A 57671-nucleotide genomic window follows, 5' to 3' on the forward strand; every position below is an offset into this window, starting at 1 on the left:
AACCACGGTTTATTAAGGCTTTGTTGTACTGCGTCCAGTTAGTTGTTTTGTAACGAGGTTTAGGCATGAGGCTACGACGATTAATGGGTGTAGCCGATCAGATCGTAGCTTCTTGATTTAGTTCCATCGATTTAAGCAACAAAGCCCATCTCCGCTATCGTTGCATCTTCTTCCTTCAGGCCTAAATCAGCACCTGGCAAGCCTACCTTACTTAACCCAGTCCTCAAGACAGACTGCCCAGTTATAAACGTCGATCGGCCAGCTGTACAAGATTGCTCACCGTAATAGTCAGTGAACATCATGCCTTCTTTGGCGATACTGTCTATATTTGGTGTTTTGTACCCCATCAAACCAAACGTATAAGCACTGAGATTGGACTGACCAATATCATCGCCCCAAATGACGAGGATATTCGGTTTTTCTGCCGCTATACTATTACTCGTAGCGCCAATAAAAGCAGCAGCAAGAATGGCTAACCGACGTTTAACGCCATATTTCACTGTCATATAAACCCCTGTGTGTATTAGAAAATGCTTCTTGCATCAAAATGTATAGTAGAGAAACAAAAAATAAGCTAGCTCCCATGTGGAAATTTTCTTTATTTTTTCGAACTTTGACTCCCTTTATGACAAGATTCTCCCCTTCTACATCCTCTTGCTTACGTCGTTGTCTCCTCAAGTTCCAAACATTTAAATTATCTACGCACCTCACAATACGAATTAAAAGTACCTGATTGCTTTTATATAAATATTAATGATAATACGTTTTACTACTATTAATAATTAAGGTGTCCGTGTGCTTGACTCCAAGGTTTCAAATGGAAAAACTTCCCAATGCCAACACAACGGCGTTCACCATAATGATGAGGAGCTATTACTAGATAAGCGCACTCACTCTGTGGTACTCAATTACTTGCCAAACAAGAAATCTGTTCAGTTAACAAGCATTCAATTTAAGCTGCTACAAACTCTCACTCACCATCAAGATCAAGTACTTAGTAAGCCTTTTCTTTACGAAACAGTACTAAAACGTGAATTTACTGAACATGATCGGGCACTCGATATGCACATGAGCAGAATGAGAAAGCGTCTAGTTCACGAAGGCGTTCCGACAGACAGAATTCAGACAGTCCACCGCCAGGGTTACATTTTCAAGCGCTCAGACAATCAATAGAAAAATTAACGCTAATTGACCCAACGTTTGGTAATTGACCGCTTATTTTGCTTTAATTAATGCAAATTCTAATCACGTAAAATAACTCAATGAATTTGCGCTTAATTTTTACACTTTGCATTGCTACTTTGTTTGCCGGCTGTGCAACCTATGCTGGTCTTAACTATGACCAACTGTTTGGTCCACAGCTCGTGCGTGAACGCACAGTTGACGTGGAAACCCCTCAAGCAAACTTCTTCCAAAGCGAAGTTAAACCCATTATGGATAACCGCTGTGTCGTCTGCCACGCGTGCTACGATGCACCATGTCAGCTTAAGCTCTCTTCTGTTGAGGGCATTGACCGTGGTGCGAGTAAAGCACTGGTATATGAAGGAACAAGACTCACAGCCGCAGCACCAACACGCTTATTCGAAGATGCCGAAACAACCCAAGAGTGGCGCGATGCGGGTTTTCATCCGGTTCTCAACGAACGTGATCAAAGCATGGCAGCCAACATTGACGCAGGCCTTATCGCACGTTTGCTACAGCAAAAAGAGCGCCACCCATTGCCTGACCAAGTCCAGTTAGAAGGCTTTGACTTTTCGATAGACCGAGAACAAACCTGTCCAACGATTGAAGAATACGAGCAATACGAAAAGGATAACCCAACCTGGGGCATGCCTTTTGGTATGCCAAATCTATCAAACAGTGAATACCACACACTCATGACTTGGTTGGAAAACGGCGCAATAATGAACGTTCACCGACCTGTTAGTGAGAAAGAGCAAGCGCAAATAGATAAGTACGAAGCATTACTTAACCACTCTGATTTGAAAAATCAGCTGATGGCTAGGTATATATATGAGCATTTATTTTTATCTCATCTCTACTTTTCGGAACTCGATGAAGATCCCCGATTCTTCACGCTCGTCCGCTCTGCTACACCACCAGGACAGCCCGTCAAACGTATTTCAACGCGTCGCCCGTACGATGATCCAGGGGTTGAACGTGTGTTTTATCGAATTATTCCAGAGCAAGGGACCATAGTAGATAAAACTCACATGCCATTCGCGTTAAACAAGCAACGCATCGAGAACTGGAAAACTTGGTTTATTAATGCTGATTACACGGTTAGCCAGCTACCGAGTTATGAACCAGAAGTTGCTGCAAACCCGATGACATCATTCATCGACCTTCCAGTGAAATCGCGCTTTAAGTTCATGCTAGATAATGCGCAAAATACAATAATGGCATACATCAAAGGCCCAGTTTGTCGTGGACAACTGGCATTGAATGTTATCAATGATCGCTTTTGGGTGTTTTTCCTTGATCCAGATAAAGCAGACATCCCAGAAGTAAATGAGTTTTACCGATCTCAGGCTGATAATCTAAAACTACCGGCAGAACAAGAAAGTAACACGCTACCTGTTACCAACTGGGTCAAATACGCGCGTCAACAAGCTCGCTACCTAGAGGCTAAATCTGAGTTCACTAATAACTGGTTTAAAGAAGGTGAAAACCTATCCACCGATGTAATTTGGGATGGTAATGGCACCAACCATAATGCGGCATTAACGATATTCCGCCATTTTGATAGTGCTTCTGTTGTTCAAGGGTTAGTTGGTGACCAGCCTAAAACAGTGTGGATTCTTGACTACGCGCTCCTAGAGCGTATCCACTATCTGCTTGTTGCTGGGTTTGACGTTTACGGTAACTTCGGCCACCAGCTCATGACACGAATGTTTATGGACTTCTTGCGTCTAGAAGGCGAAAGTAACTTTATCTCGTTGTTACCCGCCGATATGCGCCATGAACTTCAATCTAGCTGGTATAAAGATCAAAGCCCACAGTTGAGTGACTTTTTACAACGAAATGTGAAGCCGTTTAACCAACCAACCAGCGTTCAGTATAAGAGTGACGATCCAAAAACGGAGTTGGTGGAGTTGTTGAGAGAACATGTCTCAGATGTGCTTCTGCCTCGCTACGAAATTCAAAACACGGCTCTTTCTGCGAGTAGTGAAAAGCAACTAAAACGTATTGACCAAGTTCGTGGTGAAGGCCTAAAAACCGTTCCGCAAATCACTATGCTTATGGTGAGAAGTCAATCAGGGGAAGATGAACTGTTCACCTTACTTCACAACAATGCACACACAAACATCTCTAGCTTGTTTGATGAAGAAAGTAACCGTGACTTTGCTAACGATGATATGACCATTGTACGCGGCGTTGTGGGAAGCTACCCTGCGGCATTTTTCTCGATCAACGAAAACCAAGTAAAAGATTTTGTCGATCAATTTAGTGCCATCCAAAACGAGTCCGATTACGTTAAGTTATTGGATAATTTTGCGATTCGTAGAAGCTCAGAAAAATTCTGGTCATTTAGCGATCGTTTACACAATTGGTACCGTACAAAACAACCGATCGAATTTGGATTACTTGACTATAATCGTTTTGAGAATCGATGATGATTTAAGGGGGTTCTCATGGGTATCCGAGATAACATTGCCGCTCTTGAACAACAGATTTACGTTGCTTGTTCTGAGGGAGACTACGAAACGGTCAATATGCTTGAGCATCAACTCGAATACTTACGTGGCAAAGTGGAACATCCTTTTGATGATGACCCTTATGCCCTAGACACTCGATTCGAGTGGGAAGATGACATGACCGAATAGAAAAAACCTCCGGAAAGCCGGAGGTTTTTTTATTTTCAATGCTCGATGGATTACTTCGCCATTAACTCATCCAGAGCTTGAATTGATGCAGACACTTGAGAAACTAAATCATCTTTAGTCGCATTATAGGTATCTAGAGGTTGAGGCGCGGCTTCAATTGCTTGGCAAGCGTTCATTAGCGCAGTTAGTCCTAAACTTCCTGCACTGCCCTTTAATTTATGGGCAAGGTTCTTTACTTCTTTACTATCATTGTCCTCAGCAGACGCTTGCAGCTTGCTTAATACATCGGTGCTGGTGGCTCTAAACAGATTAATAATGTGCAACATCTTATCTCTGCCCAAGATTTTCATATCGGACTCAATCACGCTCGGATTAATGATAACCACATCGGGTTCCTTTGTTTTAGGTGCTTGAACGACCTTTGATTGTAGCTCTTGTTCTTGAGGCGAAATTTGATCAAACGGGGTACAGTCGGCATTTTGTGGCAACAACAACGGCTTTCCGTCTAGCGCATCCTGAATCAATGCCGCGAGTGCCTCTTTTGCCAATGGCTTAGGCAAGTATCCGTCAAAACCAGCGGCTAGATAGCGCTCAACTTCTTCCGCAAAAACGTGCGCAGACACTGCAATCATTGGCGTGACGGCAAGCGCTTTATTGGCCGGCTTATCACACTCAATCCGCTTTAAGCGTTGGATCAACTCAGTTCCATCACAATCAGGGAGGTTGATGTCGACCAAAGCGATATCAAAATCTTGTGTGCTGATCAGTTGCTCTGCTTGTGAGCCGTTTTCTGCCATCACGACTTGATGCCCCATGCTTTCTAGAAAACCTTCCGCGACCACTCGGTTGACTTCATTATCTTCTACCAGCAAGACCTTTGCTTTCACTTTGCAACGTGCGGTTGCCACGGTTCCTGTTTCAACAGGTTCGCTTTCCTCTAACGGAATAGAGAACCAGAATCGGCTACCATTTCCCTCTTCGGAATCGACTTCTAAAACACCGCCCATCGCTTCAATGATTCGCTTACTGATAGCAAGTCCAAGCCCCGTGCCTCCAGTTTGGCTCATCCCACCTTCAGCTTGCGTGAAGGCATCAAACAACGTTCTCTGGTATTTTTTGGCAATTCCTATTCCAGTGTCTGATACTTCAAACAGGACTTGCGACTCGTCCTCAGGGTTCAGGCTAACGTAGATATCAATTTCTCCTTCGTCAGTGAACTTAATCGCGTTACCAACAAGATTGTTCAGCACCTGACTGATTCTGGTGACATCCCCTTTCCAGTAGCGACTAACATCACTTTCAATATGGTAGGAGAACAGCAGCTTCTTCTCTTGTGCTCGACTGTTCATTAACTGGAAAGTGTCCTCCACCATTTGGTGTAAATCGAAGCCCATGTGACGAATTTCTAAATGCCCCGCTTCAATCTTGGAGTAATCCAGCACATCATTAAGGATCGCAAGCAACGTTTTACCACTACGATTAATGATTTCCGCATAACGCTTTTGAATTGGGTTGAGGCCTGAGTCAATCAGCAAGCGTGCTGTCCCCAACACTCCGTTCATTGGCGTTCTTATCTCATGGCTCATCGTCGCCAAGAATGCCGATTTTGCTCGGCTCGCTTGCTCTGCTTGCTTGCGAGCTTTAGCGTGATTCAAAACCTCTTCATTCAAACGGCGGTTGGCTTGTTTTAACTGCGAAGTGCGTTGCTCAACAAGCTCTTCTAAATGCTCTTTATGCTCCTCAAGCTCTCGCTTGGCTTGAGCTTCACCCTCTGCTACCACTTTTAGTGCTTGCGCGGTATTACGAGCCGTGATGATGGCCTGCCCCATATGCGCCAACTCATCTTTGCCTTTCACTTCCAACTCAACCGCTAAGTTACCCTGTGCCACAGACAGCAACGCAGCGGAATATTCCGCTAACCGCTTCACAACAGAAAGGTACACCACACGCCATAAAATCAGCACCAATACAATCAAACCAACAATTGAAATAACGGTTAGAGACCACTGAGCGAATTTCAATGTGCTGGTCAATTGGTCTACAGCGACGGTAGTGGTTTTGTTTGAATCATCAACCAATTTGTTGACCGTGCCATTAAGCTCTGAGAACAACTCTAATGTCTTTTGCATCAGCTGTTGTGACTGTTCGTTATTCTCGTATTGCTGCATCAGTATAGAAAATACGACCTGACGCTTACCAAGCTCTATGAGCAGTTGGCTCATTTGCTTAGAGCGCGTAGGATCTTCCACAGCGAGTACACGGCGTTGCATGATTTTGAGGTTGCTATCGAAATCACTTTGAACCTGTTGAATTCGCTCAATATTCGTTAATGTCCGAGCCTCTTCAATCTGATTCAACATTTTAAAGGCCAACAAGTGCAGTTCATGCAATCGCTCAGTCAGATCAAGATCGACCTCCACCAGTGCATCTAGCGCCTGATAAACTTGCGATTTTTTATTCGATTCTAATAAGTCATAAATATGCGTGACGTTAGCAACAGCAATGGTGCTTGTATTCTGAACTTGCGTACGAGTTAGTTGTTCTAGCTCTTCACTGAGCAGACGCATTTCTTCAACACGAGTATCTATCTCTTTTGCAAGCCACAGCTTTTTTTCAACCGAAACACCGAGTTCTGCCAAATTGTCGATAACATTCTGAACGTTATTCTCTAAAGCTTCTAACAATTGAGAATCGAACGACTCGCTCCCGAGCTCCTTGATGTGAGTGAGTAAAGACTCGAGCTGTTCGAACAGCACTCGCCCTGACTCCTTTCTTTCCTGCTCGTTTCTTGCGTTCGACAACATTTGTACAGACGAAATAATACGAGTACTCAACTCAGAGACTTGCCTCGCCTCAATCATGGCGGGAATCGCAGAATCCACGACATTTCTTTCGGTTTTGGCAACCAAAGAAAATCCAGACACACCAATAAGTGCCGATAACATGACCAGTATTGCCATCGCAATGAAAGACAACAAAAGTTTACGACCGATGCTTGCAGTTGCTAGCAGCATATTTTCATGACCTTAATGTTCGTGTTCAGCGACATATTACGTTATATTTTGCAGTGTTTACTTAATCTATGCCAACGAACTTCATTTCATGGTTAAAAATCAACACGCATTTCGCACATTTTTCAAACATTCTGCAGCCACTTTAACCCTAGTTGCTTCTTTGCCAGCGGTTGCCGCAGAGAAAATATGTGCAATATACCCTCACCTAAAGGATTCATACTGGTTGTCAGTAAACTATGGAATGGTGTCCGAAGCGAAAAGAGAAGGTGTCGAGCTACGAGTCCTTGAAGCGGGCGGCTACCCAAACAAAACCCGTCAAGAACAACAACTCGCACTGTGTAACCAATGCGGAGCAGATGCGGTTATCCTTGGGACCGTGGACCCACAGGCTTACGAGCATTCACTTAAAAATTGGGTGGGGAATACTCCCGTTTTTGCTACTGTGAACCAACTCGACTTGGATGAAGAACAAAGTGAGTTGCTAAAAGGGACTGTCGGTGTTGACTGGCATTGGATGGGATACGAAGCGGGTCAATATTTGGCAGCTCGCCATCCAAAGGGGTCAGGAAAAACCAACATTGCCTTACTTTTGGGGCCGCGAACTCGTGGTGGTACGAAACCCGTTACTGCCGGATTTTATGAAGCGATACAAGGAAGTGATATCAACATTGTTGACTCATTTTGGGCAGACAACGACAAGGAGTTACAACGTAACCTAGTTCAACGTGTGATCGATATGGGAAATATAGATTACATTGTTGGCAGTGCAGTGGCGATTGAAGCGGCCATCAGTGAGCTGCGCAGTGCCGGCAAAGCTGAGGAGATCGGTTTAGTTTCTGTGTACTTAAGTCATGGTGTATATCGAGGCCTGTTACGTAACAAAGTACTCTTCGCACCAACAGATAAAATGGTGCAGCAAGGTCGGCTTTCCGTGATGCAAGCAACGCATTACTTAAGAGGTGAAGCTTATGACAAACATGTCTCACCAACCATCAAACCACTGACTCCGAAGACGCTTCATGACGACACGATCGAAGAATCGTTATCTCCGTCAGAATATAGGCCGACATTCCGTGTTAAGGCTGTTGATTGAAAGACCAAAAACGTGTTCTATTGAGTCACAACAATTTTAAAATCATACAAACGGAAACATCTTGATGCAAAAAACCATTCGTACCATGCCAACCCATAAACATGTGGCTTTGATTGCTCACGACAACTGCAAACCTGAGCTACTTCGCTGGGTAAAAGAAAACAAAGAAAAGCTACAGAGTCACTTCCTTTACGCAACTGGCACGACAGGACACATGCTGAGTAAAGAAACTGGACTTGCGATCAAGAGCATGATCAGTGGTCCGATGGGCGGTGATCAACAACTAGGCGCTCTCATTTCAGAAGGCAAAATCGACGTTCTCGTTTTCTTTTGGGATCCACTGAATGCCGTACCTCACGACCCAGATGTTAAAGCGCTTCTTCGTATTGCTAGTGTTTGGAATATTCCTGTAGCAACGAACCGAGCCACCGCTAAGTTTCTGTTTAACTCCCCTCTTCTTGAGCAAGAAGTAGACATCGAAGTGCCGGATTACGAAGCCTATCTTGCTGAGCGCATGTAAGCTTTGATGCCAACCGAATAAAGCAAGGGCGATACCAAGTATCGCCCTTGCTGTTTTTAACATTCTAAACGTTGCATTTAACGGGAAGTCACGATGGGATAGTCACCATTAACGAGCTCTTGAACGAATGCAGATCCCGCACCAGTATGCGTAATCCAAACCTTCTCTTTCGCACGTGTAATCGCCACGTAAAATAGCCTGCGCTCTTCTGCGTAAGGGAATTTGTCTTTGGACTCCGTCAACGCACCATCAATGTGAATTTGCTTCTTCTTAGCGGGGAATTGCCCCTCATCCACAGAAAGAATAATCACAAAGTCAGCTTCGCGTCCTTTACTCGCATGGCAAGTCATAAAGCGAATATCGAGATTAGGGAAACGTCGCAACCAATCGTCGAACAAATCGGGCTTATGATAATGGTTACGTCCTAGCAATAAAACTGACTTGGTTTGCTTGGCTTGTTGATTCAAGTGGTCCAAGATCTTTTCCACTTGATTGCTCGGCGCGGTATGTACGCTCTTCTGCTTGCGTTGTTTGTGGCTGTTTAGTGTTTTCGGCAACTGCGATGGGTTTTGCTGCACGAATGTATTCGCTACATCACCAATCTGATTGTTGAAACGATAAGTTGTATCTAAGTGATGAACGGTTGAGTGAGCAAAGCGTTCTTTAAAACCAGTGATAAGATCGACATCCGCTCCTGCAAACTGATAGATCGCTTGCCAATCGTCGCCAACAGCAAATAACGTGGCACCTGCTTGTTTCTGAGTGGATTCACACAGTGCTTCAATCAATGCCAGACGATCTGGAGAGATATCTTGATACTCATCGACCATAATAAAGCGCCATGGCGAGACAAACTTCCCTTTATTCACATAATCTGTCGCACGACTGATCATGGTTGGGAAATCCACTTGGTTGCTTTCTTTAAGCATTTTCTGCCACGCTGTAAAACATGGCCAGCATAAGGCGAGTTCACTATTTAAACGCGTATAGTCTTGGTGGTTTACGAGCTTTTCTTGTACTTGCTTTTTGGTCAAGCCCACCGCCGCTAAATGAGACAGCTGCGAATCTAGCCAAGCGATCAGTTTTGGATTTTCTGAATGGCTTCCTAACTCATCATCCCCTTTTAGGTACGCAATCGGCCATTTGTCTAAATGTTTTTGCCAACGTTTAAAGTTGGTGGGTGTCATCCAATGTTTTTTCAACCAGTCTACACACCATGCTGTTCGTTGATTTTCGTCCAACGCTAAAGGACTAATTTCGACAGGTTGCTGTTCGACTTGTTTAAGAATATACAAGCCCAACTGATGGAATGTGTTGACGCGCACACCGTCTGCCGCCATGCCCACTTTATCTACTAAGCGTTCTTTCATTTCAGTCGCCGCATCACGACCGAACGCTAACATGAGAAGCTCTTCTGCTTGAGCTTGATGGCTTTGCAACAAATAGGCAACTCGTGCGGTTAAAACGCTGGTTTTGCCCGAGCCGGCCCCAGCAAGAACTAAGTTGTGGTCGTCGTTGAGCAATACCGCATATTGCTGGGATAAATTCAAAGGAGAGGATTCAATTTGATTAAACAGCACTTCCCAATTTGGACGTTCTGCTTCTAGCCAATCGCGATTACGCTCACCAAGCGCCTCAGAGGTATCAATGAGCCAAGGCTCTATTTGCGACATACGATTCGGCATTCGCATTTTGGCTTCTTCTAGGGTGGTTTTCATCTCGCTTAACTCTTGGTTAAGGCTTTCAACCCAGGAGACCACTTGAGAATGCGATAAGTAAGCAGGCAAGTGCTTTAGTTTGTAAAGCTCTTCTTCCCACTTAGGTAGATACTCAGCCAGTTTTCGGCACTGAGTGTTGTGCCACTCTTGATATTGACGAACGGCCTCAAGCGCAAACTTTCGGCATTGCGGCCACGGTAAACCTTGGACTAGCCAGCTTTGTTGTTTGCCTTCGTGTTCATGAGCAAAAAACTGTAAAGAGCTCCATAATAACCCACGCTTTACGCTAACTTTGCCATTCCAGATCGTAAAAGGAATATGTTCTTCACTGCCTATCGAGCTTAATAAAACACTGTTCTCTTTTATTTCGACGTGATGGTACTCATTTTGAATAAAAAACTGTGCTTTGCTAGTGGCAGTAAGCTGCATGAAACGTGCGCCTTTTAGTTTAGAAGTTGTCGATTTATATCATTTTAAGGCGCTAAATTGTAGCAACGGCGAGCACCTAAGTAAGCTTCTTCTTCTATTCTTTAATAAAATTCACATTACTGTCGATTTAATAACCTAAAGCTGAGGTTATTTGAAGCTGGCTTTACAATCCTCAATACATGACCTGGCAGTTTTAATATAAGTCAATGACATCCCTGCTGATTTTATCAGCAACCACGAATTTTTCTTAAAGTAAATCATAAACGCGCTATAGTGGGTCTGGTAGTATTCCCCCTGTTCTTCATCGGAAACATAAGGCGCATTGTGCAAGCAACTTCTAAATTTCGGCTATATTGGGCAAACAAGACGATAAATTACAGCGTTCTTATCCTTATTACCTTACTGGGTGTGGTTATCCCAACTTGGTACTTCGAGCAAAACACGCTGATAACGCCATTAATATTAGGCGTTATTGCTGCTGCTTTGGCTGAAAGTGATGACAGTTTCACTGGACGCATCAAGGCTCTGATTCTCACCTTTCTCTGTTTTGCGCTTGCTGCTTTTTCAATTGAAATCTTGTTCGATACCCCTTGGGCTTTTGCGTTGGGATTATTTATCTCAACCTTCGGCTTCATCATTCTTGGAGCGATAGGTCCTAAGTACGCGAGTATTGCTTTTGGTTCGTTGCTGATCGCTATTTATACTATGCTTGGCGCACATGAAAGCACCAACATTTGGTTTCAGCCACTACTGCTTTTGACTGGTGCCGCATGGTATTACTTCATGTCCATGATTTGGCAGATATTTTGGCCTCTTCAACCGGTGCAACAAAGCTTAGCCAATGTGTTCTTCCAAATGGCGAATTATCTTGATGCGAAAGCCAAGCTTTTTCACCCTGTGACCAACTTGACGCCACAACCGCTACGGATTGAAGCTGCAAAATGCAATGCTGCCACGGTTACGGCACTAAACGCTTGTAAAACCACATTACTTAACCGATCGAAACGGGGTCACATTGATGGGCCTAGTGACCGATTTTTAAATATTTATTTCATCGCTCAAGACATTCACGAACGCGTCAGTTCTAGCCATTATCGCTATCAGGATTTAGCGACCGAATTTGAACGTTCTGATGTGCTGTTTCGTTTTAAATATCTTTTGGAGTCTCAAGCCCAAGCGTGTCGTGATATTGCACTAGCCATTCAGCTAGGAAATGAATACTCCCATACCGATCAATCTATTCTGGCATTAGCTGAAGTACAAAACTCTCTTGCTTATCTAGAAGAACAAAAGCAAGGGCACTGGAAACGTCTGCTGATGCAGTTAACATATTTATTCAATAACTTAGCGACGGTAGAAAAACAACTTAATAACATTAACAACCCAGATGTTGAAGGCCTCGAAGAAGATACCCTCGCCGATACCAACCCACACACGCTAAAGGCGATGTGGCAGCGTATATCAGCAAATTTACACAAAGATTCGATGCTGTTTCGGCATGCATTACGTATGTCAATTGCCTTAACGATTGGCTATGGAATCATTCAAATATTCAACATCGACCGAGGTTACTGGATACTCTTAACCACTTTATTCGTATGCCAACCGAACTACAGTGCCACTCGCCAAAAATTGACGGCGCGAGTAATAGGTACATTAGCTGGTTTGTTGATTGGTGTACCATTGCTGACTTTTTTCCCTTCTCAAGAAAGCCAGTTAGTATTTATCGTTATCTCTGGAGTGATGTTTTTCGCCTTCCGGATGAACAACTATGGGTACGCGACTGGTTTTATTACACTGCTCGTCCTCTTCTTATTTAATCAACTAGGTGAAGGTTACGCAGTTGTCCTTCCTCGACTAGCAGATACCCTCATCGGGTGTGTGCTTGCAGTAGGAGCTGTATTAGTTATTTTGCCCGACTGGCAGTCGAGAAGGCTTCACAAAGTTATGTCGGATGCGATAGAGGCGAACAAGCAGTATCTCGATCAGATCATTGGTCAGTATAGAATCGGCAAGAAAGACAATTTGAGCTACCGTATCGCTCGCCGCCAGGCCCACAATAATGATGCCTCACTCTCTTCTGCGATTAGTACGATGCTGGCGGAGCCTGGCAAATATCGCGCAGCTGTTGATGAAAGTTTTCGCTTCCTAACGTTAAATCACGCAATGTTGAACTATATTTCTGCATTAGGCGCGCACAGAACTCGCATCGAAGATGAGTCAATTCATAAACTCGTTTTAGATGCTCACCGTTGTATTCATCAGCATCTGGATGTACTTCATAAACAGCTTCACCAGCATTGTGAGGAGTGTGACCTATCTAATATTGATGATGCTGGACTCGAGCAACGCTTAAACGAATGGCGCGATGAAGACGACAGCTCTGCCCGCATGGTATTGCAGCAACTTCATCTTATCTATCGCATGCTCCCAGAGCTTCATTCACTTGCTAGCAAGTTTGCCGTCAGAGTAAGTTAGTAACATTCAAACCATATGTAAGAGGGAAGCGCTATACCGCTTCCCTTTTTTTCTTTTTACGTTTCCACCTACCCCAAAGTGGGTAATTATGTACCTTCTTAGGAAAAATCTGACGTATCACTTAACACACCTTGACAATATTCGGACAAAAAGCAATCGATCAAATTCTAATCTATTTTGGTTGAATAAATATGTTGTATCCAAAGGATGAAGAATTTCGGGCAACGACGGATAAACCGAATCACGACGAAGGTATTGAGATGAACGCACAACAATTTAATGAACTTAAACAAAAGCTCAGTGATTTAACGGCAAGTCAGTTAAAGTCATTACAAGGTGAGATCAGCGTGAAACTAAATAAAGCGCAAAAACCGGTTCTATCTGGTGAAGAAAGAGAAATGCTTGCCAAACTGTTTGCCTAATCAAGTCATTGATATAAAACACTTGAACGTTTTATAAACTCCACCTATGCTCTCACTATCATAATGTTGGGAGTAGTGATGTGCCTGTATCGGGAATTCAATCTGGACACCACATCGTTCAGATGTCACAACAAATAGCCGAGAAAGCTGCACATGGCATTAGCAATAATGTAAGTAAGGTTAAAGAAGAGCTTTCTGATCACAACATCGATTTAGCTGCGGTTGCGGATGTCGCAATAACAGCCTCAACACCTAGCCTTCCCTCTCAAAAAGTTGAATCTCTCATCAACCTAGCACAAGCCGCTGGTTATAACCGAGTTGGCGCGTCTGTCATAGAGAAAAACAATGAAATCATTGGCAGCTTGCTAGACATCCACGTTTAGGCGATTTAACGTCAAATTATCGCTATTTTAATTTCCAACTATCACTATAACGTCGTAACAAGATAACCCCTTTGCTTCGTTCTTGCTTTCTATTTCGATTCAAATATCTCCTGTTTAAAATCAAGCTTTCCCGAAAAAAATGGGCGGCTTATCAGAGCCGCCCATTTTTATGTTGCATACAGGTTTATCCGTTATCAATAACACCGTTGTTGAGCAATGACTCTACAATCTCGTTGGAGCTGAGACCGTTGAAGTCGATTGAAGTACCTAAGTTTTCCACGACAATAGTCTGTTGAACATTTGCATCCGTCGTAATGTTCAGAGAAACACTTTCCGTCGATGCATCGTAGTCTGCCGAAATGTGACCAAGCAGATCATCCATGTCGATCATTGAGTTATTGAGATCAGAGATAACTTCACGTAAATCGATACTGTCTTCGTTAACAGTGAAGTCAGTAATGGTATCCACTGCCCCTTCATCAACGGAATCTACCGTCCACTTGAAGATATCGCTGCCGTCTCCACCCGTTAAGATATCTGAGCCTAAGCCACCGATAAGAACGTCATCGCCATCGCCACCCAGAATAACGTCGTCACCGTCGCCACCAATCAAATTGATACCTGTGTCTCCACCGACTAAATAGCTGTCGTCCACTGCGGTTGACTGGTCAATATCGTCGCTATCACTACTCACATCCAAACTAATTTGGACAGGTGAAGACTGCGCTTCATCGCCATTAGATTCCGTTGATATCGCCGTAAGCGAAATATCGTAAGAACCGACATCAATACCACTGTTAGTATCTGTTGCGACAATTTCTAGCGTATCAATTTCATCGCTTGGTACTGTCCAAGTGGTACCATCGAAGCTAATGCCTGATGGAGAAACGCCACTTGTTACCTCAGCACTAGCTGGTACGCCCGTTAGCTCCAAAGACAGCACCTCGTCAATATCAGTAAGCGCCGCCATGATTCCGACAATCGCTAAACCTTGACTGCTCGCGGTTTGGCTAGCCGCAATTTGACGAATGTAATTAAACTGAGGATTGATACTCAATGTAGGTGCATCAGCTACAGGTGTCACATTGATAGTGAAGTCTTGATTCGCTTCCAATGCGGTACCCGATGCATTTTCGAAGTACACGCCGTTGTCTTCGACTTTCACCGATAAAGTGATTGAAGCTGCGTTGACATCTCCTGCATCCACAAATACCCCCTCAGAAGCGTCTGTTGCTCCAAGAACGGAGTTAATATTATCTGGTGTGCCCATTAGGGTGATTTCACCAGCCATCCCCGCCCCAACAGTCACACCACTACCTGCTGGCGGCTCGACACGAAGGTCGCCCTCGGTAACTGTAAGAGTCACGGTCATGCTTTCATTTGCTTGTGCGCCCGCAAAGTCGACGTCACTCACACTAATACCCGTTATTTTCTGGCCATTGGCTTCGTTGATCGTATCCGTTACCGACGTTGCAGTGATTTCAGGTGCGTCATTGGTCGCTTCAACATTCAACACTGCTGTGCCCGCGATTGTAATTGGGTCTGGAGCGCCGTTAGTGGTTCCGTCATCTGTGATTTCATAAGTGAAATTAACGTCACCAAAGAAATCTGCTGCGGGTTCAAACGTCCACTCTGTCGCACTCACTTGAGTCAGCGTGCCGGAAGTTGGGTCCACTAACGCAACATTATCGACGGTCAAGTTGTCTGACTCAGGATCACTTGCGTTGCTCAGCAACTCAGTAGCCGTAATAGTTACCGAACCACCATCTTCTTCGGTACTACTCAACGTTACCTCTGATGTTACCGGTGCATCGTTCACCTCAGTGACTTCGAAGGTCGCCGTTCCTGACACCGTTTTAGGATCTGAAACGCCGTTCGTTGTACCGTTGTCGGTAATGTCGTAGGTCAGATCGACCTTGCCGTTGTAGCCAGGCGCAGGAGTAAATGACCATGTACCTGTTACGTTGTCGAAATCCAATGTGCCGCTGCTTGGATCAACCAACTGGACATTGCTCACCATCAAGGTGTCGTTTTCAATATCAGACGCATTCGCCAACAAATCAGCTTGGGTAATATCAACCGCCGTACTGTCTTCTGCGATATCAGAAAGTGTCACTTCAGACGTCGTTGGAGCATCATTGACTTCCGTTACGTTGAACGATGCGCTGCCGTTAACCGATTTAGGATCGGACGCACCATTTGTCGTGCCATCATCTGTAATGGTGTACGTGATTTCAACTGGACCGTTGTAATCTGGTGCTGGGGTAAATTCCCACTCTCCCGTGCCACTGTTGAAAGTAATGCTGCCCGAATTCGGATCCGTTAACTGAACATTGCTAACCGTGAGATTATCGTTCTCTACGTCTGTCGCATTCGCAATAAGATCCGCTTCAGAGATGGAGAACACACCACTGTCTTCTTCAATATCCGGTAGCGTCACTGGCGTAGTTTCTGGGGTATCATTCACCGCTGTTACTTCAATATTGAAGCTGCTGCTGTTGGTATTTAGGGTGTCATCTACCCCACCAATTACGATACCTTCATTACCTTGGTCATCGACTGTCACGTCCACCTGAACGTCACCAAAGAAGTTCAGCTCTGGGTTAAACTCAATCAGACCGTCTGCAATGGCATTGTTTAGATCGGCCACTGTGCCTTTCAGTTCAACGGAGTCCGTACCATCACCGCTCACGGTTAGGTTGTAAGTAGCGATGAGCGTTGGATTAAGCTCCAAGATACCGCTGTCGACGTTCACATTGAGTACGTATTCAGCATTCGGATCATCGAGTACGGCATCAATATCGGTAATGCTGAAACCATCAAGCAGCATTGGCGTATCTTCTGGTGTTTCCACATCCACGGTATTGACGAACTCTGGACGATCGTTCACTGCTTCAACATCAACAGTGACATCAAACTCCTCTGCGGAGCCCAAGCTTTGACTGCCATCGAGCCCAGTATCAACGGCTTGCACTTTGAAATGCAGCGAACCATCCCATGAGTTATCGTTGCGATCACCAGAATTAAACACCACTTGATCCAAGTCTTGAGCATTGATTTCTAAGACAAAAACGCCGCCGCCTTGGTCAGTAAATACTGTCCCATCAGGTAATGAAACGCTCGCCCCATCAGGGACATTTGAGACCTCAACTCTCAGCGTCTCTGGATCATTTTCCTGGTAGTTTGCACCATCTCCGATGGACTCTTTGTTATCAACCACTAACGCATTTACATTAATAACAATGTCTTCGCCCTCATTACCTGCAGCCGAAGTGTCGGGATTCACATCAACATCATCACCAATAGGATTAACAATCAGCGTAAAGTTGTTGTTTCGTTCCGTTGGTACTTGTAGCAACTCCTCTTGAATGAAGACCGTAATACCTATCTCAGCCTCGCCACTAAAGTGTTTTGGCGGTTTAATTTGGATGTCACTCAGGTCAATGGACGTCTGAGTGAGATCTTTTAGTTGAATACTCCATTCGCCCCCACCGTTATTCTTAACAACATAATCAGAGGAATTGGATTTAACGATAAAGTCATCAGGAAGTCCCGTTAACTTGAGTGAAACGAAACTCTCAGAACCGTCATTATCGTTCAGGCTGATCGAAACACCAGAGCCCGATTGATTCAGCGAAATTAAAGTATCTTCGTCACCAATCACCGTGATTGGCTGCGTCGGATCGGCACCTGTAATGGTAATGTCATCAACGACTGGCGTAACTTCAAATGTGACATCGTCAGTGAAAGTTCTTACATCTATATTATCGCCAGAGTTATTCAAGATAGACTGATCAAACACAGCTTCATCAGTAATTTCTCCCTCGATATTAATCTTGACGGTATTTTGGCCACCACCTACGGGGTAATTTTCTTTTGGCTTAAACAGAACATTGTCAAGCGCACCAGCTAAAATCTCAGCTTCATTAAACTCAATACTGGTTCCTAAGCTGTTACCATTGGCATCAACAAACTCACCTAATGTTGTGTCATCAAGCTCTAACTTGATGTTCGTTAGTGTTTCTCGACCACCTTGAGTGTTGTTAAATTGATCGGCAAAATCAACACTCAAGTTAAGTTGGATTAAGCCATCTTCGTAACCAACACCATCCGCCGTGGGAACGTCGTTATTTAGATCAGTCACAGGTTGTTTGTTTGCATCCAAGCCGAAAGTACCGACGATATCTACTCTTACATTTGGTGTGACATCGCTATCCAACGGCTGATCCCCGGCTGAACTCGGAACGTCTGCAACCGGTAAAACCTGAACAGGAAACTGAACATTATTTTCTTTTTCATCACCGGACTCAGTGTCTTTAGTGACGAACCGAATTGGTAATTCGAAATCACCTGCGTAATCTTCTGCCAAGTGCATCGTCAAACCATCAAGGCCAGTAATATTTCCACTCGCATCGATATGGGCTTGGAACACGTATTTACCATTGACAAAGTCGATATCCGTCCCCGTGATCACCAAGCCAGGAGGAATACCAGGAGCTGAAGGATCGACGATAATAGTCAAGACATCCTCCACGCCATCTGCATTAATCGCATCAACTTTCGACGTTAACTGAGCACCAAGGTTGATAGAATTATCTTCCAACGCTTGAATTTGGACATCATCAGCCACCTGAATCTCTGCCGCTACACTCATTTGTGGTGTTAGAACGGTAGGAAATTCAAGTGTCACATCCGTTTGGCGCATGACCGTCGCATCTTTTTCGTTGCCCAAATCTTCGCCCAAATCATTCACTTCTGCGTAAATGGTTAAGCCAATTTGAGAGAGACCACCGTTATCGCCATCGTCACTGTCATCGTTTGGTGTTAAATCAAGTCCAGACGGCGCTTTAATTGAGAAGTTTTCTTCATTAGTTACTGTCCAACGACCTCCACCTTCATTTAGTGCACCGACGATAACCAATTGTTTGAGGATCTCAGGGTCCACATTGTGAAATTGAACAACAAGTTGAGTCACCACTTCATCTGAAGACGCATCAAACTCTTGGTATTTAATGATATGAGCACCAGATTCGCCCCCCATAGAAGTGTTGATCGTAAAGTCAATGTTACCTTGATCGTCTGACTTCACGATATCGATAGCACCACCACCACTTTCAGTGACAAGCAGACGGGTTTGGTCGTCTATTGCCCCCGTCTTATCCTCTGGCTCAACGATTGGATTAACTTGGACATTCACCGTACCATTGATGGTTTTCTCAGCGATACCTTCACCGGGATTCGAAGCGTCAACATATTCATGGTCAATCTCTTTCACAGTGACGGTTGTGGTCAAGTCAAAGTCAGTACTTGAATCCTGCTCCAACTGGACTTGAACATAGCCACTTTGAGAGATTCTAGCGGAAAAATCTTGCTCTGATTCACCAGCTTGCGGTGAAAGCGTTAGTGTTCCAGAAACAAGCGCTTGTGCCACACCATCTACATAGACCGTGCTGCCTGGAGGAAATCCAGAGATGGTTACATCACTAAAGAATTCATCGGTATCAGGGCTTTGTACGAGCGTCGGTTTCCAATCGATGTTAAAGCGCGTATCTTCATCTCCCTCCGATCGAACAACGTAGTTATCTTGAGCATCAATAACGGGTTCGACCTTGATCCTTACCTCTCTTTCAATCACACGACTATGACCATCATTCTCGGTAACAATGATCGTCCCTGTAATCGCAATATTTTCAGTTGAAGAGGCTTCCGGAATAATTTGAATACCGGAATTAAAATTCAGCCCAGTGATGTTTGCTTCGTAAATCGGTTGACCGTTACCATCATAGCCAACAAAGGTGAGGTCAACGCTTGAGCCGTCTGAATCTACGACACGAACACCGTCGGGGATGTTGGACAGGATAACAGTAATGGCTTCTGAATCATCCTGTGGTCTATCGGCAACTTCACCAGATACAACCGAGAAGTTAAGGTTTACAACACCATTCTCTTCGATAGTCGTCTCTATCCCGGCCACATCTCCGTCTACGAATCGGCTCCAAACGTTCCCCGCGTCAATTAATACCGTGTCTGGTATGTCAGCAACACCTTTTACACCAACGATGACGGTCTTACTGCCCAGTGACAACACATCTTCTGTCGTACCGGTAGACAATGATGCTGTGTCTTTCACAATGCCTTCGACATTGAAAGTAAAGTCATCATTGCTGTGCAACGGAGGAAGAACTTCGACGTTCGCTAATTCAGACTCTGGCACTTCGTAATAAAGTACATTGCCGCCTGAATCGGTCACTTCTACTATCTGACTTGAGTTTGCTGAGTCCAGCCACACCAGAGTAACCCCATCAATTGAGAAGTTAGAAATGCGCACAAATAACGCTTCAGAACCATCTAAGTCCGCTGATGGTTTCATGGTGATCACTTCACTTAATTGGAGTGGGTCGTGATCAGTGACAGGGTCTACCGTATTTTGAGTTCGAGCGTTATCCTCAAACACATTAATTCGGTTTACAGTAAAACTACCTTTATCCGCAACTGGGTTTACATCAATAATGATGGTTTCGGTTTCTGAGCGAGCGGTATCTTTCCCAAGCAGTGGATTGTTGTTTTCCGTCGTAATAGCGGTGACATCAATTCTGATTTCACCCGAGAAGTTATCTATCGGATCAACTTGAACTTCATCAATTCGGCTTGCATCCACCAGATAAACACCACCGGATTTTGGTATCGCACTACCATCTGAATAGACTAACTCTGCGCTACCTTCTCCTTGTGTAAAGACAAGCTCGTACACAATGCCTTCAGGGTTACTAGTGTCTTGGGTTTCAGCCGTGATGTTAAGTGCGACATTGTTTCCATCTTCATCAACCGAGTAGTTAAATTCGCTGCTTGCCGTCCACGTTGCAATATCTGCGACGGCAGCAACTTCAATGTCTAAACGACCATTAATCGTATGATCTGGCGTACCATTGTTAAGAATTTCCACGCGGATACGAGGATCGATACCAGAAGCATCGGTTGATGTATGACGATCTGGTACGAAGTACAAGTTATCTAACGAGACAAGCTCACCATTGAATGACTGCTCAACATTTGATGCGTCGAGAACAACCGTATTGCCCACAGATGTTAATTCAATGTAGTTGCCACTGCCGTCTCGGTAGTAGAACGTACCGTTGTGAGTATCAGCATCTCGAATAGTGATGTCACCTAAGCTCTCGTTACGGTCGATATCGTGTAAATTGATAACCAAGGCGACTTTCGCAGGGTTAACATCCAGCGTCGACAAGTTGTCCTGAGTATTTGCAGAGTCAACGCCCACAACGACACCATCACGCCCTTGGTCTTCGAACGCAGTAACGGTAGACGTGTCAATTTGCGCATTGCGGTCTCTTATCGAGATATCCACATCGGCATCTGCGATATCGCCATCACCATCGGTTGCAACAACGTTGATGGTGAAATCAATCGAGTCGGTTTCGGTATGGTCAAGATCGTCATTCGGACGGAATGACACACTGCCATCGGTTCGAACAACCAAACGACCGATTTCAGTATCTACTCCGTCAAGAACCTTGTGAACGAACACAACTTGGTTGCTGCCGTTTAAATCAACAGAATCGGAATCAACACCGTTTTGCTTGAAGTAAATGCCTGAATCATCAGCCGAGAATGAAGTCACTTGTGCGCCGTCAGCACCAAGGTCATCATCCCCCTCTACAGGGTCTCGGAATAAACGAACCGTGCGGCTGCCTTGTCCCTCAACACGCGAAATAGATGCATCGTGCAAGGTTGGAACATCATCGGTAATCGTCACTGGTAAGTTAATACCGGCCGTATCGCCATCGACATCGGTCGCAAAGACTGGGAGATCAAGTATGAGTGTATCTTCGCCTTGAGTTGAGTGATCTAGCGCACCCTCAAGCGTAAACTTGTAAGAGCCGTCAGCGTTCAAAACTAGCGTGAACACTGAGTTACCATCAGGTGTTTGACCTTGATAAGTAAAGTTGTTGTTGCTTACCGCGGTTTGAACTAACGTCACCGCAAGACCACCTGAAGTGACTCCTGGTATCGGGTTAGAAGTAAGATCCAGCTGATAAGAGACAACGGTATCTGCCCCTTCCACCGTATCGAAATTGCCCGTCGCTTCTAGGCTGTCTTTGTTGGTTGCCTGAGAGCCGTTGGCAAGGTCATCCTCATCAACAGTCAAAGCATCTGCTGATTTAATTTCGGGAATGTCATCAACTACGGTAATTGGAAGATTCAGTGATGATGACGTGTCACCATCAAAGTCTGTTACTGTAATTGGAATATCAATGACAAGGTTGTTTTCACCTTGAACAGCGTCATGGTCGATTGGTCCCAACAGCTCAAATTGGTAGCTGTCATTATTCGCATCAAGAGACAGCGTGAAGATCTTAGTTGATGTGCCAGTAATAACCGCTTCGTAACTGGTTACTCCACCATTCGTGCCTACTAAATTCAACTCGATGCTGCTGCCGTTCGACGTTAAACCAGACACGACTGCATCGAGGTCTGAAACTTGGTAGCTGACAATCTTGTCTGCACCAGCAACGACCTCAAATCCGCCGTTCAATACCGTAGAATCATTACTTGTCGTGTCAGATCCACCGGCAAGATCATCTTCATCAACGGTTTGTTGGCTAGAGTCTGTCACTTTCACAATCGCTGGAACATCGTCCACCACGGTGATCGGCAAGGTGATGTTATTGGACACATCGCCGTCAAAATCAGTCGCGTTGACTGGGAAGTTGATGACTAACGAGTTTTCATCGTTACCCGCAGGATGATCAAGTGCACCCAACAGTTCAAATTCATAACTGTCTGCTGAACCATTTAGCGTCAGTTTAAAGACGGTGTCCGTCGTACCTTGTACATAAGCTCGGTACTCAATCACACCGTTTGAATTTGAAAACTCAACCAACTCAAGCGGTTGACCACCTGAGGTAAGTCCAGAAACAGGCGACGTTAAGCTATCCAACTGGAAGCTAACGATAGAGTCGGCACCATCAGTAACGTCAAAGTTGCCACCAATGATATTGGATTCTGGCGTGTCGTCTGAACCTTGGCTTGGAATATCATCCTCATCCACAGACAAGGTACTACCAGTGCTAATAGCATCAATGGTTGGCTTGTCATCTACGATCGTCACTGGCAAGGTCGCAGTGATGGTATCGTTGTCGCCATCCGTGATCTTCACAGGTAGATTCAACAAAATCTCATCAGAGTTAACCGCGTGATCTAACTGACCAGATAACTCAAAGTCGTATTTACCATCTTGATGAAGTGTCAACGTGAAGACCGTCACTCCACCCGGAGTTTGTCCCACGTAAACAAGCGCGTCAGCAGTTGAAGCACCAACGTCTTGAGAAAGTGTTACCTCTTCTCCACCCGATTTCAGATTCGGGATAGGATTTGAGCTTAGATCCAATTCGAAAGCATCAATACCATCTGCGCTAGTGACTTCGAACTCACCTGATACCGTTAACGGCTCTTTAGTGCCATCAGAACCAAGAGGTAAGTCATCTTCGTCGACACGTAGACTTTCAATATTAGTAACAACTGGAACATCGTCCACAACGGTAATTGGCAATGTGAAGGCTGGTGAAGTATCACCATCATTATCTGTCGCCGTCACAGGGAGGTTAATAACAATCTCGTTTTGCTGATTACCATCCGGATGATCAAGCGGCTTCTGTAAATCGAACTCGTAGGTGTTGTTCGTTGCATCCAACGTCAGTTCGAACACCACTTCAGCAGGATTGCCAGCGACACCTTGGTATACGTTCACGCCGTTTGCGCTAGAAGACAGGACTAGGGTGATGGCTTCACCATCTGAAGTCAGTGACGCAACAGGCGTGGTCAGGTCACTCAGCTGAATAGAAGCAACTTGGTCAGCACCTTCGGTGATATCAAAAGTACCTGAAATAACAGTATCTTCTGCACTTGCAGCATCCGTACCTGCTGGTAGGTCATCTTCATCAACGGTTTGTTCGCTGCCTGCTAGCAAACCATCAATGGTCGGAACATCATCCACAACCGTAATTGGTAAGGTGATGTTGTTCGACACGTCTCCATCAAAGTCAGTCGCGTTTATCGGTAAATTTATGATCAGTTCATTCTGGCCATCAGCATTTGGATGATCGAGAGGAGCGAGCAAATCGAACGTGTAGCTGTCATCAGAGGCATCGAGGGTTACACGGAATACTGGTGTCGTCGTGCCATCAATACGAGCTTCGTAAACTGAAACGCCACCTGCGTTTGATACTTCAACCATAACCAGAGATTGACCACCAGAGGTCAGGCCTTGTACTGGCGTCGTTAGGTCAGAAACGCTGTACTCGACAATGCCATCAGAACCATCAGTCGCGATGAAGTTACCGGCAATGCTGTTCGACTGTGTACCATCAGATCCGACTGTTGGGATATCATCCTCATCAACCGTTTGCACACTTGTTGCTTCGATTCCACCAAGTGTCGGCTTGTCATCAACGATCTTGACAGGAATTGTCTCAGCAGAGGTATCGCCATCAAAGTCTGTCGCGATGATTGGGAAGTTCAGTGTCAACTCATCACTATCTACTGCGTGGTCGATTGGACCTTCAAGCGTGAAGTTGTAACTACCATCAGTATTCACTGTCAGCGTAAAGACCGCTTCAGTACCCGCTGTCGCCTCGTAAGTAAAGCTGCCATCACCATTTGCGGTTTCCGTCAGTGTGACTGCCACGCCTTGTGATGTAAGGCCAGCCACTGGTGTTGCAGACGCGTCAAGCTGATAACTTACCACTCGGTCCGAGCCTTGTGTGGTAGTGAAGTTGCCATCGATTGAAATCGGGCCAGTCTGATCTGAACCAATCGTGCCTAGGTCATCTTCATCAACGGTAATCGCATCGACATCGGTAATGGTCGGCTTATCATCCACAATGGTGACTGGGATCGTTTCTGTGGTGGTATCACCATCAAAATCCGTTGCGATGATTGGGAAGTTCAGTGTCAGCTCATCACTACCCGTCGCATGGTCGATTGGACCTTGCAGCGTAAAGTTGTATGAACCATCCGTATTAACGGTCAGCGTAAATACTGCTTCAGTTCCTGCTGTCGCTTCATAAGTGTAGCTACCATCACCGTTTGCAGTTTCAGTCAGCGTGACGACCACACCTTGTGATGTTAGACCATCAACTGGCGTTGCAGCAGCATCCAATTGGTAGCTTACTACCCCATCAGTGCCTTGCGTTGTAGTGGAGTTGCCATCGATTGAAATTGGATCTGAGCCGTCGGAGCCAATCGTCGCTAAGTCATCTTCATCCACGCGGATTGCGTCTACGTCAGTGATGGTTGGTTTATCATCAACGATGGTGACAGGTAACGTCTTCGATGAGGTGTCGCCATCAAAGTCTGTTGCGATAATCGGGAAGTCGATTTGCAGACTGTCGCTATTCACCGCATGGTCTAGTGGGCCCTGCAGAGTAAAGGTGTAGCTGCCATCTGGCTTCACCACCAATTCAAATACGGCATTGCCATCTGCTGTGGCAGTGTAAGTAAAGCTGCCATCACCATTTGTTGTCTCAGCAAGTACGACAGGCTCACCATGAGAGGTTAACCCTGCTACTGGATCTGCTGTTGCATCAAGCTGGTATTTAACAACGCTGTCCGAGCCTTCAGTTGTGCTGAAAGAACCCGACATGAACGCATCATCGTTTTGGTCTGATCCAATTGTGGCAAGGTCATCTTCGTCCACCGTAAGTGGAACAACATTATCGATGGTTGGAACATCATCAGTAATCGTGACTGGAATGGTCGCGGTCGTCGTATCGCCATCAAAATCTGTTGCAATGATTGGGAAGTTCAGAACTAATTCATCGCTGTTTAACGCATGATCCACCGGACCTTCTAGACGGAAGTTGTATGTGCCGTCTGCATTCACGTTCATGGTGAAGACAGGATTGCCATCCGCGGTAGCCACGTAAGTAAAGCTGCCATCGGCATTCGCAGTCTCTACCAAAGTAACAGGCTCACCTTGGGAGGTTAATCCCGAAACAGGATCAGAAGTTGAATCAAGTTGGTAGCTCACCACTCGGTCTGAGCCTTGAGTAGTAGTGAACACGCCTTCAACAAACACAGCGTCAGTTTGGTCTGAGCCAATACCTGATAAATCATCTTCATCCACAGCCAGAGGCACAACATTATCGATGATTGGCGCATCATCCGTGATCGTGACTGGAATGGTCGCCGAAGTCGTATCACCATCAAAGTCGGTGGCAATAATTGGGAAATCAATCGTCAGGCTGTCGCTGTTGGCAGCATGGTCAATCGGGCCTTGCAGCGTAAAGTCGTACGTACCATCTGTTGCGACATTCAACGTGAAGACAGGATTGCCGTAAGCGGTGGCCACATAGGTAAAACTGCCGTCACCATTCGCGGTTTCCACCAAGGTAATCGCCTCACCTTGAGATGTCAGCCCCGCAACAGGATCTGCTGTTGAATCCAGTTGGTAGCTCACCACTCGGTCAGAGCCTTGTGTGGTCGTAAACGCGCCTTCAACGAACAGATCGCCGCCTGGGTCTGAGCCCACACCGCTAAGGTCATCTTCATCGACACTCAACGCATCCACCGCTGTAATGGTCGGTACATCATCAACAATCGTGACTGGAATGGTTTCAGTAACGGTGTCGCCATCAAAGTCGGTTGCGATGATTGGGAAGTTGAGTGTCAGTTCGTCACTATCAACCGCGTGATCAATTGGCCCTTCAAGTGTGAAATTGTAAGAGCCATCAGTATTCACAGTCAAAGTAAATACAGGGTTGCCACCCGCAGTCGCTTCATAAGTGAAACTGCCGTCACCGTTTGCCGTTTCAGTCAGCGTTACCGCTACACCTTGCGATGTTAAACCGTCAACTGGTGTTGATGTGCCATCGAGTTGGTAGCTCACCACTCGGTCTGAACCTTGTGTGGTGGTGAAGTTACCATCAATAGAAATTGGATTGCTTTGGTCTGAACCGATTGACGCTAGATCATCTTCATCAACCGTAATGGTGTCGACGTCGGTAATAACAGGCTTATCGTCCACGATCGTCACAGGGATCGTGGCGTTTGTGGTATCGCCATCAAAGTCTGTTGCGATGATTGGGAAGTTCAGTGTCAGCTCGTCGCTATCAACAGCATGATCGATTGGACCTTCAAGCGTGAAGTTATAGCTACCATCAGTATTCACTGTCAGCGTAAAGACCGCTTCAGTCCCCGCTGTCGCCTCGTAAGTAAAGCTGCCATCACCATTTGCGGTTTCCGTCAGTGTGACTGCCACGCCTTGTGATGTGAGTCCAGCCACTGGTGTTGCTGAAGCATCAAGCTGATAGCTCACTACTCGGTCAGAGCCTTGTGTGGTGGTGAAGTTACCATCGATTGAAATCGGGTCAGTCTGATCCGAACCAATCGTGCCCAAATCATCTTCATCAACGGTAATCGCATCGACATCGGTAATGGTCGGCTTATCATCCACAATGGTAACAGGCAATACGATTTGACTTGTGTCACCATCAAAGTCTGTAGCAATAACGCTAAAATCAAGGGTTAAGCTGTCGCTATTTGCCGCATGGTCAATTGGACCTTGCAGCTCAAAACTGTACGAGCCGTCGGTATTCAAAATTAATGTGAAAACTGCACTGCCATTTGCCGTTGCGCTGTAGGTGTAACTGCCATCTGCATTTTGCGTTTCGGCAATGGAAACGGTTTGACCTTGAGATTGCAGGCCATTTAAAGAATCAGCGTTTACATCCAACTGATACTGTACGACGCCATCAGAACCTTGAGTCGTCGTGAACTGACCTTCAACCAATGTTGGCTGTGATTGGTCTGAGCCTACCGAACTTAAGTCATCTTCATCGACGTTAAGAGCGACAACGTCATTAATAGTTGGCACATCATCAGTAATGGTAACCGGTAGAACAAGTGAGCTGGTGTCACCGTCAAAGTCCGTTGCGACAATAGTGAAGTCTAGAGTTAAGCTATCGCTACCCACAGCATGATCGATTGGACCTTCAAGGGTAAACGAATAAGTACCGTCAGGGTTAACTTGTAAGGTGAAAATAGCGTCCCCTTCTGCCGTTGCAGAATAGGTAAAGCTGCCATCTGAATTGGTTGTTTCCGTCAGAGAGATAGATCGCCCCTGCGATTCCAACCCATTGAGTGGATCAGTGCCGCTCTCTAATTGATAACTTACAACACGGTCTGAGCCCTGAGTCGTCGTGAAGCTACCTTGCGCGAACACAGAGTCGCTTTGATCGGAGCCAATGCTTGATAAATCGTCTTCATCGACGGCTAGCGCATCAACGCCATCAATCGAAGGAACGTCATCTTGAACTTGAATGACAATTTGCGCAGCTTCTGGTGTGTTCGAACCTTCGGTAATAGAGGAGCGGTCACCATCCGCATCTACCGCGTAAACTGGCAGTGAGAAAGTGAGCGAGTCATCGTTAGCACCCGTATGGTCAAGTTGTTCATACAAGTTGAATTGGTATTCGCCCAATGCAGGTGCATCAATCGCCACATCAAATACGGTAATACGCACACCATCCAGCTCAATGAAGCCTTCGTAAGTACGTACGCCGTTACTCTCGGACGCTAGTTCTAGTTGAACAACCTGCCCTTGAGATTGGAGTTCTCCACCAACATTGAACTCTGTAGGTTCCAACTCATAGTGATCAATGATGTCACTACCGACCGCTGTCGTGATCGCCCCAGTACCACTTGTTACTACCGCGCCTTCCTGTGAACCTTGGTCAACACCCGCCTCGTCTAAAGACAATCCCGTCACGTTCTCAATCACTGGATTATCGCCATCAAGGATGGTCATCGTAAAGGTGTTGCTTGCTGTATCTTGGTCAAAGTCGACGATTGTGGTTGGCAAAGAGAGCTCAATCGTATCTTCACCGTTTGTTTGTTCTAACGGCTTAAATTGCTCAAATTGGTAGGTACCATCAGTATTCAGACTGATGGTTAAGACGGTTTCATTCGAGCCAGCAATGGACAAGGTGATAGTACTGCCGTCTTCAGAGAGTACCGCTTCTGTCGCCTGATTATCACTCAATAGGCCATCGAACTGACTAAGTCCTTCTTGATTAAACGTGACCGTTGCCAATTGATCACTACCAATATCAACAAAGGTGCCAGTGATTGGTGTAGAAGAAGATTCAACGTTTTCAAAAGTAACGTTTTGCGGCGCAGGATCATCGCCATCAATAACGGTTGTCGTAAAATCAATAGGCGCTTGAATGCTGTTCCCACCAATATCTGCGCCAGTAATATCAAAAGCGATATTGATTTGATCACCGACGATAGATACTTGGCCATCAGCGATGGACGCCACATGGTCAATACCCTGGCTAATCGTGGTAACGACCTCTAACTCTAAATCACGGCCTAAAGATGTCGCTTCGATCTCGATACGAAGCACTTCGTTACCACCTTGAGTGCCGATAATGGCATTTTGCGCTTCGTCGTAAACGAACGCTACTGGCTGACCACCAGAGGTAATGTCACTATTTAACTCGGTTAACAAAGACTCTAATGAGGACGTTTCAGGTACAAATGAAGCAGTATCAAGTGCGAGATCCCCTGCTTCAACCAGCACACTAGAAGAAATGGTTTGCGGGTAGCTAGATAGAGAAATTGAGCCTTCTGTTACGCTAGATTGCAGTGACTGCCCACCATCAGCAAAGATCGTGACATTCAAACCGTCATCTTCGTCGCGATCATCTTCTCCGCTGCGAGTCGCAGACGTTTCAAAAAAAGTAGACGCGAGTACTTCCGGGTTATTATATTCAACCGTCACGTAGCCAGCATTAGCCGAGCCTTCAGCACCTGCGCCAGCAGCTGTTGCTTCTAAGATAGCGGTAGGGTCGGCTCCGTCTAAAATAGCTTGCTGGATAGCGGCAATATCGTTGGCGTCGAAGTCAGCACTTCCAATAGCCGTTGGGTCAAAAGTCACCAAGCCATTAACTGGAGATTGTACCAATACTGGTTCTAGTGATTCAGAAGAAGGCACAGGAAGACAAGCAACACAATTTGCATCGACCAGATAAAGCTCATTATTTATCTGTACGTCGAGAGAAGCATTATTTTCTGTGATAATAATCTCGCCAGGTCTTAACTCATCCCCCGCTTTTATGACCTTAACGTTTCCATCCAGGCCCAAAACCAAAACTTCACCTTTGACAGCATTTACAATCGCGCTCTGCGGTACCGTGTGCGTACTCATCTGACCTCCGCTAATGGCTTACGTTTCCCATTAACCTTTTTAGATAATTTCTTATTAATTTAGTGCGGCATACTGCACACCTTTATGCGATTAAACTAAGTATTGAATCATTAAACAATCGATAAATACCCTACTACCGAGCAACATAAGTAAAACTTACTCGTAGTCACAGAAATGTGACACATGTGCTAACACGTAGATATCGAATAATTATATGAAATTGATACCTTATTCTAATTAAGTGTAGTTGTTTTAAGAAAAGAAGAGAGATGAAATCATTCAGCTAAACGCCAGACTGCCGGTTGCGATCAATAATGGAAGAAAAGCAATGAGAATGTTGTATACACCGGAGCGTGATGACAGCTTAATCAATATCGGTGACGAAAAAAACGTAACGATTAAATATTGAACAACATAAATTGCAGGACAAAATGCAACGATAAAAATGTGGCTTACGATATGAATCCCCGCACACCACGAGTTCGGTTTTGTTCTGATATACAGCAAAAAAAACACGAGCAAGCTAATAATAAAATACATAAACACAGCACTTGAAAATAATTATCATTTTCAATCATATGTAAATATTCCCTTACTTTCAATGGTGTTTGAGCTATTAATGTCATCGTTATTATCAATCAACACAATAAGTAAAATTATCAGTAATTCCAGTCCTAAACGTTTGCGTAATCGCTAACCTTCTCTTAACCTTGATTTGAGGCTTTTATCACGGTTTTTCCATTGATATAGTGCGTCCATACAACAAAAAAAGACCATTCGAGGCATGGAGCTTCCTCATTAATCTCAAGATGAGAAGAATTGGTACCGACAAAATTCGGCAGATTTTAAGAGGGTCAAAAAATGGACATGAATATGGTTGAGATTTTAGGTTATGCAGCTTCAATCATGGTCGCTATTTCGCTAACTATGAAAGATATTGTTAAGCTTCGTATCCTTAACTTTATTGGTTGTGCGCTATTTACTGCTTACGGACTAATGATTGATTCTTGGCCTGTAGTACTAACTAACGGTTTTATAGCTTGCGTTAACATCTACTTCCTAGCAAAAATGCAGCAGGAAAAAAAAAGCCTAGAGCCTGAGAAAGCGCAATAGCATTCAAACAATAAAAGCCCGCAAATCATAAGATTGCGGGCTTTTGCTTTTAACATTCCCTTTCTATCACAGCATCCTTAAACGAGCGCTAACGAACCCAGCTAAGTGCTAATGTTTCTCGACGAGAAAACATGTCCACATGCGATGAAATGATCGCCTTAACCGTATTCAGTTTCTCTTCTGAATCCGCCTCACAGGTTATAGTTAAGCTAGATGCACAAAGGTTAAACTCCGCTTTTCCCGTCGGAAATGTCACCAAACCGCTATTTTCATTCCAAGTAGCAGGAACTTTTCGTCCAAAATGCCGACAAAGCGTCACTAAGTATTTGTCAGCGTGTTCGCTATCTATTCGGGTGCTTTCTTTAATCATGAACTTACTCGTTACTTTGAAACGTCCTATGAAGAACCTTGTTAGAATTGATAAGCTGCAGAGAGCTTGAAGTTGCGACCCGGCTCGTAGTCATCAAGCGTGAAGCCACGTGCAGTACCCGAACGAGACGCATGAGAGCTGTACAACTCGTCAAATACATTATCAATACCAAAGGTCACCGACAGTCCATCAATATCAGACGGCACCCATTGAGCGTATAGATTATGCACATCATAACTTGCTTTCTTTGGCTGACCATCAAAGACGTTGTCTTCCTCTAGAACAAACATTGAGTTCCACCCGAAGATCGTTTCTAAAGCGTCTGACTGGTAATCCAAAGTTAGAGCAATGCTATCACCCATATCAATGCTACGCCCATTGCCCCCAGCAACAGGACCACCAGTATTCTTGTTTTTGGTGTCCGACTTAGAGTAAGAAAGTTTGCTGTTAAACTTGTCGTAACCATAAGAAGCACTTGCCTCAAAGCCTTTAATCTCAACATCACCTAAGTTGTAAATCAGGTAAGTTTGAGTCGCGTTTTGGTACTGATCTGCAATGTAATCATCAATTTCCGTTTGGAATACCGTAATATTCGCCCCAAAGAAATGCTTATCAAAGGTTTTATCAAAACGAACACCACCCTGCGTGTTCAATCCCGTTTCTGGCTTTAACCCATCCTCTAAAAATGCAACGTCTTGGTAAGCAATAAAGGTTTCCATTAGCTCTGGACCTTTAAATAGAGAACGTGCACTCGCAAACAACGTCCAATCTTGAGTCACCGCCCACTCTGCTGCTAGAGCCCAAGTCACATCATCATAATTACTGGTTCCTGTCTCAGCTTTGCGTTTGTAATCATCAAAGCGCATACCTGCGGTAATAAAGAAGGCATCAGAGAAGAAGAACTGATCTTCTACAAACAGTGCGGTTGAAATCGCCGATTCGTCCATAAACTTACGACTACCGTAGTAACTCGAAGACGTTTTATCCATGTAGTCGAAGCCATAAGTGACTCGATTATCAAACTCACCTAACATAACATCTGACTGGAATTTGCCATTCAAACCAAAGTTTTGGTTTTTGGCGGTGTTCTTTGATAAACGGTTCGAGGGCCAACGAGGGGCCATCACCGTTTCGTCACGTTTAATTTCTGTCTCGGTATTATAAAGAGTGACGTTTCCTTGGTGTTGTTCGCCTCGCAACTCGTAACTCAAAGTAACGGTATCGCGGTCATAATCCGTAGGGATAAGTAACTTGCTCGACAGGCTATTATTTGCACTACCAGACATATCAGGACGCGGACTGTAATCTCCACTGTCTCGGTACATGTCATAAGAGAGCTCAAAACGATGGATGTCATTTAGTTCATACCCCAGCTTAGCCAGAATGTTGTAAACATCACCTGCAGCACCATAGGTTTTATTGCCATCACCATCTTCAAAATCATCACGCGTAACGTAATGGCCATAGACCATCGCATCAATGTTTTCGGACAAAAGTCCGTACAGTGTCAACGAACCTTGTTGGTTGTCGTTGGATGCATAGCCGCCATAAACACGCGCACCAAACTTTTCATCGTAACGAAGTAAGTCACGAGCGTCTTTCGTTTCAAAGTAGACCGAACCGCCTAACCCGTTTTGAGTCACAGAGTTATTACCTACCTTAATGTCCGCAGATTTGAGAATGTCAGGGTTCAACGTCAAGTTACCAATATGATGGAACATGCTCGCATGCTGAGAAGCACCGTCAAGACGAATGTCCAAATCGGTTTCGCTCAAACCACGAATCGTAATACGTTGATTCACAGAGTGTGTGCCACCAACATCCACACCGGGAATATCGCGCAGTAAATCAGACATGTGATCCGCTTGCTTCAGTGACATGTCGTCCGCAAACATCGACTCAGTGTTGCTGGAAACTTTCGTTCCCCATACAACGACCTCTTCAAAATGTGACTCAGTATCTTGAGCTAAAACAGGGGTTGATAGCGCCATTCCCACTGCAAGGCAAAGGCTTGAAAGCTTGATAGGTGAACAAGCAGGGCTTTCCATAACTTAATTCCTAAATATTAATGATAATAATTCTCAGGTATAATAAGCATGAGTTTTATAAATACAAAGGCGATTTGGTTATGCGAAATCGCACAAGTGTTATGAGGAAGTGTCAAATGCAGGAAGTCACAACAAAACGAACTAAAATTGCCAAGATAGCTTTAACCCAAAGACTAGAGGCGACAGAGAAACAATGGATTGTCACGCAAGGCCAACCTTATCAAACTCAACTGGCCGAAGGTAAGTTCCTATCATATCAGTACAATGATCAAATTTTTGTTCATGGCGGGCGTTGTCTAGAACTTATTGATTCGAATATTGTTTCTACTGCACACGCCTCACTGCTGGTCACTATTCTTTTAGAAGGTAGACTCTCGTTTGGCTACGACGATTTGCAATTTGATTTAGACGCGAGCGACGGCCCTAAGGGTGTAGTGGTGAACTTACTCAAACCTGCAAATTTTCGTCGTTCACTGCTCAAAGATAACCTCATTAATAAGATCAACATATTGGTTAAGCCCCAATGGCTAGAGGCCCGCCTTGAGCAAAATTGTAGTCATCGAGCCTTTTTTAACTCTCATCAGGCGTTTCAACAGTTGGAGCTTAACCAGACGCTATGCGAGCTGGCTGAAACGTTAACAAATAGAGAAACACCGCAAGAGTTCCAAGAGAAGCTAGAGGTCGAAAGCTTGATCTATCAAATATTACATCAAGCCACCAAGCAAATTCCTAAGAATTTCAGTGCTAAAAACAGCAGTATTGAACGACACATTGATGGTCGGATTGAGGATATTGTCAGCTATATTGAAACTCACCTTGATCAAGAACTACGCTTGGAAAAGTTGGCGAGCCAATTCTCAATGAGTGTTTCAAACCTGCAGCGCCGATTTAAACAATCACTTAATATGACCATAAACGGCTACATTCGTTTTCGACGTCTTGAGATTGCTAGGCAACATTTGGAACGTGGCCTAGTGACGATAACAGAAGCCGCCTATGAAGCCGGATACCACCACCCTTCTAACTTCACTTATGCCTTCAAAAAGGCATTTGGTGTGCCACCACATGAAGTGATTAAAGAGTAAGGGGACTCTAGGTAACTGACTGTTATTTAGGAGTGTCTTATCCACAACATCGGTATATACTCGCCTTAAACGTTATGGAGGTTAAACATGAATATTGGTGCTGTCGCGAAGCTCACAGGGCTTTCATCTAAGTCGATTCGATTATATGAAGACAAAGGGATCATATCTCCACCAGCGCGCAGCGACTCTGGCTATCGCGAATATTCAGATAATCATATTCAAGAGCTTAACTTGGTATCACGCGCAAAAAGCGCAGGCTTTTCGTTGCAAGAATGCAAAGAGTTCGTACAACTTGCTCATAACCCCAACCGCAAAAGTAGCGAAGTAAAAGCAAGAACCATGGACAAACTGAGAGAGGTTGAAGAAAAAATTGCACACCTCATGGAGATCAAAACGCAACTTGAAGGTTGGGTTTCTTCTTGTCCTGGAGATGCAGAGAGCCGATGCCCAATCATAGACGAGCTCACCAAGTAAGCCCGCCTATCTATTGATCTCGTTAAAAACGAACTAGCTCGCTTAATGATAAGTACACATACGCTTACCGTTTAACTCTATGATGTTAAATGGCGTTTCGTAGATGTCCTCTAGCGTAGACGCTTGAATAACCTCTTCAACCGCACCACTCGCCACAACTTTACCTTTCTTAAGCGCCAATATGACATCTGAGTAACACGCCGCGAAATTAATATCATGAATCACGACCACCATAGCTTTATTCATGTCATGGGCTAACTGCTGCACAACTTTCATGATCTGAAGAGAGTGTTTGATATCTAAGTTATTAAGAGGTTCATCAAGAAAGACATAATCTGTATCTTGTGCAATCACCATAGCAATAAATGCAAGCTGTCGCTGACCACCACTTAATTCATCCAAGTATTTGTCTTGAATATCTTGCAAATCTAAGTAGTCGATCGCTTTTTCTATGACCTCATGATCTTCTTTAGTCAGATTTCCTTTAGAGTATGGGAAACGACCAAAAGAGACTAACTCTTTTACGGTAAACCGCATTGTAATCGAGTTAGCTTGGCGAAGTACTGCCAGTTTTTTCGCTAGCTCTTTTGTGTCCCATTCCGCGATTTCCTTGCAATCAATGATAACACTACCGCCATCTCGCTCCGTTAAGCGCGAGGCCATAGATAACAGCGTGCTCTTTCCCGCGCCATTTGGACCGATAATCGATGTTACCTTGCCCTTTTCAAACTGAGTATTGGCCTCGTCTACGACTTTGTTTGAACCGAAAGCCTTCGTTAATTTGTCTATTACTATCATATTTATACAACTTTGTTTTTCAGCAGCAGGTATAAGAAATACGCACCGCCGATAAAGTTAATTACGACACTCAACGTCGTCTCAAAACTGAACACGTTTTCGATTATCCATTGCCCCGCAAGTAATGAACTGATGGATAAAAACGAACATCCGACCAATAGCGTTTTATGTTGGTAACTTCGGAACATTTCTCGGCTTAAGTTGGTCACTAGTAAACCAAAGAACATGATTGGCCCTACCAAAGCCGTAGAAATAGCAATCAAAACCGCCGAGATAATAAACACATTTCTCGTCACTTTAGGTACATCAACACCCAAACTTTTCGCATTGTCTTGGTCGAGCCAAAACACATCTAAAGTGCGATGCATCCTAAACAACAACCAACATGCAAACATCAAAGCCGGAGCACTAAAGTAAACCAAGTTCACTTTGACATTATTGAAACTGGCGTACAGTTTCGACTGAACAATTGCATATGTGTTTGGGTCCATCAGCAAAGAAAAGAATGACGCCGCATTGGAAAATAGCTGACCAAAGATCAAGCCGACCAATAGCAACGTAATCAAGTTCTTGCTGCCTTTTGAAAAGTAAAACCCAAACAGCAGTAGCGAAAACGACACCATTACAATTACTGCAATCGCGAAATTGACGTACAAGTTAAGCACTAAGGTACTCAACCCACCAAAAATCAACACGATCAAAATTTGGGTTAACACATACAGCGCATCAAAACCCATGATACTTGGCGTTAAAATTCGGTTGTGCGTAATGGTTTGAAATACAAGTGAAGACTGAGCAATGGCCACACCCGCTAGCACTATCGCCAATACTTTAGGAACTCTACGAGACAAAAAATATTGGTAGTTGTCAGCCGTTAGCCCAATACCAATAAACAGACACGCGAAAAGAATCGCAATGCCACCTAGCAGCAGGATTTTCGTTGAATCACGCATGTTGCTTACCTCGCAACAACATAGCGATGAATACCACGCCACCCAATATGCTGATCACGATAGAGATTGGCATTTCATGAGGGAAAATAATTAAACGACTCACCAAGTCGCAACACAACACCAAAATCGCCCCATACATGGCCGTAAGCGGAATGTTCTTTTTGAGATTATCGCCATAAAAGTGACTCACGAGATTCGGTACAATCAGCCCTAAGAATGGCAACTGGCCAACAATCATCACGACACTTGCTGACATGATGGACACCAATAGCACGCCAATCGTCACAACCTGCTGATAATTCAAACCCAAGTTAATCGCGAAATCTTTTCCGATACCTACGGCAGAGATCCTTGCGGCAAAAAGATAGCTGAGGATAACCATTGGTACCGCGATGTACAGCAGTTCAAAATCACCACGCAAGATGTTGGCGAAGTTTGCGACTGTCCAAGCATTCAGACTTTGAAGTGCATCATATTTGTAAGCGATAAACGTAGTCATGGATTGGATGACATTGCCGAAAATAATCCCGACAAGAGGCACAAAAACCACGCTCTTAAATTGAATGCGCTGAATAAAGAAAACAAACGCTAGCGTCCCAAATACCGAGATGCCGAATACGAGCCAAAGGTGATTATCATTACCAAAGAAAACCACGCTCAGTACGTAGCCCAACATGGCACATTCGATCGTACCGGTTGTAGAAGGTGCAGCAAATCGGTTCTGGCTGATTTGCTGCATGACAAGTCCCGCAATACTCAAGCCAGCACCAGCAAGCAGTATGGCAAATAAACGTGGTATACGGCTGGTAAAGAAAAGCTCTAATGCTTTCTCATCACCTGAAAAGAGTTGTTGGGGCGTCATGTTTGCCACCCCAACAAATAACGAAACCGTGCTTAAAACCACAAGGGTTAGCAATAACTTCTTCAAAGTTAACCTCTGCTATCTTGGATTACAGTTCAACGGTTTGCTTTATCTCACTGACCATTTTTTCTGTTGCTGTCACACCAGACATCGACAAGTACCACGCGTCCACATCTAAATAAGTGATTTTATGATTTTTATATGCCGCAGTAGCTTTGACTAAGTCGTTATCCATGGATTTACGAATATCGTTATCCGGCGTACCTGTCAGAGAATTTCGGTCAACCACGAGAATATTTTTCGGGTTAGCTTCACGAATAAACTCATAAGAAATGACATCTCCGTGAGTGCCCGTTTTCACGTGCTCAACCGTTTCCAAGAAGCCAAAGTCGTTATAAATGACGCCAAATCGCGACTGGGCACCAAACGCGCTGATGTTGTCACCCATGCTCAAAATCGTTAATGCATCATTTTTGTTCGATTGGTTGTAGTCACGGATTGCTTTGAATTGAGCATCTAGCGCTTCAATTTTCTGCTCTACTTTTTCTTCGATATTGAAGATCTTACCAATATTGCGCCATTGCGCTTGCGTGCCTTCCCAATAGCCTTGGTTCTCTTTCGCCGCAAAAACAACTGTAGGGGCAATTTCACTCAGCTCTTCATATTTCGCAGACGCTCGCGGACCAACCAAAATCAAATCCGGTTTTTGCATGTAGATGGTTTCAAAATCAGGTTCAAACAAACTACCCGCAGAGGTGTAGTTATCTTTGCTGTATTTTGAAAGGTAACTAGGAAGATTAGAAGAGTTAGATACTGCAACAGGATCGATACCAAAGTTGTCCAACGCATCTAGCGGGCCAAAGCCAATCACAACCACACGCTCTGGGGATTGTTCTAGCTCTGTTTGACCCATGTAGTGGTCAATCACAACTTTAGCAGCGAAAGAAGGAGAAACAGTAAATAACGACAGCATAGCCGCACCAACGAATTTTTTCATTTTGTTAAGCCTTAATGAGATCTATTATCATACGCGTTCGCAATATAACGCTACTCTTTAATGCATTCAACAAAATTTAAGGTACTTTACATTAGTTACGTTTACTCAAGACTTAGATATATCAAAGACTTATAAAACCCATCAGTTCCAATACCTGGGCGTATCATTCATGCGCTTCAATAAACGCTTTGAGTGCCAGCTCATCAATAATCTCCAAACCGTTGTCCGTTTTTGTAATCAATCCCTTTTCAATCAAGTCCTTAACTGCACGTCGATAGACTCGGCCTGAGGTACCAAACCGCTCAGCCTCTTGGTTCACTTTATCAAAACCACCAAGCAACTTATCCGTCTGATTACGGACGAGAAGATCATAGGCAATGTTGTAAGTAATGGGATGCAACAAACGATTAGTGTAGATATCCATGGAGTCTTGATAATCCTCAGCCAATGCTGAAGCGAAGAACACCATCATTTGGGGATGATTTTGCAGTGCTTCGGTTAGTTTTTGGATACAGATAACATCAACCTGCATATGTTCATCTGCTATCACATTCCATTGACAAGGAGTCTGAGTGAAGAACTCCATTTCACCATAAATATGATAGTCGCAGTTAGCTTCCCCTAATTGAAAACGTCGTCCATTTGCGGCCAATATGTTCATCGAGACTCGACCTACTGGCACAACATACAAGTGCTGAAGTTGCTCACCTTGGCGGAGAATTGCTTCCCCAGCATCAAAGTAACGCGAATTTATTTGGCATTGATAAATCAAATCGCGAAAGGTGGCACTCTTTTCTTCAAGGTATGTTTTGAAGCGACCAGTCGGATAAGGGCTGATTTTCATTTTCTGCTCTCTCAGAAAAAGTTACGGACAACTATTTAAGGTGGATTGTACCCCGTAACTCCAAATAAAAAAGCGACAGTGACCTGTCGCTTTACATCTATTCTGTTTATGTGACTTACTGAGATAGAGACTGGCTAACGCTGAGCAACCAAGGCTTCTAATGCCGTAATCGCGGCACTCTTCTCACCTTGCATCATTACTTTGGCTTCATCAACGTACTGACCAACACCTTCTTTCACATCTTGTTGATACAGCACCACGTTGTTTAATATCGAAGCCACATGAAGGCCTCGTAGTCGACCGACCGTAAACAGCGCAGAGGTTTCCATATCGGCACCTAAGATGCCTTTCTTGTTCCAATGTTGGCATATTGCATCTTCGTCATCGGTATAGAAACTGTCGTGAGAACGCACCACACCAAAATGATAATGCACTTTTTGCATCGACAAGTAACGCTCAACTTCCTTTAACAGTGAAAAGCTTGCGTAGGCTGGATAAGACGAATCGACATACGCTTTAGAGCCGCCCTCATCTCTTACCGCGCCTTCGGCAATGATCAACTCGCCAAGATGAATGCCTGATTGCATTGCCCCCGCAGATCCAACGCGTACCACATGAGTCACACCGCACTGTTTTAGCTCTTCCACTGCGATGATCATCGATGGCGCACCTATACCTGTACTACACACTGAAACAGGCTTGCCTTTGTAGTTGCCGGTAAACACACGGTACTCGCGGTTTTCCGACACCATTTCTGCATCATCAAATAATGCCGCGATACGATTCGCTCGATCTGGCTCGCCGCATACAATAACGAGGGGAGCGATTTGTGTTTCATCCACTCCGATATGAGGTTGTTTGGCCATTTTTCGTTCCTTACGCAGCAGCGTGCGCTAAGGTTTTATCGCCATTGCGCTTAGCGCTACGAGCCCACTCACGCGTGCCATTGGCAGCGATGAACATAAGAATCGCGTACTGAACAGACATTGCGTAAACACCTTGCGTCGCGTAGATACCCACACTGATAATGTTAATCACAACCCATAGAATCCAGTTTTCGACGTATTTACGTGTCATCAGAATTTGTGCAACAACAGAAAGTACTGTCATGGTTGCATCCCAGAACGGAAACGCGTCAGGTTCAAGCACCGGTTCAGCCAAGCCAGCACCAAAGAGATTCAAGCTATCAACAGCAATGTTTGCTAGCGCAAAGAAAAATGGGTCGATATAGATCGTTAATAATGCGATACATGCAACGCTAATAGAGGCAGTAGTAATAAGTTTCTGCTTATTTAACCAGCGAACTTCCAGCGTTTCACCTTGTGCGTTTGGACGGGTCCACGCATACCAGCCGTAAATGTTCGCACAGAAGAAAAACAATTGAAGAAGCAATAATCCGTATAACTGAATTTGAAAAAAGATAACGGCAAAAAGCGTGACATTCAGCAAACCGAATAAGTAGTTGATGGTTTTTTCTTGGCTGGCAAACCAAATGCAAAGCAGTCCAAAAACTGTACCGAAAGCTTCGATCCAACTCATTGCGTAGCCGTCGCCGATCGGAATGTTAACGAGAGTATTATTAATATCGAGTAAGGCAAAGAGGTCCATAACATGTCCTTTATTATTTTGTTTGGAATACGCTTATATTAGAGCGTGATCCCCAACAAAAAGGAGGACATTTGTCCTCCTCTTGATGCACTCGATCATAATTCAGTTCAATGTTTACTTGAAAGCAATAAATGATGCTATTGGACGATGTTGGAAATAGACCTGCCTATGAATCCAAGCCTAGATAGCGTTTTTTGAATGCAGAAGCTGATGCAAATAAAGCTGACGCCAAAAGTGTAATAATAAAGCCAATTGCGTACTCAAATGCTTCATTAACCAGTAGCTGATAGCAGCTCACAAAAAAAATCAATACAACTGTAATAACATTAACTCGGTGAAACCAAGGGTGTTTTACAGATAACTTAGCGTAACCTTTTGATAACATTTAACTAATCCGCCAGACAACAATTAATAGTTTTATTTATAATCAAGGACGATAGTAAGGCTTTATCGTATAAAGAGAAACGACTTTTTTAATTTTTTAGCTCAACATCACACGTCATTCAGTGACGTTTGACTTTAACCTCTTGACGCTTTTTCGTTCCACTAGAGCCGGTTCTAATTGTACGACCTGTGCCTCTGTTGACTTTTCATCCAACTTTCGGACAAGAGTCTCAACGGCAGCCTGCCCCAAACGGTACTTAGGCTGATGAATGGTAGTTAGCGATGGCGACATAAATTTCGCGATATGGATGTCATCGTAACCAATAATGGACAGGTCGTCCGGCACTTTAATATCGAGCTCATTTGCGGCGTTAATCACCCCCATCGCCATCATATCGTTAGAGACGAAAATCGAGCTAGGTAATGCGCCACGCTGAGCCATTTTTTTGAACGCTTGATACCCACCCTCACATTCGAAGTCCGATTCAATGATCCAATTGGCATTAAATTCCAAGCCCGCTTCGTTCATTGCTCGCTTATAACCTTCGTATCGCATTTGCGCTTGGTGTTTAATCAAAGGGCCAGTGATGCACCCAATTTCGGTATGGCCGCAATCAATTAAGTATTTCGCCGCTAAGTAACCGCCACGAAGTGAGTTGTCTTGGATTTTATCGCTTGTAAATAGCATCGGCCCCCAGTCCATTACCACAACTGGGATATCTGGGTAACGCTCAAACACATCGATACGCTCTCCTTCTAGCGACGAGCACATCAAGATCAAACCATCGACACGCTTTTGCAATAGCGTATTAATGGATTGACGCATACGTTCGTTATCACCCTCGGTGTTACATAAAATGAGGCTGTAGCCTTTTTGGTAGCAGCTGCGCTCTACGCCTTTTACGACTTCGCCAAAGAATGGGTTAGTTGAGGTTGTCACGAGCATACCAATGGTTTTGGTACGATTGACTTTGAGGCTACGCGCCAACGCAGAGGGCGCGTAGTAGTTAAGCTCTTTTGCGGCATTGTTAACGCGTTCAGAGATCTCTTCGCTCACAAAACGCGTCTTGTTAATAACATGGCTCACTGTTGAAGTGGAAACCCCTGCCAGTTTTGCGATGTCTTTCATCGTCGCCATGTTACTACTCCTATTTTAATGAGGCGTTGTGCGCCTTATTGTTCAGCGAGAAACGCGTCCACCTCTTCGCGGGTTGGAATCGACGTTTGCGCGCCAAAGCGGGTCACAGAAATTGCAGCCGCCGCATGTGCAAACTTAATCGCTGATTCTAAAGGTAAATCTTCTAGGAGACCAGTGACGAATGCCCCATTAAATGTATCGCCCGCAGCGGTAGTATCCGTCGCTTCAACGCGGAAACCCGAGATGATTTCGCCTCGACCGTTTTGGCTTAGCCAAACGCCTTTTGCACCGAGTGTGATCATGACAATTTCTATACCTTTACCATGTAGCACATTCGCCGCTTCTTGCGCGCTTTCGTTGTCTGTTACAGTAATACCTGTCAGAACTTCAGCTTCCGTTTCATTTGGCGTAATCACGTCAATGTAAGACAGTAATTCATCTGACAATTCACGAGCTGGCGCAGGATTCAAAATGACATTGGTTTTGGCATCTTTCGCGATTCGCGCAGCTTTCTCAATGCCGCACATCGGCGTTTCCAATTGCATTAGCAAGTAATCTGCTTGGCGAATACGCTCTAAATCTGGCTCAATCGCTTCTGCTGTCAGTTTGGCGTTCGCTTCAGCTGAAATGCAAATGCTGTTCTCACCACTGTCCGACACTTGAATCATCGCGATACCTGTCGGGCAATTTGGCTGCATCTTCACACCAGTGATATCGATGCCGTCCATTTTGAAGTTTTCGCGAATGTTAATGCCGAATGAGTCGTCGCCCACACAAGCGATAAAACCGATGTCTGCATTTAATCGCGCCGCCGCGACGGCTTGGTTGGCACCTTTGCCACCTGGGATAACTTGATAGTTGCGACCATGCAGCGTCTCGCCTGGGCGAGGGAAAGAAGGCACTTGAAGAACATGGTCAGCGTTTACACTACCTAACACCACTAACTTATTCATACGGTTATCCTCGGTTCTGAATGAACCCTTTTTAAAAACTGTTTAGGAAAATACATTAGATGACTTTAACTTCTCTTCCTGACGAAGGAGTCTCGATAAAAAGCCAAAGGCATCTATACCCCACACTTTGCAGTATTTTGGGTAAGTTTGCCCTCACCTCCTAAACGACAGATATAAACGGAGGAGAGAGCAAAAATTAGGATGATTTATTGGAACTTGAAACTTACTTAGTGACTACTTTTAGTGGTACTGGGATGTACTCTTCTACTTCTTCACCTTTCAAAACTTTGTCAGCCGTTTCAACACCTAAAGCACCGATAAGGTCTGGTTGCTGAGCAATAGTTGCCGCTAGTTTGCCACGGTTAACTGCTGCAATGCCGTCTTCCGTACCATCAAAACCAACGATAACGACATCTTTGCCAGAAGCTTGAACTGCGCGAAGTGCACCTAGCGCCATTTCATCATTCTGTGCAAATACCGCTTGTACATCCGGGTTAGCCGCTAGCAGGTTTTCCATTACGTTTAGACCTTTTGTGCGGTCAAAGTCAGCTGGTTGGCTAGCAAGAAGATCCATATCGCTGCCCTTCACGGCATTCATAAAGCCTTCACCGCGCTCACGCGCTGCCGATGTGCCCGCAATACCTTCAAGTTGAATGACTTTTGCTTTTTCGCCTACTTTTTCCATGATGTAGTGGCCTGCCATTTCACCACCAATTACGTTGTCCGACGCGATGTGACTCACGACTTCACCACGGCTTGCACCACGGTCTAATGTCAACACAGGGATCTTAGAACGGTTCGCCATACGAATTGCATTAGACACTGCATCAGAATCCGTTGGGTTGATAAGAATTGCTTTTACGCCGCGAATACTTAAATCCTCGATGTTCGACAGTTCTTTACTCGGGTCATTTTGCGAGTCCAGTACAATTAAGTCGTACCCCAATTCTTTCGCTTTTGCTTCCGCACCGTCTTTCATCGTTACGAAGAACGGGTTGTTTAGCGTCGAAACCACAATCGCCATGGTATCTTGAGCTTGCGCCGCTACCGATACGGTTGAAGAAAGAAGTGCAGCAGAGATCAGAGTTGCAAGTTTTTTCATCGTTCTAGTCCTTTGTGTAGGGTGAGCCAGTACACGTCCCCTGACTCGGTTTGTATTCACTGTTTTATATATACAGATTGTTATGAATTACTTGTTTTTGTTGTCTACCAATACCGCAAGCAAGATAACCACTGCTTTTGCAATCATTTGGTAGTAGGAAGAAACATCAAGTAGGTTAAGTGCATTGTTCAAGAAACCGATGATCAGCGCACCAATCAAGGTACCCATGATACGGCCTTTACCGCCCATCAAGCTGGTACCGCCAAGAACAACCGCTGCGATAGCGTCTAGCTCGTAGCCCATACCTGCTGTTGGCTGCGCCGAAGAAAGACGAGACGTTACAATAATGCCTGCAAGCGCTGCTAACATACCGCAGATGGCGTAGACACCAATCTTCACTCGGTCTACATTGATACCTGATAGACGCGTCGCAGACTCGTTGCCGCCTAGTGCGTAAACATAGCGACCAAAGCGCGTGTGGTTAAGTAAATACCAAGCCGCTGCAAACACAACCACCATTAACCAAACAGGAACCGGAATGCCTAGCGCGTAGCCAGTACCAAACCATGCGAACGCATCCGCGGTGTCAGTAAAGCCTGTCGAGATTGGTCGACCTTCGGTGTACACCATGGTCACGCCACGTAGTAACGTCATGGTAACCAGCGTAGCGATAAATGCCTGCACCTTACCCTTCGCGATAATGATACCGCTGATCGCACCTAACGCTGCACCTGCGACTAAAGCAGTGGGAACCGCCACCAGCACCGGAACCTCAAGCGCAATCATGCTTGCCGCAAAGGCACCACACAACGCCAATACCGAACCAACACTTAAGTCGATGCCTGCTGTTAAAATAACTAATGTCATACCCACTGCGATAATGGCATTCACGGAGGTTTGACGAAGAATGTTGAGAATGTTGTCGACCGTAAAGAAGTTCGGGTTCAAAAATGACACAACAACGATCAGAAAGATCAGAGCTATCAGTGATTTTTGTTCAATCAGCCACTCTTTTGTGAACAACTTCTTGTTGCTCGTTTCGGTTGGTTTGCTCATGGTATTCGTACTCATGCTGCTTCCTCATTGATCTCTTTGCCTACGGCACAGGCGAGTAATTTTTCTTGATCGGCGTCTTTCGCATCAAATTCGCCAGTGATACGACCTTCATGCATCACTAAAATACGGTCGCTCATGCCGAGCACTTCAGGCATCTCGGAAGAAACCAAGATGATGCTCATGCCTTCGGCCTTAAACTTGTTGATGAGCTGATAAATCTCTTTTTTTGCTCCGACATCAACACCACGTGTCGGCTCATCCAGAATCAGAACTTTAGGTTTCGTCATTAACCCTTTCGCTATCGCAACTTTTTGCTGGTTACCACCAGATAAGTTGCCGATGATTTGATCTCGCGTTGGGGTTTTAATGTTGAATAACTTAATAAAATCTTCCACTGCAATCACTTCGTCGCTGTGTTGAATCTGGAAGCCTTTGGTCAGCTGGTTTAGCGAACAAAGTGACATGTTATCCTTAACTGAAAGACCTAAAACCAAACCATCGCCTTTGCGATCTTCAGAGATGTAAGCGATACCATTTGCCAAGCCATCTTGCGGGCTAACCGGGTTAATAGTTTTGTTATCAAGATTGATAACGCCATGCTCACTAGGTAATGCGCCGTAAATGACTTTCATGAGTTCAGTGCGGCCTGCGCCCATCAAGCCAGAAATTCCAAGAATCTCACCACGCTTGAGAGTAAAGCTCACATCCTGAACGCCAGACCCAGTCAAACCAATGACTTCAAGACAAGTTTCGCCATGTTGGACATCAATACGTGGATATTGCTCTTCTAATTTTCGGCCAACCATCATTTCAATTAGGCCATCTTCATCAGTGTCGGACACCTTGCACTCACCGATAAACTTACCATCACGAAGCACGGTAATGTCGTCACAGATTTCAAAGATTTCTTTAAGACGATGCGAAATGTATACGATGCCGCATCCTTGCTCGCGGAGCTCATTAATCACTTTAAACAGTGATTCCGTTTCGGTATCGGTCAATGCGTCCGTTGGCTCATCCATAATGATGACTTTCGACTCAAACGAAAGTGCCTTTGCTATTTCCACCATTTGTTGTTCACCAAGGCTTAAATCGCCAAGCAATGTTTTTGATGAATGCTTTACATTGAGGCGTTTTAAAAGCTTGTCAGCTTCGTCATACATTTTGCCCCACTGGATACGCCCTAAGGATCCAGTGAACTCTCGTCCCAAGTAAATATTTTCGGCAATCGTCAGTTCAGGAATCAGGTTCAGCTCTTGGTGAATAATGCTAATACCAGCTTCCTGTGAATCGCGTGGACCTTTAAAGGCCGCCGGCTGACCTTGATATTGAATGCTCCCCGCATCCATGTGGTAAATGCCTGTCAACACCTTCATTAACGTTGACTTGCCTGCTCCATTTTCACCCATCAGCGCCATAACACGGCCTGGATAAACATTCAGGCTTGCTTTGTCGAGTGCTTTTACGCCCGGAAACGCCTTCTCAATTTCGCTTAGTTGTAGAATGGCTTGAGTCATAATCTGTCCTCAATATCTCTGGCTTAAAAAACCACGCCCGCTTGGAAAATAACGTTCGCATATGGCGAGCATTCGCCCGTTCTTACGATAGCGCGACTTTGGGCCGTGCGTGCTTTAAACGCTTCATGTGACACGTAGCTCACCTCAATAGATTTGCCCGTTTCTTCACTCTCTTTGCTCAGTTCGTTGAGCAACGCTTCATGCAAAACTGGGCTTGCATCAGAGAACTCTTCCGCAATGATGACCCCTTCGATTTGGGACTCAGATAGAATTACGCGAACAGTATCAAGAAAACTTGGTACCCCATGCGTTAGCGCCAAATCGATTCGCTGAACATGCTCTGGGATTGGTAGACCAGCATCACATATCGTGATCTCGTCGGTGTGGCCTAGCGTCGCCACCAAGTAAGAAATATCTGAGTTAATTAGGGTACTTTTTTTCATCTCATCGACCTTTCGGTTACACGTTCATACAACCATGAGCGCCTGTTTTAAAGTGTTTTCGTTATTAACAGAAAACTCATCGAAACGTTTCGATGAAATAATAATTCGTCATCGCAATTTGACCAGTGTGAGATCGATAAGGTGTGAGAATGATCTGTAATTCAATTGTCATTGAATAGGAAAAGTGCACTTGAGTCACACTTTATCATCGAAACGTTTCGATGACAGTATTTCCCTGTCATTACAGTTAGGTTTTATACAGGGAGGGAGGAAAAGAGACGTCCAACTACTGAGAAAACCTCTAGTTAATAAGCTCGAAACCTTTCACGTCATCACAATTCTTAGATAGCTGCCTGATTTTGGAGAACGCTCACCTTACAATCTGGTTACAATTTGCCAAAACACATCATCCGTTCAGTACCTTACCTGGTACGCGACGTTTGTAGGGACACAAACGGAAACTAAGAACCATAATGAAGTTAAGCAATAGAGTCATTTTGCTTGTCGCGCCAGTGATCTTATTAAGCGCGTTAGTATCTAGCTATATTATTTATAGCATTCAAAAAGTGACGCTCATCAAGCGGGAAGACAGCTATATTCAGTTGCAGATGGAAAAGCTCGCCGGGCAGTTTCGACAAGCGAATATTTTTCTTAATAGCTATGCCTATACGCTCAGTAAAAGTGATGTATTACAAGACTATTTGGTAGATCATAACAACCCCTATCGTGAACGAGTCTTGTTTAACCGATTAGACGAGACCGCTGAAGTATTGAGCCATGGTTACAAAGGCGATGCGAGCATGGCGATCCTCGACGGCAAACAAAACCTTCTCTACTACACAGAAAACAAATATTACGAATCATCGGGCGTGGTTGACCCAAAGGTGTTAGAGTACATATCACGAAGTTTCAATGAGAGAGAGGCTTTCAGTCACACTGGCTTTATTTATAACTCCAGTGGACAAAGCATTCTTCTTCAATATGAGGTCGTCGACAAAAGAACGGGGACTCCCCCTTTGAGCTTTGACTCGAAAAATGTGTTTTTTGTGGTAGTTTCCGTATCACTTGAAGCCTTTAACGAGATTAAGCATGACATCGAGTTTGACACGCACAGCGTGATTACTTTCGCCGACAAACCCATTTATCTTGATATTCCTCTCGCTCAAACCATTGAGCTGCTGCCGCACTTTTATGCCGTGCTTTCTCCTGCCGAATATTTAATGTGGAACAAAGTCGATAAAGTGTGGCTAGAACTTGCTTTCTCCTTTGGCGTAGCGGCGTTTTTCACCATCACATTAATCATTTTGGTGTTGTACCGCTATGTGTTGCGTCCTGTTTCTCGCCTTGATAAGCAGCTGAACGAACTTGAATCTAATCAACGTGACAATATTGAAAAGCTAGAAACAAACGATGAAATAGGACGCCTCTCTGCACGCTTTTTTGATATGTATGAGGAACTTAATGTCATCTATAAAAAGACAAAACGCCTAGCTGAAACGGATCACCTGACGCAACTTGCCAATCGCCATCGTTTTCATGAGCTTGCCACTCGTGAACTTATCTCCCCTTCGCAGTTTCTGTGGGTTGTTTACGTCGATCTTGATAACTTTAAATACGTGAATGATAAATACGGGCATGAATTGGGAGATAACTTATTAAAAGTGTTCTCATCACACATCAAGAATGCTTGTCAAAAGTTCTCGCACGATTACAACAGCCCCTGCTTTGCCGCCAGGTTATCTGGTGACGAATTTGCAATTTTGCTGAGCTCAAATCAAGAGGTAAAACGCTTGCCTGATTTGCTTGCATCAGAGTTACTAAAACCAATTAGTAATCTCAGTTCATCTTGGAGTAATTCATTTCCCGTTACGGCAAGCGTAGGTATTGCACAATATCCTCAAGACGGTACTGACATCGCGAAGTTACTCTCCAGTGCCGATGCGGCTATGTATCAAGCAAAACGGGCAGGGAAAAATCAATACGCCTATTATTCAGCCGCTCTCAATATTGAGTCTCAAAGACGAAGTCAGCTTGAACGTGCGCTCCGAAAAAGCAATGTAGAGGAAGAATTCCACCTTGTTTTTCAACCCTATATGAACAATCGAAGCAACGAAATTGAGGGGTTAGAAGTCTTGTTGCGCTGGGAAGCCGAAGGTATCGGCCCTATCCCCCCAAAGGAGTTTATTCCAATTGCAGAGCAAGCCGGATTATTTGATAAAATTGACCGCTGGGTTTTCGCAAATGCAACGGCGGAATACCATCAATTAAGGAATATTTTCGGTAAGGATATTGTTCTTTCGGTCAATCTTTCATCAGCAGAGCTAAACTCGATAGAAATGGCAAACTACATCCATGAACAAGCGACACTGCACAGTGTTAAACCAGAATGTATTGAAATAGAGATAACTGAAACCTTTGCCGCAGAACAACAAGGCACGGCCCTACTTGATGAGCTATCAAAGCGTGGCTACCGTCTTGCAATTGATGACTTTGGTTCTGGTTACACATCGTTAACTCAGCTCGTTCAGTATCCGGTTCAAAAAATCAAATTTGATCGAGAGTTCCTCGTTACATTGATGAACACCAACAACGGCCATGTGATCAAACCTATTATTGAGCTATGCCATGCCCAAAATAAAACGGTTACAGCAGAAGGTATTGAACACAATATGATGCATGAATGGCTATCGGCATACCGCTGCGACTATATGCAAGGCTATTTATTTGGCAAACCAATGACTAAAGAACAATTGAGCTTGTGGTGGCAATCGGCAAATGACGACAGTCGATTTGATGCGTCCATGGTCAGCTCAATTAGGGTTTCAAGAACATAAGTTAAGGGGGAGACGTACAGCAGTCACAACTGTGGCGGCTGTATTTAGCTGTATATGAGCTTCATTGATAGATGCTCAGCTTTTGTTCCCCCATACCTATATCTATGACTTTAGTTGAGTAAATCACTATTTATTCGTTTTTAAACCAGCACTTCCTTGAAATCCAAACCGGTCAAATTCAGCGCTTTGACGCTATCGTACAAGCCACCTTTTTTGTCCGTGCAAAACGTTCTGAGCCCAGCACCTTTTACTCTGAACAAGTTAGATTCATTAACGGCTTCTCTATTCAAAACGAGTTTCTTAAACGGTCTAGCACGACTTAGCTTACCATGACGAAGATTATACTCGGTAGCAGAGGCATCAATGGCATCAATTTGAGTGACAATGTTTAATGCTCGCCAAGGCTTTCCTTGTAGATTTAATGGTAAAAATTCGACATTCTCGCTCAAAACATCGAGCTTATCCGCAATAGAAGCGGATACAGCAAGAGTAAAAGATCCCCATGCTGCAATATCAGGCCTGGGTAATGGCTTTTCACCCTTAACGTCTAACCATTCAATATCAATACTTTTCCAACTGGCTTTAACAGACTCTCCATAGAGTTGGATAGGTTTGCTTGCCGTTACTTGAAGAGACATTTCCAATGGCGACTCTTGCAACATTGCAAAATCATTAACATTGGGAGTGACAATAAACACTTTATTAAATGCTGTCATAACCGTCCTTAAATAAATTTGAGCGCTTTTCTTAATGAGACGAGCGCTTTCACACCAAACCAAACATAATAGATAGAGTTTACTTTCATGTTCAAAAATTTAATGAATTAATATCTGGCGTTCTTATCTTTTAATTTCGAAGTTTTATTATTTATATATTTTATATCCACACGATAGAATTATTTTTTCAATTTTTACTATGTACCCTTCCTTATGTAATCGAATAAATTAGAAAATAAACAATAGCACGCATCACTTCACTTTTGTCGAGCTCATCACTCTCACTTAAACGATACATTCACAAGTTCAATTTTTGAACGACTTAGACTTAGCTTTGTCAATCGTGAATTAAAAACAACCGATTCACCGTTGTTTTACTGCCTTTTCTTACCACCCTGTTGTTTATTCATACATTATAAATGCATTTATACACATAACGATTCGGCGTTACGATTTGTTACGAGTTAAATCACAAACTTTTGAGGTATTGGATAAAGCGTAGAAAAAGAAAACACATTGAAATAAAAAGAGTTTCTAAAGTACGAAAAATAAAACACCGTTTTTATAAATTAGCAACTTCACAAATATCCTTAAACACAGTTTTATTAATTACATATATCAGATATTATTTACGCCAAAGTTTATAGAAACCATCGTTAAACTTCATATTTTATATAAGTTTCAATTAGTTAGTTTTTAACTCGAAAACTTATCGTCAACCCAATATCAAGCACCTAAGCGTGCAATAAGAAACATTGGGAATAGAATTATATTGATGTGCATGTTGTTTTAACGAATGCATGAAGCAATCGGTAAATTTGTAACACCATAGAGTTTTATTTAGCCAAGATGAAAAAGTTAATTTTATTATTTACATGTGCGCTGTTGTCTGTCTCACCTTTTGCTTTTGCAAAACAATCAGATAACGAACCCAGGGATCATTTACGACCAAAGCAAGCTGAACATGTGTTTAAACAAGCCAAGCTAGATGGCATAGTAGACTTTAAGTTGTTCAGTGACGCTTACATCGCTTATCAGAAGACACCCGATAGAAAGAAGTCGGTACTAACGATCATCGACTATAGTAAACCATCAACTGAAAAGCGTTTTTATGTGGTTGATTTAGATAAAAAGAAGCTAATCTACAATACGTATGTTTCTCACGGCGTGAACAGCGGAAAGAAAACAGCGACACAGTTTTCAAATGTCGTGAACTCGCGAAAAACATCATTGGGCACTTTTTTGACTGATACCACTTACTACGGCTCAAATGGCTATTCACTTCGATTAGATGGGCTAAGCTCTGGATTAAACGACAAAGCTCGCGAGCGTTACATTGTCGTGCACGGTGCCGATTACGCAAACCCTTCCTTCATCAAGAAGAATGGATACCTCGGACGCAGTTGGGGTTGCCCTGCTTTGCCAGAGAAGTTGTCTCGCGAGATCATTGACACCATAAAAGGCGGCAGCGTTATTTACGCAAGTGCATAATATCGATGCGACACATATGGGGAAGAAAAAGAAGATTCTATTTCTTCCCTAGTAATAATCCTGTTAGCTTAATCGTCCTGTGCAACGACTCTCTTTCCATTTTCGCTTACTCGAAAGTGAAAATTATTGTGTTATTCGCTGATATACCTAAGTGCGATCAGAAAACTCTGTTCATCCCCCTTCCATCTCGTTAGTATACGCTGAGTTGATCAGACACTGGCTTTCATCGTTATCATAGTGCCACTAAGATTCCTTAATCATGGTGGGTAACTGTGGCTTTATATGTTTAGGGTTACTTCTTGCGTTATCTACACCGTATATTATTGATGCTTTCTTTGTCCCTGCTCTCAGGGCTCATCACAGCTTCATATGCGCATGAGTGGCACCACACCAAACATTACACTTCCGAGCGCTTACTTAAACTCTCTCAACAGGACGATTTTGAGCTAGCACACACTGATTTTCATGCCTCAGCTTCTCTGAGCTCTTGGGGTTCAGAAAGTTACTACCTACATATAAAGCGCGAGTTGTTCGGGCTTGTCTCCTGTCGCCGAACATCAGCTACTGATGGCGTTTTATCATCAGATTTTACTCCTGATTATTTTTTACTTATTGCTTTCTCTTCTCCACCACTACTGGAGTTGGCAAAACAAGCATCTCGCTTACCTCTAGACAGTTATGGCGGACTCATGAGTCAACGCTCTCTTTATCGCCTCTCAGGAAGAAAGGAAGCGAACTTAATGTACGTCTTTACTCATGGTCGCAACGCCTTCTCTGTTGTTTAACTTTTTATGACATACAGAGAACACGAAAATGTAACGATAAGAACCAATATGCTCATTGTTACTAGAACCAATTTGAGGTCCATATAATGACAAGAATCGCTACAACCATCGCACTAGCATTACTATTTGCAGCGGGCTCAACCTTAGCAAACACAGAAACTAAGCCAGAAGAAATGAGTAACGACACTCTGTTAGAGTGTGCCAACGTTTCTAACGCACGTATTGCAGTTCCGGAACACAGAGCGATGTTCAGACACTACTTAATGTCTGAGAGAGACTACAGCTTTGACCAGCTATCGTCTGCCGAACTTGAATTTAAAGCAGCAGATAAGAATGAGTCTGAAGTAGAGAACATCTACAAGTCTCAGTGCAAAGAAGTTGGCGAATACCTATATAGCATTGGCTATTAAATTCGAAACCCTAACGACACTCAAAAAGAAAGGCGCAATGTATGCGCCTTTCTTTTTACTGACAAAAACCTGTCGATTAGAGGTCTAATCTGCATACAAGCTTAAAAGTGCAAATCAAAGTAAACTTATTGGGAAAACTCTGACACATCCTTGGGTTTACAGGTCGCTCGACGTGCTTTAACAAACAAGAAACTAAGCACTCCAATCACAAGAGTAATTATTGGTGCCGCCATTAATAGCATTGTGATTGCTTTGCTCATATTTTCTGGTAGCAAAGGAAGTAATGAACCAAAACCGCATAATATCAGCGTCCATAAAATCGCACTCAGCCACGCAAAGTAATGGAATTTACTAATACGTTTCACTCGCAACCCCATCATTAATGGCAATAGGGAACGAACAACCGGAATAAACCGCGCGCACAAAAGCGCAACCAATCCATGTTTACTGAGTAATACGTCGACTTGTTCCAAACGCTTTTGAGGAACCGCACTCACCCAGCCTTGAACCTTAGGTAAGCGATTTAGCCACTTGCCTTGTAAATAAGCCGCCCAACTTCCCAACCCCGCACTAACAGCTATCACCAACATGATCATAATTGGGTCAAGGACGCCAACCGCCGCCAGCGTACCGGATAATACGACGACACTGTCGCATGGGAAAGGTGCAGCAGGAATAAAACCACTTTCCAAAAAGATACTCACAGCAACAACAAAATAAACCAAACCTGCACTGCCTGGCGCCATTAACGCCGTGAAATCTTGATGCCAAAAAGCACTCAAGACCTGAATGATCGAATCAAACATAAACCGCTCCTAAGCATAATTAACCAAAAGTTGCAAAAACATGGAATGTGTTAGCGAGCATGTATAAAGCGGTATATGAAATTCGATTCTTTTCTCACTCCGATTCTGTATTTAAAGTGAGTAAAAATACTTTCAATACAACAACCTAAAGCCTCATTGCCGATGCGTTTTAGCCGCTTCATCGAGTAAATTGCCGAACGATGCGCCCACCATGCTACATCAAGCATTTCAAACCATTCGGGTTCTACATCGTCGTTCGAGCTCATTTCCTTAGCATGGCTAACCCTCAATCTATTCCGGCTGTTTAAGCTCGGATAGTCTTGTTGTACTGGAGAGATAGGATGTTCTGAAAAGTGCTTCGACTTAGCGTCAACAGCAATATTCTGGTTATGAAAGGAAAGAAAATTTGGGTGTGAGTACGGCAGGCTCATGCTCGGAGCCAACAAGCAGAAAAGTAGTCCGAGTAAAGCAATCAGAGTCGTACGCACAAAGGTAACCAGAACCAAAATGATAAGTTCTTTTAACCCTGTGCGTAACTATTGGCAATTAGTATTCTTAATCGTTAAGAATACTAATTATTTTTCACCGTAAGGGTAGCTTTCAAACATCTTCGCGATTTCTTCTTGGATGAGAGATTCTCTTTTCTCAGAGCTCATTGACTCAGACAGTTTACGACTTGAAACGCCTTTCCAAACGACTTGATTAGCCTTTGCATCAACCAGTTCAACCACCAACTTCCCATACTTACGTTCTTTATATCTTTCTGGGCTTGAAGTGATCACACCAAAGCTATTCCAGCCATAGCCAAAGCTCACCGACGATCCTGAAGAAACAAGCTCGGATTCTTCTACGATATCATGATGTACGTAAAGGTCACCGCCACTATTTACCTTAATTAAACCCTTACTCTCAAGCTGTTCAGCAAGCCCTTGCTCAATACGTCGACCATCAATACTGGTAGGAGCTTCCGCCTGAGCACCGAAGTCAAACGTTCTGTAAGCTGAAAAGTCGGCTTGTTTATCTACATCGGTTGTAACGGTAGTACAAGCAGATACCAGCATCACCACCAGCCCTAATATCAAACCTCTCATCATGTTAAATCTCCTTTGGTTAAGCTGACTGTTTCAGCAGAATTACCCTGTGTTATACATACGCATCAACAGTAAAAAGTAATCATTTCAATATCTAGTCTTGACCATGAAACGTGACTGTTCAATAAACGAGATTAACCTTTACACAGAAAATCTTGAATATCATCAACATCTAAACACCTAAGAATTCGGTGTTTACGACCTAATTGGAAGCCCCTAGGCTTAGTAGCGGAATCGCGAGTGCCACAAAAAACCAGAGACAATGAACACTTTAACATCAGTCCGCTACTTTTTTAGGCAACTGACAAACATTTGATGAGAAAAGACTTTTCTTTTTCGTCCAGTGTGGCATATTAACTGAGTCCTATCGATGCGCGGGCATCGTATAATGGCTATTACCTCAGCCTTCCAAGCTGATGATGCGGGTTCGATTCCCGCTGCCCGCTCCAATCTCTTTATCTCAATTTACTCATAAAAATCCGATGGCGGAGCGAACAAACGGCGGCAGCGTTGTTTCCATGATAAGTTTGGTCGAGTTACGTCATAAAACATGTCTTTCCATTCTGCAAACGTCACGCGGATGGGATTAAAGCTGTTTACAGGTTTAGAAACCCCATACCGAACCGTTTCCACCTCTGGTTCAAACGTTCCGAACATTCGATCCCAAATAATTAATACACCCGCATAATTTTTGTCGATGTACTGACGGTTCACACCATGATGAACGCGATGATGAGACGGCGTGTTAAATACCCACTCTAGTGGCCCGAGCGAACGAATTGATTGGGTGTGAACAAAAAACTGTAAGCCCAGATTAAACAACACAACGAAGACAACCCATTTTGGCTCAAAACCAATAATCACCAAGGGCAACCAAAAAATCCACATCCCCGCTAGCGGATACATTAAACTTTGACGAAAGGCGGTACTGAAGTTCATTCTTTCCGAACTGTGATGAACAACGTGCGCGGCCCACATCCAACGAATACGATGGCTAGCCCGATGAAACCAGTAATAGAAAAAATCTTGCAGGACAACAAGTAAAAGAAAAGCTGAGACGCTCATTTCGATATCAAACAAACGCCAATCGAACCACCACAAATACAACTGAGCAATCAGTAAACCCGTGAGTATGTCTGTCGCTTGGTGTAAGCCCGCAAGAATAAAATTACACGCTACTTCAGGGAAGTAATACGTCGCGCTTTCAGGCAAGCGTCCCCTTCTTTGTCCGAACCAATATTCGGCAAGCATGCAGAAAAAGAAAACTGGAGCCAGAATCATCAGAAGTAATTCTGGGCGGTCCATCAACTGCGTCCAATCCATTGTGTTTCTACCATTTTGCATAGTGATCTTCAGTAAGACCCATAACTTCTTCTAACTGATGTTTGATGCCATTTCCATCGATAATATAGCCAGAGAAATAACCGATGTACTGACGAAAGTTACTTTTGAGAAGCCAAAAATTTTTCTTCTCTGAGCGTCGATTCAAAGGCGTGAACTGTAAGTTAACTCGTTTATCTTCCGACGTAATATGCCACTTTTGCCCTTCATCACTTCGTGAAAACTGAAACTGCACAGGTTGCAAAAAGTGACGCTGACCATTAATCCACAATGCATTTTCGCAATAGCCAGTTTCATTAACGCCAGCTGCCAAGTTCAACCCCAGACGCCTGTCATC

Annotated in this window: 39 protein-coding genes, 1 tRNA gene and 1 pseudogene (1 of these 41 running past the window's edge); 16 read left to right on the top strand and 25 right to left on the bottom strand. The window is 44.1% G+C overall.

Features of this window, described 5'->3' with window-relative positions:
* Positions 1-146: 146 nt before the first annotated feature.
* Positions 147-506, bottom strand: a pseudogene (locus tag R7E78_RS12150) (sulfatase-like hydrolase/transferase); the annotation flags it as partial.
* A gap of 289 nt (positions 507-795) precedes the next feature.
* On the opposite strand from R7E78_RS12150, the gene R7E78_RS12155 reads away from it, so the two are divergent.
* From R7E78_RS12155 to R7E78_RS12165, 3 genes are all read left to right on the top strand, one after another.
* Complete coding sequence (locus tag R7E78_RS12155) at positions 796-1173, top strand: winged helix-turn-helix domain-containing protein (RefSeq protein ID WP_237306325.1); 378 nt, start codon at positions 796-798, stop codon at positions 1171-1173.
* Between the two features lie 89 nt (positions 1174-1262).
* On the top strand, positions 1263-3617 hold the full coding sequence (locus R7E78_RS12160) for a fatty acid cis/trans isomerase (RefSeq protein WP_318057909.1): 2355 nt from the start codon (positions 1263-1265) through the stop codon (positions 3615-3617).
* 18 nt (positions 3618-3635) lie between these two features.
* Positions 3636-3827, top strand: a complete 192-nt coding sequence (locus R7E78_RS12165; RefSeq protein WP_005376565.1) for a hypothetical protein — start codon at positions 3636-3638, stop codon at positions 3825-3827.
* 50 nt (positions 3828-3877) lie between these two features.
* On the opposite strand, the gene torS is transcribed toward R7E78_RS12165, so the two are convergent.
* The gene (gene torS / locus R7E78_RS12170) at positions 3878-6841 is read right to left on the bottom strand and encodes a TMAO reductase system sensor histidine kinase/response regulator TorS (protein ID WP_171344668.1); all 2964 of its coding nucleotides are present in this window, start codon (positions 6839-6841) and stop codon (positions 3878-3880) included.
* A 43-nt stretch (positions 6842-6884) separates the two neighbouring features.
* On the opposite strand from torS, the gene torT reads away from it, so the two are divergent.
* Together torT and R7E78_RS12180 are read left to right on the top strand one after the other, a co-directional pair.
* Positions 6885-7934, top strand: coding sequence for a TMAO reductase system periplasmic protein TorT (gene torT, locus R7E78_RS12175; RefSeq protein WP_318057933.1), 1050 nt, complete (start codon positions 6885-6887; stop codon positions 7932-7934).
* 64 nt (positions 7935-7998) lie between these two features.
* Positions 7999-8454, top strand: a complete 456-nt coding sequence (locus R7E78_RS12180; protein ID WP_318057910.1) for a methylglyoxal synthase — start codon at positions 7999-8001, stop codon at positions 8452-8454.
* Between the two features lie 77 nt (positions 8455-8531).
* Here the strand turns inward: R7E78_RS12180 and helD are convergent, their stop codons facing one another.
* Entirely contained in the window at positions 8532-10601 is a 2070-nt protein-coding gene (gene helD, locus R7E78_RS12185) for a DNA helicase IV (protein WP_005376572.1), read from the bottom strand.
* A gap of 324 nt (positions 10602-10925) precedes the next feature.
* On the opposite strand from helD, the gene yccS reads away from it, so the two are divergent.
* The 3 genes from yccS to R7E78_RS12200 all read left to right on the top strand — a co-directional run bounded on the left by yccS (position 10926) and on the right by R7E78_RS12200 (position 13884).
* The gene (gene yccS / locus R7E78_RS12190; RefSeq protein WP_005376573.1) at positions 10926-13079 is read left to right on the top strand and encodes a YccS family putative transporter; all 2154 of its coding nucleotides are present in this window, start codon (positions 10926-10928) and stop codon (positions 13077-13079) included.
* A gap of 191 nt (positions 13080-13270) precedes the next feature.
* Positions 13271-13501 (top strand): hypothetical protein, encoded by a 231-nt coding sequence (locus tag R7E78_RS12195; RefSeq protein ID WP_005376575.1) that lies wholly within the window; start codon positions 13271-13273, stop codon positions 13499-13501.
* An 80-nt stretch (positions 13502-13581) separates the two neighbouring features.
* Complete coding sequence (locus tag R7E78_RS12200; RefSeq protein ID WP_171342898.1) at positions 13582-13884, top strand: hypothetical protein; 303 nt, start codon at positions 13582-13584, stop codon at positions 13882-13884.
* Between the two features lie 184 nt (positions 13885-14068).
* On the opposite strand, the gene R7E78_RS12205 is transcribed toward R7E78_RS12200, so the two are convergent.
* On the bottom strand, positions 14069-30115 hold the full coding sequence (locus R7E78_RS12205; RefSeq protein WP_318057911.1) for a retention module-containing protein: 16047 nt from the start codon (positions 30113-30115) through the stop codon (positions 14069-14071).
* Between the two features lie 861 nt (positions 30116-30976).
* Between R7E78_RS12205 and R7E78_RS12210 the strand changes: the two genes are divergently transcribed.
* Positions 30977-31228, top strand: a complete 252-nt coding sequence (locus tag R7E78_RS12210; RefSeq protein WP_005376619.1) for a YgjV family protein — start codon at positions 30977-30979, stop codon at positions 31226-31228.
* Positions 31229-31316: 88 nt separating this feature from the next.
* Here R7E78_RS12210 and R7E78_RS12215 read toward each other — a convergent pair whose 3' ends face one another.
* Positions 31317-31598, bottom strand: coding sequence for a DUF2218 domain-containing protein (locus tag R7E78_RS12215; protein ID WP_005376622.1), 282 nt, complete (start codon positions 31596-31598; stop codon positions 31317-31319).
* Positions 31599-31639: 41 nt separating this feature from the next.
* Complete coding sequence (locus R7E78_RS12220) at positions 31640-33646, bottom strand: TonB-dependent siderophore receptor (RefSeq protein WP_176311500.1); 2007 nt, start codon at positions 33644-33646, stop codon at positions 31640-31642.
* A gap of 116 nt (positions 33647-33762) precedes the next feature.
* Between R7E78_RS12220 and R7E78_RS12225 the strand changes: the two genes are divergently transcribed.
* A complete protein-coding gene (locus R7E78_RS12225) occupies positions 33763-34731 on the top strand; it encodes a helix-turn-helix domain-containing protein (protein WP_213972720.1) in 969 nt (322 codons plus the stop codon).
* A gap of 87 nt (positions 34732-34818) precedes the next feature.
* Entirely contained in the window at positions 34819-35205 is a 387-nt protein-coding gene (gene cueR, locus R7E78_RS12230) for a Cu(I)-responsive transcriptional regulator (protein ID WP_005376627.1), read from the top strand.
* Positions 35206-35247: 42 nt separating this feature from the next.
* On the opposite strand, the gene vctC is transcribed toward cueR, so the two are convergent.
* The 13 genes from vctC to rbsD form a co-directional block, all read right to left on the bottom strand.
* Positions 35248-36003 carry an iron chelate ABC transporter ATP-binding protein VctC gene (gene vctC, locus R7E78_RS12235; RefSeq protein WP_005376629.1) on the bottom strand — a complete coding sequence of 252 codons (756 nt, stop codon included), beginning with the start codon at positions 36001-36003 and terminating at the stop codon, positions 35248-35250.
* A 2-nt stretch (positions 36004-36005) separates the two neighbouring features.
* Positions 36006-36956 (bottom strand): iron chelate uptake ABC transporter permease subunit VctG, encoded by a 951-nt coding sequence (gene vctG, locus R7E78_RS12240; protein WP_005376631.1) that lies wholly within the window; start codon positions 36954-36956, stop codon positions 36006-36008.
* The gene (vctD, locus tag R7E78_RS12245; RefSeq protein WP_017820306.1) at positions 36949-37884 is read right to left on the bottom strand and encodes an iron chelate uptake ABC transporter permease subunit VctD; all 936 of its coding nucleotides are present in this window, start codon (positions 37882-37884) and stop codon (positions 36949-36951) included. The genes vctG and vctD overlap by 8 nt, the downstream gene beginning before the upstream one ends.
* 22 nt (positions 37885-37906) lie before the next feature.
* Positions 37907-38815 (bottom strand): siderophore ABC transporter substrate-binding protein, encoded by a 909-nt coding sequence (locus R7E78_RS12250; RefSeq protein ID WP_005376635.1) that lies wholly within the window; start codon positions 38813-38815, stop codon positions 37907-37909.
* Positions 38816-38978: 163 nt separating this feature from the next.
* Positions 38979-39659 (bottom strand): Crp/Fnr family transcriptional regulator, encoded by a 681-nt coding sequence (locus R7E78_RS12255; RefSeq protein WP_318057912.1) that lies wholly within the window; start codon positions 39657-39659, stop codon positions 38979-38981.
* Between the two features lie 134 nt (positions 39660-39793).
* Positions 39794-40525, bottom strand: coding sequence for a nucleoside phosphorylase (locus tag R7E78_RS12260; protein WP_017635382.1), 732 nt, complete (start codon positions 40523-40525; stop codon positions 39794-39796).
* 10 nt (positions 40526-40535) lie between these two features.
* Positions 40536-41267, bottom strand: coding sequence for a nicotinamide riboside transporter PnuC (pnuC, locus tag R7E78_RS12265; protein WP_025767870.1), 732 nt, complete (start codon positions 41265-41267; stop codon positions 40536-40538).
* Positions 41268-41766: 499 nt separating this feature from the next.
* Positions 41767-42789, bottom strand: a complete 1023-nt coding sequence (locus R7E78_RS12270; RefSeq protein ID WP_065275231.1) for a substrate-binding domain-containing protein — start codon at positions 42787-42789, stop codon at positions 41767-41769.
* Between the two features lie 35 nt (positions 42790-42824).
* On the bottom strand, positions 42825-43742 hold the full coding sequence (gene rbsK, locus R7E78_RS12275; RefSeq protein ID WP_005373140.1) for a ribokinase: 918 nt from the start codon (positions 43740-43742) through the stop codon (positions 42825-42827).
* 223 nt (positions 43743-43965) lie between these two features.
* The gene (gene rbsB, locus R7E78_RS12280; RefSeq protein ID WP_005373143.1) at positions 43966-44844 is read right to left on the bottom strand and encodes a ribose ABC transporter substrate-binding protein RbsB; all 879 of its coding nucleotides are present in this window, start codon (positions 44842-44844) and stop codon (positions 43966-43968) included.
* An 87-nt stretch (positions 44845-44931) separates the two neighbouring features.
* Entirely contained in the window at positions 44932-45915 is a 984-nt protein-coding gene (gene rbsC, locus R7E78_RS12285) for a ribose ABC transporter permease (protein WP_005373145.1), read from the bottom strand.
* Positions 45912-47417 carry a ribose ABC transporter ATP-binding protein RbsA gene (gene rbsA / locus R7E78_RS12290; protein ID WP_017820312.1) on the bottom strand — a complete coding sequence of 502 codons (1506 nt, stop codon included), beginning with the start codon at positions 47415-47417 and terminating at the stop codon, positions 45912-45914. The genes rbsC and rbsA overlap by 4 nt, the downstream gene beginning before the upstream one ends.
* 23 nt (positions 47418-47440) lie before the next feature.
* Complete coding sequence (gene rbsD / locus R7E78_RS12295) at positions 47441-47860, bottom strand: D-ribose pyranase (RefSeq protein WP_005382620.1); 420 nt, start codon at positions 47858-47860, stop codon at positions 47441-47443.
* 473 nt (positions 47861-48333) lie between these two features.
* Here rbsD and R7E78_RS12300 point away from each other — a divergent pair, with 473 nt between their 5' ends.
* Positions 48334-50694, top strand: coding sequence for an EAL domain-containing protein (locus R7E78_RS12300; RefSeq protein WP_318057913.1), 2361 nt, complete (start codon positions 48334-48336; stop codon positions 50692-50694).
* A gap of 140 nt (positions 50695-50834) precedes the next feature.
* On the opposite strand, the gene R7E78_RS12305 is transcribed toward R7E78_RS12300, so the two are convergent.
* Positions 50835-51410: an imm11 family protein gene (locus tag R7E78_RS12305; RefSeq protein WP_033906464.1), complete on the bottom strand. Its 576-nt coding sequence runs from the start codon at positions 51408-51410 to the stop codon at positions 50835-50837.
* 849 nt (positions 51411-52259) lie between these two features.
* On the opposite strand from R7E78_RS12305, the gene R7E78_RS12310 reads away from it, so the two are divergent.
* From R7E78_RS12310 to R7E78_RS12320, 3 genes are all read left to right on the top strand, one after another.
* The gene (locus tag R7E78_RS12310; RefSeq protein WP_033906463.1) at positions 52260-52901 is read left to right on the top strand and encodes a murein L,D-transpeptidase catalytic domain family protein; all 642 of its coding nucleotides are present in this window, start codon (positions 52260-52262) and stop codon (positions 52899-52901) included.
* 326 nt (positions 52902-53227) lie between these two features.
* Positions 53228-53686, top strand: a complete 459-nt coding sequence (locus tag R7E78_RS12315; protein WP_017633653.1) for a hypothetical protein — start codon at positions 53228-53230, stop codon at positions 53684-53686.
* 86 nt (positions 53687-53772) lie between these two features.
* Positions 53773-54096: a hypothetical protein gene (locus R7E78_RS12320; RefSeq protein WP_005373158.1), complete on the top strand. Its 324-nt coding sequence runs from the start codon at positions 53773-53775 to the stop codon at positions 54094-54096.
* A 125-nt stretch (positions 54097-54221) separates the two neighbouring features.
* Here R7E78_RS12320 and R7E78_RS12325 read toward each other — a convergent pair whose 3' ends face one another.
* From R7E78_RS12325 to R7E78_RS12335, 3 genes are all read right to left on the bottom strand, one after another.
* Positions 54222-54902 (bottom strand): DedA family protein, encoded by a 681-nt coding sequence (locus R7E78_RS12325; protein WP_054577812.1) that lies wholly within the window; start codon positions 54900-54902, stop codon positions 54222-54224.
* Positions 54903-54952: 50 nt separating this feature from the next.
* Positions 54953-55333: a hypothetical protein gene (locus R7E78_RS12330; protein ID WP_225478221.1), complete on the bottom strand. Its 381-nt coding sequence runs from the start codon at positions 55331-55333 to the stop codon at positions 54953-54955.
* A gap of 144 nt (positions 55334-55477) precedes the next feature.
* Positions 55478-55996: a DUF4136 domain-containing protein gene (locus R7E78_RS12335; RefSeq protein ID WP_005373165.1), complete on the bottom strand. Its 519-nt coding sequence runs from the start codon at positions 55994-55996 to the stop codon at positions 55478-55480.
* Between the two features lie 371 nt (positions 55997-56367).
* On the opposite strand from R7E78_RS12335, the gene R7E78_RS12340 reads away from it, so the two are divergent.
* Positions 56368-56442: transfer RNA gene (locus R7E78_RS12340), tRNA-Gly, on the top strand.
* 16 nt (positions 56443-56458) lie between these two features.
* On the opposite strand, the gene R7E78_RS12345 is transcribed toward R7E78_RS12340, so the two are convergent.
* Both R7E78_RS12345 and R7E78_RS12350 read right to left on the bottom strand, forming a co-directional pair.
* On the bottom strand, positions 56459-57316 hold the full coding sequence (locus R7E78_RS12345) for a sterol desaturase family protein (RefSeq protein WP_238855199.1): 858 nt from the start codon (positions 57314-57316) through the stop codon (positions 56459-56461).
* Between the two features lie 7 nt (positions 57317-57323).
* Positions 57324-57671 carry the 3' portion of a DUF2804 domain-containing protein gene (locus R7E78_RS12350; protein ID WP_318057914.1) on the bottom strand. 663 nt of this gene lie beyond the right edge of the window, so only the last 348 of its 1011 coding nucleotides appear in the window; its start codon lies beyond the right edge, outside the window; the stop codon is at positions 57324-57326.

It is taken from the genome of Vibrio sp. YT-19(2023) (assembly GCF_033337395.1).

Coding starts and splice junctions, on each gene's coding strand:
- rbsC (WP_005373145.1), bottom strand. CDS start 45,915: ATGAGTACGAATACCATGAGCAAACCAACCGAAACGAGCAACAAGAAG.
- R7E78_RS12215 (WP_005376622.1), bottom strand. CDS start 31,598: ATGATTAAAGAAAGCACCCGAATAGATAGCGAACACGCTGACAAATAC.
- rbsB (WP_005373143.1), bottom strand. CDS start 44,844: ATGAAAAAACTTGCAACTCTGATCTCTGCTGCACTTCTTTCTTCAACC.
- R7E78_RS12330 (WP_225478221.1), bottom strand. CDS start 55,333: ATGAGCCTGCCGTACTCACACCCAAATTTTCTTTCCTTTCATAACCAG.
- R7E78_RS12320 (WP_005373158.1), top strand. CDS start 53,773: ATGACAAGAATCGCTACAACCATCGCACTAGCATTACTATTTGCAGCG.
- R7E78_RS12300 (WP_318057913.1), top strand. CDS start 48,334: ATGAAGTTAAGCAATAGAGTCATTTTGCTTGTCGCGCCAGTGATCTTA.
- R7E78_RS12220 (WP_176311500.1), bottom strand. CDS start 33,646: ATGGAAAGCCCTGCTTGTTCACCTATCAAGCTTTCAAGCCTTTGCCTT.
- R7E78_RS12315 (WP_017633653.1), top strand. CDS start 53,228: ATGCTTTCTTTGTCCCTGCTCTCAGGGCTCATCACAGCTTCATATGCG.
- vctC (WP_005376629.1), bottom strand. CDS start 36,003: ATGATAGTAATAGACAAATTAACGAAGGCTTTCGGTTCAAACAAAGTC.
- vctG (WP_005376631.1), bottom strand. CDS start 36,956: ATGCGTGATTCAACGAAAATCCTGCTGCTAGGTGGCATTGCGATTCTT.
- R7E78_RS12250 (WP_005376635.1), bottom strand. CDS start 38,815: ATGAAAAAATTCGTTGGTGCGGCTATGCTGTCGTTATTTACTGTTTCT.
- R7E78_RS12205 (WP_318057911.1), bottom strand. CDS start 30,115: ATGAGTACGCACACGGTACCGCAGAGCGCGATTGTAAATGCTGTCAAA.
- R7E78_RS12325 (WP_054577812.1), bottom strand. CDS start 54,902: ATGTTTGATTCGATCATTCAGGTCTTGAGTGCTTTTTGGCATCAAGAT.
- helD (WP_005376572.1), bottom strand. CDS start 10,601: ATGCAGCTTACTGCCACTAGCAAAGCACAGTTTTTTATTCAAAATGAG.
- R7E78_RS12225 (WP_213972720.1), top strand. CDS start 33,763: ATGCAGGAAGTCACAACAAAACGAACTAAAATTGCCAAGATAGCTTTA.
- R7E78_RS12260 (WP_017635382.1), bottom strand. CDS start 40,525: ATGGCCAAACAACCTCATATCGGAGTGGATGAAACACAAATCGCTCCC.
- R7E78_RS12255 (WP_318057912.1), bottom strand. CDS start 39,659: ATGAAAATCAGCCCTTATCCGACTGGTCGCTTCAAAACATACCTTGAA.
- rbsA (WP_017820312.1), bottom strand. CDS start 47,417: ATGACTCAAGCCATTCTACAACTAAGCGAAATTGAGAAGGCGTTTCCG.
- R7E78_RS12310 (WP_033906463.1), top strand. CDS start 52,260: ATGAAAAAGTTAATTTTATTATTTACATGTGCGCTGTTGTCTGTCTCA.
- R7E78_RS12160 (WP_318057909.1), top strand. CDS start 1,263: ATGAATTTGCGCTTAATTTTTACACTTTGCATTGCTACTTTGTTTGCC.
- R7E78_RS12195 (WP_005376575.1), top strand. CDS start 13,271: ATGTTGTATCCAAAGGATGAAGAATTTCGGGCAACGACGGATAAACCG.
- R7E78_RS12305 (WP_033906464.1), bottom strand. CDS start 51,410: ATGACAGCATTTAATAAAGTGTTTATTGTCACTCCCAATGTTAATGAT.
- rbsK (WP_005373140.1), bottom strand. CDS start 43,742: ATGAATAAGTTAGTGGTGTTAGGTAGTGTAAACGCTGACCATGTTCTT.
- R7E78_RS12270 (WP_065275231.1), bottom strand. CDS start 42,789: ATGGCGACGATGAAAGACATCGCAAAACTGGCAGGGGTTTCCACTTCA.
- R7E78_RS12165 (WP_005376565.1), top strand. CDS start 3,636: ATGGGTATCCGAGATAACATTGCCGCTCTTGAACAACAGATTTACGTT.
- R7E78_RS12180 (WP_318057910.1), top strand. CDS start 7,999: ATGCAAAAAACCATTCGTACCATGCCAACCCATAAACATGTGGCTTTG.
- cueR (WP_005376627.1), top strand. CDS start 34,819: ATGAATATTGGTGCTGTCGCGAAGCTCACAGGGCTTTCATCTAAGTCG.
- R7E78_RS12335 (WP_005373165.1), bottom strand. CDS start 55,996: ATGATGAGAGGTTTGATATTAGGGCTGGTGGTGATGCTGGTATCTGCT.
- R7E78_RS12210 (WP_005376619.1), top strand. CDS start 30,977: ATGGACATGAATATGGTTGAGATTTTAGGTTATGCAGCTTCAATCATG.
- R7E78_RS12345 (WP_238855199.1), bottom strand. CDS start 57,316: ATGGATTGGACGCAGTTGATGGACCGCCCAGAATTACTTCTGATGATT.
- rbsD (WP_005382620.1), bottom strand. CDS start 47,860: ATGAAAAAAAGTACCCTAATTAACTCAGATATTTCTTACTTGGTGGCG.
- torS (WP_171344668.1), bottom strand. CDS start 6,841: ATGCTGCTAGCAACTGCAAGCATCGGTCGTAAACTTTTGTTGTCTTTC.
- pnuC (WP_025767870.1), bottom strand. CDS start 41,267: ATGGACCTCTTTGCCTTACTCGATATTAATAATACTCTCGTTAACATT.